Source organism: Streptomyces sp. NPDC048392, assembly GCF_043200575.1.
Taxonomy (GTDB): Bacteria; Actinomycetota; Actinomycetes; order Streptomycetales; family Streptomycetaceae; genus Streptomyces.
This window is the reverse complement of record NZ_JBICYB010000003.1, coordinates 340,253-395,814: the sequence shown is the minus strand read 5'-3', so window position 1 is coordinate 395,814 and position 55,562 is coordinate 340,253. Positions and strand designations below refer to the sequence as shown.

Annotated in this window: 50 protein-coding genes and 6 pseudogenes (2 of these 56 running past the window's edge); 32 read left to right on the top strand and 24 right to left on the bottom strand. The window is 73.7% G+C overall.

Annotated features, from left to right (window positions below; all coding sequences use genetic code 11):
• Positions 1-1,168 carry the 3' portion of a ribosome biogenesis GTPase Der gene (gene der / locus ACGFYH_RS08095; RefSeq protein WP_393802273.1) on the top strand. 311 nt of this gene lie to the left of the window's left edge, so 1,168 of the gene's 1,479 nt are visible here — the last part of the coding sequence; the start codon falls outside the window, past its left edge; its stop codon occupies positions 1,166-1,168.
• Positions 1,169-1,247: 79 nt separating this feature from the next.
• Here the strand turns inward: der and ACGFYH_RS08090 are convergent, their stop codons facing one another.
• Together ACGFYH_RS08090 and ACGFYH_RS08085 are read right to left on the bottom strand one after the other, a co-directional pair.
• Positions 1,248-1,538, bottom strand: a complete 291-nt coding sequence (locus ACGFYH_RS08090; protein ID WP_393802272.1) for a hypothetical protein — start codon at positions 1,536-1,538, stop codon at positions 1,248-1,250.
• A gap of 72 nt (positions 1,539-1,610) precedes the next feature.
• Entirely contained in the window at positions 1,611-2,408 is a 798-nt protein-coding gene (locus ACGFYH_RS08085; protein WP_393802271.1) for a hypothetical protein, read from the bottom strand.
• Between the two features lie 407 nt (positions 2,409-2,815).
• Between ACGFYH_RS08085 and ACGFYH_RS08080 the strand changes: the two genes are divergently transcribed.
• Positions 2,816-3,664, top strand: a complete 849-nt coding sequence (locus tag ACGFYH_RS08080) for a hypothetical protein (protein ID WP_393802270.1) — start codon at positions 2,816-2,818, stop codon at positions 3,662-3,664.
• Between the two features lie 398 nt (positions 3,665-4,062).
• Positions 4,063-4,278, top strand: a complete 216-nt coding sequence (locus tag ACGFYH_RS08075) for an I78 family peptidase inhibitor (RefSeq protein WP_003977071.1) — start codon at positions 4,063-4,065, stop codon at positions 4,276-4,278.
• 7 nt (positions 4,279-4,285) lie between these two features.
• Here the strand turns inward: ACGFYH_RS08075 and ACGFYH_RS08070 are convergent, their stop codons facing one another.
• Both ACGFYH_RS08070 and ACGFYH_RS08065 read right to left on the bottom strand, forming a co-directional pair.
• Positions 4,286-5,290, bottom strand: a complete 1,005-nt coding sequence (locus tag ACGFYH_RS08070) for a phosphatase PAP2 family protein (RefSeq protein WP_393802269.1) — start codon at positions 5,288-5,290, stop codon at positions 4,286-4,288.
• A 240-nt stretch (positions 5,291-5,530) separates the two neighbouring features.
• Complete coding sequence (locus ACGFYH_RS08065) at positions 5,531-6,718, bottom strand: glycosyltransferase family 39 protein (protein ID WP_393802268.1); 1,188 nt, start codon at positions 6,716-6,718, stop codon at positions 5,531-5,533.
• A gap of 257 nt (positions 6,719-6,975) precedes the next feature.
• Here ACGFYH_RS08065 and ACGFYH_RS08060 point away from each other — a divergent pair, with 257 nt between their 5' ends.
• Together ACGFYH_RS08060 and ACGFYH_RS08055 are read left to right on the top strand one after the other, a co-directional pair.
• The gene (locus ACGFYH_RS08060; RefSeq protein ID WP_393802267.1) at positions 6,976-8,577 is read left to right on the top strand and encodes an MFS transporter; all 1,602 of its coding nucleotides are present in this window, start codon (positions 6,976-6,978) and stop codon (positions 8,575-8,577) included.
• A gap of 310 nt (positions 8,578-8,887) precedes the next feature.
• Complete coding sequence (locus ACGFYH_RS08055) at positions 8,888-10,081, top strand: acyl-CoA dehydrogenase family protein (RefSeq protein ID WP_393802266.1); 1,194 nt, start codon at positions 8,888-8,890, stop codon at positions 10,079-10,081.
• 41 nt (positions 10,082-10,122) lie between these two features.
• Here ACGFYH_RS08055 and ACGFYH_RS08050 read toward each other — a convergent pair whose 3' ends face one another.
• Entirely contained in the window at positions 10,123-10,560 is a 438-nt protein-coding gene (locus ACGFYH_RS08050) for a cell division protein SepF (protein ID WP_393802265.1), read from the bottom strand.
• Positions 10,561-10,849: 289 nt separating this feature from the next.
• Here ACGFYH_RS08050 and ACGFYH_RS08045 point away from each other — a divergent pair, with 289 nt between their 5' ends.
• The 5 genes and pseudogenes from ACGFYH_RS08045 to ACGFYH_RS08025 form a co-directional block, all read left to right on the top strand.
• Complete coding sequence (locus tag ACGFYH_RS08045) at positions 10,850-12,025, top strand: DUF5685 family protein (protein ID WP_393802264.1); 1,176 nt, start codon at positions 10,850-10,852, stop codon at positions 12,023-12,025.
• 30 nt (positions 12,026-12,055) lie between these two features.
• Positions 12,056-12,316, top strand: coding sequence for a hypothetical protein (locus ACGFYH_RS08040; protein WP_393802263.1), 261 nt, complete (start codon positions 12,056-12,058; stop codon positions 12,314-12,316).
• 893 nt (positions 12,317-13,209) lie between these two features.
• Entirely contained in the window at positions 13,210-14,118 is a 909-nt protein-coding gene (locus tag ACGFYH_RS08035) for a S1 family peptidase (protein WP_393802262.1), read from the top strand.
• Between the two features lie 312 nt (positions 14,119-14,430).
• A pseudogene (locus ACGFYH_RS08030) lies at positions 14,431-14,616 on the top strand (S1 family peptidase); the annotation flags it as partial.
• Between the two features lie 48 nt (positions 14,617-14,664).
• Positions 14,665-14,778: pseudogene (locus tag ACGFYH_RS08025) on the top strand (S1 family peptidase); the annotation flags it as partial.
• A 128-nt stretch (positions 14,779-14,906) separates the two neighbouring features.
• On the opposite strand, the gene ACGFYH_RS08020 reads toward ACGFYH_RS08025, so the two are convergent.
• Positions 14,907-15,968: a DUF3533 domain-containing protein gene (locus ACGFYH_RS08020; RefSeq protein ID WP_393802261.1), complete on the bottom strand. Its 1,062-nt coding sequence runs from the start codon at positions 15,966-15,968 to the stop codon at positions 14,907-14,909.
• Positions 15,969-16,122: 154 nt separating this feature from the next.
• Between ACGFYH_RS08020 and ACGFYH_RS08015 the strand changes: the two genes are divergently transcribed.
• On the top strand, positions 16,123-19,677 hold the full coding sequence (locus tag ACGFYH_RS08015; protein ID WP_393802260.1) for a DNA polymerase III subunit alpha: 3,555 nt from the start codon (positions 16,123-16,125) through the stop codon (positions 19,675-19,677).
• Positions 19,674-20,642, top strand: coding sequence for a hypothetical protein (locus ACGFYH_RS08010; protein WP_393802259.1), 969 nt, complete (start codon positions 19,674-19,676; stop codon positions 20,640-20,642). Before ACGFYH_RS08015 ends, ACGFYH_RS08010 begins: the two co-directional genes overlap by 4 nt.
• Positions 20,643-20,733: 91 nt before the next feature.
• Here the strand turns inward: ACGFYH_RS08010 and ACGFYH_RS08005 are convergent.
• Positions 20,734-20,901, bottom strand: a pseudogene (locus ACGFYH_RS08005) (cupin domain-containing protein); the annotation flags it as partial.
• Positions 20,902-20,930: 29 nt separating this feature from the next.
• Between ACGFYH_RS08005 and ACGFYH_RS08000 the strand changes: the two are divergent.
• Positions 20,931-21,308, top strand: coding sequence for a MarR family winged helix-turn-helix transcriptional regulator (locus ACGFYH_RS08000; protein ID WP_393802316.1), 378 nt, complete (start codon positions 20,931-20,933; stop codon positions 21,306-21,308).
• 179 nt (positions 21,309-21,487) lie between these two features.
• A complete protein-coding gene (locus ACGFYH_RS07995) occupies positions 21,488-22,354 on the top strand; it encodes an esterase/lipase family protein (RefSeq protein ID WP_393802258.1) in 867 nt (288 codons plus the stop codon).
• An 84-nt stretch (positions 22,355-22,438) separates the two neighbouring features.
• Here the strand turns inward: ACGFYH_RS07995 and ACGFYH_RS07990 are convergent, their stop codons facing one another.
• Positions 22,439-23,530 carry a lytic polysaccharide monooxygenase gene (locus ACGFYH_RS07990; RefSeq protein ID WP_393802257.1) on the bottom strand — a complete coding sequence of 364 codons (1,092 nt, stop codon included), beginning with the start codon at positions 23,528-23,530 and terminating at the stop codon, positions 22,439-22,441.
• A gap of 177 nt (positions 23,531-23,707) precedes the next feature.
• Between ACGFYH_RS07990 and ACGFYH_RS07985 the strand changes: the two are divergent.
• Positions 23,708-23,869 (top strand): annotated as a pseudogene (locus ACGFYH_RS07985) (GNAT family N-acetyltransferase); the annotation flags it as partial.
• 25 nt (positions 23,870-23,894) lie between these two features.
• On the opposite strand, the gene ACGFYH_RS07980 reads toward ACGFYH_RS07985, so the two are convergent.
• A complete protein-coding gene (locus tag ACGFYH_RS07980; RefSeq protein WP_393802256.1) occupies positions 23,895-24,029 on the bottom strand; it encodes a hypothetical protein in 135 nt (44 codons plus the stop codon).
• A 151-nt stretch (positions 24,030-24,180) separates the two neighbouring features.
• Here ACGFYH_RS07980 and ACGFYH_RS07975 point away from each other — a divergent pair, with 151 nt between their 5' ends.
• On the top strand, positions 24,181-24,798 hold the full coding sequence (locus ACGFYH_RS07975) for a class I SAM-dependent methyltransferase (protein WP_393802255.1): 618 nt from the start codon (positions 24,181-24,183) through the stop codon (positions 24,796-24,798).
• A 19-nt stretch (positions 24,799-24,817) separates the two neighbouring features.
• Here ACGFYH_RS07975 and ACGFYH_RS07970 read toward each other — a convergent pair.
• Both ACGFYH_RS07970 and ACGFYH_RS07965 read right to left on the bottom strand, forming a co-directional pair.
• A pseudogene (locus ACGFYH_RS07970) lies at positions 24,818-25,312 on the bottom strand (DUF402 domain-containing protein); the annotation flags it as partial.
• Positions 25,293-26,219, bottom strand: coding sequence for a GNAT family N-acetyltransferase (locus ACGFYH_RS07965; RefSeq protein ID WP_393802254.1), 927 nt, complete (start codon positions 26,217-26,219; stop codon positions 25,293-25,295). The gene ACGFYH_RS07965 and the pseudogene ACGFYH_RS07970, both read right to left, overlap by 20 nt.
• Before the next feature lie 73 nt (positions 26,220-26,292).
• Here ACGFYH_RS07965 and ACGFYH_RS07960 point away from each other — a divergent pair, with 73 nt between their 5' ends.
• Positions 26,293-26,661 (top strand): GntR family transcriptional regulator, encoded by a 369-nt coding sequence (locus tag ACGFYH_RS07960; protein ID WP_393802253.1) that lies wholly within the window; start codon positions 26,293-26,295, stop codon positions 26,659-26,661.
• A gap of 48 nt (positions 26,662-26,709) precedes the next feature.
• On the opposite strand, the gene ACGFYH_RS07955 is transcribed toward ACGFYH_RS07960, so the two are convergent.
• From ACGFYH_RS07955 to ACGFYH_RS07935, 5 genes are all read right to left on the bottom strand, one after another.
• Complete coding sequence (locus tag ACGFYH_RS07955; RefSeq protein ID WP_393802252.1) at positions 26,710-27,549, bottom strand: DUF72 domain-containing protein; 840 nt, start codon at positions 27,547-27,549, stop codon at positions 26,710-26,712.
• Positions 27,550-27,569: 20 nt separating this feature from the next.
• Complete coding sequence (locus tag ACGFYH_RS07950; protein ID WP_393802251.1) at positions 27,570-28,679, bottom strand: DUF5925 domain-containing protein; 1,110 nt, start codon at positions 28,677-28,679, stop codon at positions 27,570-27,572.
• Positions 28,680-28,785: 106 nt separating this feature from the next.
• Complete coding sequence (locus ACGFYH_RS07945; protein ID WP_393802250.1) at positions 28,786-29,622, bottom strand: polysaccharide deacetylase family protein; 837 nt, start codon at positions 29,620-29,622, stop codon at positions 28,786-28,788.
• Positions 29,615-30,625, bottom strand: a complete 1,011-nt coding sequence (locus tag ACGFYH_RS07940; protein WP_393802249.1) for a glycosyltransferase family 2 protein — start codon at positions 30,623-30,625, stop codon at positions 29,615-29,617. The genes ACGFYH_RS07945 and ACGFYH_RS07940 overlap by 8 nt, the downstream gene beginning before the upstream one ends.
• On the bottom strand, positions 30,622-31,512 hold the full coding sequence (locus ACGFYH_RS07935; RefSeq protein WP_393802248.1) for a glycosyltransferase family 2 protein: 891 nt from the start codon (positions 31,510-31,512) through the stop codon (positions 30,622-30,624). Before ACGFYH_RS07935 ends, ACGFYH_RS07940 begins: the two co-directional genes overlap by 4 nt.
• Before the next feature lie 538 nt (positions 31,513-32,050).
• On the opposite strand from ACGFYH_RS07935, the gene ACGFYH_RS07930 reads away from it, so the two are divergent.
• Positions 32,051-32,857, top strand: coding sequence for an SGNH family lipase (locus ACGFYH_RS07930; RefSeq protein ID WP_393802247.1), 807 nt, complete (start codon positions 32,051-32,053; stop codon positions 32,855-32,857).
• A gap of 82 nt (positions 32,858-32,939) precedes the next feature.
• On the top strand, positions 32,940-33,140 hold the full coding sequence (locus ACGFYH_RS07925; RefSeq protein WP_393802246.1) for a hypothetical protein: 201 nt from the start codon (positions 32,940-32,942) through the stop codon (positions 33,138-33,140).
• Here the strand turns inward: ACGFYH_RS07925 and ACGFYH_RS07920 are convergent.
• The 3 genes from ACGFYH_RS07920 to ACGFYH_RS07910 are packed head-to-tail and all read right to left on the bottom strand — an operon-like array spanning position 33,112 to position 37,665.
• Positions 33,112-34,602 carry a nickel transporter gene (locus ACGFYH_RS07920; protein WP_393802245.1) on the bottom strand — a complete coding sequence of 497 codons (1,491 nt, stop codon included), beginning with the start codon at positions 34,600-34,602 and terminating at the stop codon, positions 33,112-33,114. The two genes, ACGFYH_RS07925 and ACGFYH_RS07920, sit on opposite strands and share 29 nt — an antisense overlap.
• Positions 34,599-36,122: a tetratricopeptide repeat protein gene (locus ACGFYH_RS07915; protein WP_393802315.1), complete on the bottom strand. Its 1,524-nt coding sequence runs from the start codon at positions 36,120-36,122 to the stop codon at positions 34,599-34,601. Before ACGFYH_RS07915 ends, ACGFYH_RS07920 begins: the two co-directional genes overlap by 4 nt.
• Positions 36,123-36,135: 13 nt before the next feature.
• Positions 36,136-37,665 (bottom strand): DUF4331 domain-containing protein, encoded by a 1,530-nt coding sequence (locus ACGFYH_RS07910; RefSeq protein ID WP_393802244.1) that lies wholly within the window; start codon positions 37,663-37,665, stop codon positions 36,136-36,138.
• A gap of 169 nt (positions 37,666-37,834) precedes the next feature.
• On the opposite strand from ACGFYH_RS07910, the gene ACGFYH_RS07905 reads away from it, so the two are divergent.
• The 3 genes from ACGFYH_RS07905 (at position 37,835) to ACGFYH_RS07895 (ending at position 39,616) form a co-directional block, all read left to right on the top strand.
• The gene (locus ACGFYH_RS07905; protein ID WP_393802243.1) at positions 37,835-38,422 is read left to right on the top strand and encodes a sigma-70 family RNA polymerase sigma factor; all 588 of its coding nucleotides are present in this window, start codon (positions 37,835-37,837) and stop codon (positions 38,420-38,422) included.
• A complete protein-coding gene (locus ACGFYH_RS07900; protein ID WP_393802242.1) occupies positions 38,419-39,231 on the top strand; it encodes an anti-sigma factor domain-containing protein in 813 nt (270 codons plus the stop codon). Before ACGFYH_RS07905 ends, ACGFYH_RS07900 begins: the two co-directional genes overlap by 4 nt.
• A 115-nt stretch (positions 39,232-39,346) precedes the next feature.
• Complete coding sequence (locus ACGFYH_RS07895; RefSeq protein ID WP_055416136.1) at positions 39,347-39,616, top strand: hypothetical protein; 270 nt, start codon at positions 39,347-39,349, stop codon at positions 39,614-39,616.
• A gap of 356 nt (positions 39,617-39,972) precedes the next feature.
• On the opposite strand, the gene ACGFYH_RS07890 is transcribed toward ACGFYH_RS07895, so the two are convergent.
• From ACGFYH_RS07890 to hmgA, 3 genes are read right to left on the bottom strand one after another with little or no spacing between them, the layout of a single operon-like run.
• Entirely contained in the window at positions 39,973-41,133 is a 1,161-nt protein-coding gene (locus ACGFYH_RS07890; RefSeq protein ID WP_393802241.1) for a type ISP restriction/modification enzyme, read from the bottom strand.
• A gap of 22 nt (positions 41,134-41,155) precedes the next feature.
• Entirely contained in the window at positions 41,156-41,905 is a 750-nt protein-coding gene (locus ACGFYH_RS07885; RefSeq protein ID WP_393802240.1) for a GntR family transcriptional regulator, read from the bottom strand.
• Between the two features lie 26 nt (positions 41,906-41,931).
• Entirely contained in the window at positions 41,932-43,257 is a 1,326-nt protein-coding gene (gene hmgA, locus ACGFYH_RS07880) for a homogentisate 1,2-dioxygenase (RefSeq protein WP_393802239.1), read from the bottom strand.
• A 213-nt stretch (positions 43,258-43,470) separates the two neighbouring features.
• On the opposite strand from hmgA, the gene ACGFYH_RS07875 reads away from it, so the two are divergent.
• The 8 genes and pseudogenes from ACGFYH_RS07875 (at position 43,471) to ACGFYH_RS07840 (ending at position 51,974) form a co-directional block, all read left to right on the top strand.
• On the top strand, positions 43,471-44,040 hold the full coding sequence (locus tag ACGFYH_RS07875; RefSeq protein ID WP_393802238.1) for a hypothetical protein: 570 nt from the start codon (positions 43,471-43,473) through the stop codon (positions 44,038-44,040).
• A gap of 97 nt (positions 44,041-44,137) precedes the next feature.
• Positions 44,138-44,755: a TetR family transcriptional regulator gene (locus ACGFYH_RS07870; protein WP_393802237.1), complete on the top strand. Its 618-nt coding sequence runs from the start codon at positions 44,138-44,140 to the stop codon at positions 44,753-44,755.
• A gap of 154 nt (positions 44,756-44,909) precedes the next feature.
• Positions 44,910-47,177 (top strand): molybdopterin oxidoreductase family protein, encoded by a 2,268-nt coding sequence (locus ACGFYH_RS07865; protein WP_393802236.1) that lies wholly within the window; start codon positions 44,910-44,912, stop codon positions 47,175-47,177.
• Positions 47,147-47,413, top strand: a pseudogene (locus ACGFYH_RS07860) (MFS transporter); the annotation flags it as partial. The gene ACGFYH_RS07865 and the pseudogene ACGFYH_RS07860, both read left to right, overlap by 31 nt.
• Complete coding sequence (locus ACGFYH_RS07855; protein WP_393802235.1) at positions 47,410-47,601, top strand: hypothetical protein; 192 nt, start codon at positions 47,410-47,412, stop codon at positions 47,599-47,601. The pseudogene ACGFYH_RS07860 and the gene ACGFYH_RS07855, both read left to right, overlap by 4 nt.
• A gap of 178 nt (positions 47,602-47,779) precedes the next feature.
• Positions 47,780-49,117 (top strand): ABC transporter ATP-binding protein, encoded by a 1,338-nt coding sequence (locus tag ACGFYH_RS07850; protein WP_393802234.1) that lies wholly within the window; start codon positions 47,780-47,782, stop codon positions 49,115-49,117.
• A gap of 350 nt (positions 49,118-49,467) precedes the next feature.
• Positions 49,468-50,856, top strand: coding sequence for an aldehyde dehydrogenase family protein (locus tag ACGFYH_RS07845; protein ID WP_393802233.1), 1,389 nt, complete (start codon positions 49,468-49,470; stop codon positions 50,854-50,856).
• Positions 50,857-50,876: 20 nt separating this feature from the next.
• Positions 50,877-51,974 (top strand): Zn-dependent alcohol dehydrogenase, encoded by a 1,098-nt coding sequence (locus tag ACGFYH_RS07840; protein ID WP_393802232.1) that lies wholly within the window; start codon positions 50,877-50,879, stop codon positions 51,972-51,974.
• A gap of 520 nt (positions 51,975-52,494) precedes the next feature.
• Here the strand turns inward: ACGFYH_RS07840 and ACGFYH_RS07835 are convergent.
• A complete protein-coding gene (locus tag ACGFYH_RS07835; RefSeq protein ID WP_393802231.1) occupies positions 52,495-53,208 on the bottom strand; it encodes an ArsR/SmtB family transcription factor in 714 nt (237 codons plus the stop codon).
• Between the two features lie 72 nt (positions 53,209-53,280).
• Positions 53,281-53,922, bottom strand: coding sequence for a TetR/AcrR family transcriptional regulator (locus ACGFYH_RS07830; RefSeq protein ID WP_393802230.1), 642 nt, complete (start codon positions 53,920-53,922; stop codon positions 53,281-53,283).
• Between the two features lie 160 nt (positions 53,923-54,082).
• Here ACGFYH_RS07830 and ACGFYH_RS07825 point away from each other — a divergent pair, with 160 nt between their 5' ends.
• Positions 54,083-55,234, top strand: a complete 1,152-nt coding sequence (locus ACGFYH_RS07825; RefSeq protein WP_393802229.1) for an acyl-CoA dehydrogenase family protein — start codon at positions 54,083-54,085, stop codon at positions 55,232-55,234.
• Positions 55,235-55,308: 74 nt separating this feature from the next.
• A protein-coding gene (locus ACGFYH_RS07820) for a YiaA/YiaB family inner membrane protein (RefSeq protein ID WP_393802228.1) crosses the window boundary here: on the top strand, positions 55,309-55,562 show its 5' portion. It continues 61 nt past the right edge of the window; only the first 254 of its 315 coding nucleotides appear in the window; the start codon lies at positions 55,309-55,311; the stop codon falls past the right edge of the window.

Genomic DNA, 55,562 nt, shown 5'->3' with positions numbered 1-55,562 from the left:
GGTCGTCGACACCGGCGGCTGGGAGCAGGACGTCCTCGGCATCGACGCCTCCGTGGCCGCCCAGGCCGAGTACGCCATCGAGGCCGCAGACGCCGTCGTCTTCGTCGTGGACGCCAAGGTCGGCGCCACCGACACCGACGAGGCGGTCGTACGGCTGCTGCGCAAGGCCGGCAAGCCCGTCGTGCTGTGCGCCAACAAGGTGGACGGCCCGAGCGGCGAGGCCGACGCCTCCTACCTGTGGTCGCTGGGCCTGGGGGAGCCGTACCCGGTCTCGGCGCTGCACGGCCGCGGCACCGGCGACATGCTGGACCAGGTGCTGGAGGCCCTGCCCGAGGCCCCGGCACAGACCTTCGGCACCGCCGTCGGCGGCCCGCGCCGCATCGCCCTGATCGGCCGGCCCAACGTCGGCAAGTCCTCGCTGCTGAACAAGGTGGCGGGCGAGGACCGCGTCGTCGTCGACGAACTGGCCGGCACCACCCGCGACCCGGTCGACGAGCTGATCGAACTGGGCGGCGTGATCTGGAAGTTCGTCGACACGGCGGGCATCCGCAAGCGCGTCCACCTTCAGCAGGGCGCCGACTACTACGCCTCGCTGCGTACCGCCGCCGCCGTCGAGAAGGCGGAGGTCGCCGTCGTCCTCATCGACGCCTCCGAGTCGATCTCCGTCCAGGACCAGCGGATCGTCACCATGGCCGTCGAGGCGGGACGGGCGATCGTCGTCGCCTACAACAAGTGGGACACCCTCGACGAGGAGCGCCGCTACTACCTGGAGCGGGAGATCGAGACGGAACTCGGCCAGGTGGCGTGGGCACCGCGGGTCAACGTCTCGGCGCAGACCGGCCGGCACATGGAGAAGCTGGTCCCGGCGATCGAGACCGCCCTGGCCGGCTGGGAGACCCGGGTCCCGACGGGCCGGCTGAACGCGTTCCTCGGCGAGCTGGTCGCCGCCCACCCGCACCCGGTGCGGGGCGGCAAGCAGCCGCGCATCCTCTTCGGCACGCAGGCGGGCACCAAGCCCCCGCGGTTCGTGCTCTTCGCCTCCGGTTTCATCGAGGCGGGCTACCGGCGCTTCATCGAGCGCCGGCTGCGCGAGGAGTTCGGCTTCGAGGGGACGCCGATCCACATCTCCGTGCGGGTGCGCGAGAAGCGCGGCGCGAAGAAGAAGTGACCCGAGCCCGCGGAAGCGGCCGCACACGAGAGAGGGCGACCCCGGCCGGGGCCGCCCTCTCTCGTCGCTCGGGTGGCGGTCAGGCTCCGGTCCGCGGGGCCGGTGGCAGCGCGGCCGGTACGTGGTGCGTGCCGACGCGCTGCCACACCGCCTGCTGGCCGACGCGGGCGCTCTGGGCCCCCGCGCTGTAGGCGCTGTAGGCGCCTCTGCTGCGCGGGATGCTCCGGAAGGCCGTGAACCCCAGCTCCTCCTCACCGCTGCGATCGCCCGGCAGCGAGCGGAAGGACCTGACGTACTCGGCGTAGAGCGCGTCGTAGATGGGGGTGGCCGAGGGGCCGCCGCGGCGGTGGAAGGCGTCGTATGCGTACACATATGTCCAAACGACCCCGCGCGGGAAGGGATGCGGCCCAGGCGGTGGCCGTCCGGCACCGCGTGAACGGGCTCAGGTCCCCGCCAGCGGCAGCGCGGCCGCGACCAGTTGCCCGTTCGCCGCGGCCTTGTCCAGCGCGTCCCGCAGCAGGTCCTCGCGCGGCTGCCGCCCGATCGACCCGACGGGCGCGGCGAACATCAGCACCTGCTGGTGCTTGTTGGCCGCCGTGCGCCAGCCCTCGGTGACCTGGAGCGGCTGGTGCGCCTGCCACCAGGCCACCGGCCGGCCGCCGCCCGTCCCGGGCTGGAGCACCGCGTGCAGCTGGCCCATCGCGAGCAGCACCGACCAGCCGTGCAGCACGGCGGGCGTGGACGCCAGCTCGGTGACCGGCATGAAGCCCTGCTCGATCAGCAGCGGCAGGAAGTCGTCGCCCGCACCGGCCGTGCCGGGCCGCGCGATGGGAGCGGTCGGCTCCACCACGAGGGCCGGGTGCAGCTCCCCGGCGATCAGGATCAGTCCGCTGGTCACCCCGAGCACGGCCTGCTCCGGGGCGGTCTTCTCGGGAGCGGCGGGACCGGGCTCGGAGTGGGCGTGGTCGGCGTTGATGGACCGCACGGCCCCCTGGAGCTGCTCCTCGGTGACCTTGACCACCTGGGAGGGCAGACAGCCGGCGTGGGCGAAGGCGAGCACGGCGGTCTCGTCCCCGATGAAGAGGACGGTGCTGGTGCGCTCCTGCTCACAGTCGCCCGGGGTGCGGCAGGACGTGCAGTCGTAGCTGCCCGGGGCGGACTCCCCGGCCAGCAGGCGGTCGGCTTCTTCGTCGCCGATCTCGGCGCGTACGTCGTCGCCGACGTCGAGCATGCGCGGCACGGGTGGCTCCCTCGGGATGCGGTGCGTGGCCGGACCGGGTGGCTCCCGGGCCGTGGTCCGGGCGGGTCCCCGGTTCATGCAAGGACAACGGGTGATCAGTGGCGGGAGTCACGCCCCATGGCCAACGGAATCGAACCATGCGGCGCGTATGGTCGTCCGTCGGCCGCGCGCGTCGCCGCACGCCCAAGTGGCCTGGCCCGACCAGGAGTTGAGTCGGTGCAGCAGTCCGTCGCCGTCTCGCGCGAGTCGACAAATCAGGAAATCAGTGAATGAACCGGGTGACTGGAAATGGTCGTCGCCGGGCGGTCGCTCCCGCCGTGACCACATCGCAATCGGACACGGACAACCAGAAGGCGGGGTTCCGGGTCTAACCGGACGACGAGACACCCAGGGAGGAACCGCACCGCATGACGCCGCCGGCCCCACCGGCCGCCCCGCTGCGCGCCGACTGCATCGGCGACTCCGCGGGCGGCCTGACCTTCGACGTCGCCGCGCGTGGAAACACCGGGGCGGCCCTGCTCATCCTGCGGCGCCGCGAGGCCGGGACCGGCTGTGCGTCCGGTGGTGCCGAGGACACGGTGAGCCTGCCGCTGGCCCCGGCGGCGGAGGGCCGGCTGCGTGCCGCGCTGCCCAGCAGCGTGTCCCTGCCCGAGGGCCGCTGGGACGCCTATGCCCGCGTGTCCGACGGCGAGCCGCGACGCCTGGTGCCCGGTGTCACCGACCTGCGCTCCCTGGCCGAGCGCACCCCCAGCGGACTGCTCGGCCACGTCGCCGTCCGCATCCCGTACGCCACCCGGCAGGGCAACCTCACCGTCCGGAGCTGGCTGCGCGCCCCGCACGCGGAGACGGTGGACCTGCACCTGGCGAGCGACGGTCTGACGGTACGGGGGCGGGTGTACGGCACTCGGCTCGTGCCCGGAGCCGCCGCCGAGCTGCGGGCCAGGCCCGGGACCGGCGAGGGCGGTGTGCGCCGGCTGGACCTCGCCGCCGAGCGGACGGAGTTCGCCTTCACCGTGCCCTACGGCAGCCTGGCGCCGGGCCTCTGGGACCTGTGGCTGCGGCCCGCCGGTGACTCCGGCCCTGCGGTGCGCCTCGCGCGGCTGCTGGACGACGTCGCCGACAAGAACCCGGTCCTCACGTTCCCCCGCACGTTCCCCCGCGCGCGCGTGCGCACGCCGCACGGTCCCGTCGAGGCCGGGCCGTACTACACCCGGGACAACGACCTGTCCCTCGCCGTCACCCCGCTGGAGTCCTGACCGCGGCCGACGGCATGCCGGGTTGGGGAGAATTCGTGAGCACGCGATGTGTTTCCCGTGTCCGGTGTTCGATCCGCGCAAGCGGTCCACAAGCCCGTTCGCAAGGTCGTCCGGACGTCCGTCCGGACGTCCGTTCGGGAGTGTTCGGGTGTGGAATGCGGTGCGTCGCCGGGATGTCCTGAGCGCCTTTTCCGTTCGCTTATTCGACGGGGTCCGCGACACGCGGAAATTCACCTCACCCGGCTGCGGAACACGTACCAAACCGTCCGTCCGTGTGAGTGAGTTCCCTCGAAACGCGCATCATGATCCTGTGACAGAAGTGTGACCGTACGTGCATCCGCGACCCGTGTCACCGGCGTGGGCTTCCGCCCTCCCGGGGCAGGGCATAGCGTGGCGGCATGGCACCGATTCCGACGCCCCCGGCCGAACCCCAGGACAGTCCGGACACCTACGTCGGCCTCGATTCCGACGCGGCCGAACGGCTGGCGCGGGAGCGGGGCTGGTCGACCGTGCGGTCCCTGGCGCCCGGCACGGTCATCACCATGGAGTACCGCGTGGGCCGCCTCAACTTCGAGGTGAAGGACGGCCGCGTGTCCCGGGCCTGGAAGGGCTGAGGCCCGGTCAGCCGCCCGACAGGGGACGTGCGGCCGGGGCCGTGCCGCGCGGGTGGCGGTCGGAGTGCGGCGGCCGGCGGCTGCCGGCCGGGGTCACCGGCGTACGGTCCGAGCGGGTCGTGTGCGGGCCCGGGGCCAGGTACACCGGGGCCCGGGGAGGGCGGGGCGCCGCGGCGGGTTCGCGGGCCGGTGCCTTCTCCCGCCCGGACGGGGTGACGGCCACGGGCGGGCCGACCGGCCGCTCCGCGGGGCCGCGGCGGGCGAACCAGCGGTCGCGCAGACCGAGGATCCACGCCTCGGCACGGGCGATCAGCGGTTCGCACCAGGGCAGCGCCAGCAGGATCAGCAGCCCCGCGACCCAGCCGAGGAGCACGTCGCTGAGCCAGTGCGTACCGAGGTAGACGGTGGACATGCCCACCCCGAGCGAGGTGACCGCGGACACCGCGGACAGCCAGCGCCGGGCCCTGGGCGTCGAGGCCAGGTAGGCGAGAATGCCCCAGGTCACGACGGCGTTCGCGGTGTGACCGCTCGGAAATATATCGCCGCCGAGCCACATCTCGTTGGCGCCGATCGTGGTCGCGTAGTGCGGCCCCAGCCGGCCCATGCCGTACTTGGCGGCACCGACGGTGACGTTCAGCAGGAGCAGTGAGACGCCGAGGGCGAGCAGCGGACGCAGGGTGTGCTGCCGCCAGGAGCGCCAGCCGAGCCAGGCCGCGACCATCACGGCGGTGGGGCCGCGCTGGCCGAGCACCACGTAGTAGTCGACGAACGCGTGGATCTCCGGCCACTGCTGGTAGGGCCGGAAGAACATGACCTGCCAGTCGAGCCGGACCAGCCACGAGGTGATCAGTACGGCCCACACGATCGCGAGGTAGAACGCGAGGGTCCCGGCGAACAGCGCGAACCTGTGCCGGCTCATCTCCGGTACGTCCAGGAGCGCCGGTCGTTCCGGCTCCCGGTCCAGTCTCGCGAACACCCGGTCCAGACGGGTGGGCTTCCGTTCGGTACGCACCCAATCGACGTTACAGCGAGTGAGGAGTGATCCCGGCCGAATCAACGGCTTTGTGATGACGATGTGATGTGGGATTCCTCTCAGGCGACACCCTATTTCCGGGTAATCCGCGAACCCGGCCGATCGCGGACTTCCATTCCTCTGATCTGCCCGGCCGACGGTTTTATCGTGCTTATGAATGCGTTCACCGAATGCTGGTACGGAATTGTCCCGGCGGTGTCGTCGGGCGCCCCCGCCCGGTCAGGGCGGGCCGGAACCGTTCAGCCAGAACGCTCCGTACACCGCCGACGCCACCGCGACGGCGCACACGACCGGCACCGCCCTGGAGGCGCGCAGCCTGGCCAGGCCCCGGGCCAGGGGCAGCAGCAGCGGGAAGGCGGGCAGCAGCAGCCGGGGCTTCGAGCCGAAGTAGCTCGACGCACACAGGGCGAGCACGGTGACGAGCCCCGCGTACACCAGCAGGGGGAGCGGCTGGCGCTGCCGTACGCACACCACGTACAGCCAAACCAGCAGCGCGACGCCGACGATCAGCCCGGCGCCCGCGAGGGCCGCCGGGAACGACGTGAACTTCTCCGCGACGAACCGGGCGAAGGCCACGCCCCCGTCGAAGCCGTTGCGCCAGCCGGCCTGCACGTCGAGATAGCCGAGCGGGCCCCGCCCGGTGCGGTGGCCGACCCACAGGACGTAACCGGCGGCGCCCAGGGGCGCGAGCAGCACGCCGAGCACGCGCCGTGCGCCGTCACCGGGGGCTCTCCGCGCGCCGCGGCCGCCCTCCGCGCCGCCGTCACCCCGGCTCCGCGCGCAGGCCACGATCGCGGCCACCCACACCGCCGCCGTCACAGCGAGCCCCACCGGCCGGGTCAGCCCGGCCAGCGCGGCCAGCGCTCCCGCGCTCACCCAGCGCCCGGTCAGCACCGCGTACAGCGACCAGGCGGCCAGCGCCGTGAACAGGGACTCGCTGTACGCCATCGACTGCACGACGCCGACCGGCAGCACCGCCCACAGCAGCACCGCGCACACGCCGACGCGGGAGCCGTGGACATGCTCCGCCACCGCGAAGATCCCCCAGGCCGCGGCGAGCGAGGCGAGGAGCGAGACCACGAACCCGGCGTCGGCGTACGACAGCGGCGTCACCGCCGCGCCGAGCCGCTCCAGCCAGGGCAGCAGCGGGAAGAAGGCCAGGTTGGAGTGCACGTCGCCGTTCGGCAGCCGCACCTCGTAGCCGTACCCCAGCTCGGCGACCCCGGTGTACCAGAGGGAGTCCCAGCGGGCCGTCAGCAGCGTGTAGGCGCTCCTGTCGCGTGCGGTGCTCCACAGGGCCAGGGCGAGCAGGCCCAGGGCGCGTGCGGCCGCGTAGCCGAGCAGTGCCGGGGCGGCCCGGCGCAGGACGCCGGTGCGGCCCGCCGCGCGCGCTTCAAGATCGGTCACGGGCTCGATTATCTGCCGGGCCCGTGACTCGCGGACCGGCCGGGGCGGCCGGGGCCGCGGACGCGGTGGCGCACGCCACACGGGGGACGCGGGATGTGTGAGGCCCGCCACGTGCGCGATGCCCGGTCTCGCGTACTCTGGCGAGTCACTCGCGTTCCGACGCACGGCCCGGAGCCCCCGCTCCTCTCCGGCCGAGCCGCAGGGGAGTCCCCGCCCCGCGCAGCCCGCCGGACGCGAGGGAACATGGAGGTACGTACATGTCCGGGACGACCACGGCCGCCGCGCTGCGCCGTCGGGCGGCCGGGGCCGGTGCCAACCGCTGGGTGGTCCTGGTCGTCCTCTGCGTCAGCCTGCTGCTCGTCGCCGTCGACGCGACCGTGCTGCACGTGGCGGTCCCCGCCGTCACCGAGGATCTCAGGCCCGGCGCGATGGAACTCCTCTGGATCGTCGACGTCTATCCGCTCGTCTGCGCCTCGCTGCTGATCCTCTTCGGCACACTGGGCGACCGGGTGGGCCGCAGACGGATCCTCCTGCTCGGCTACGCCCTCTTCGGCATCGCCTCCGCGCTCGCGGCCCTCGCCGACAACGCCCAGGTACTGATCGGGGCCCGCGCGCTGCTCGGCGTCGGCGGCGCCATGATCATGCCGGCGACCCTGTCGATCCTGCGCCTGGTCTTCCCCGACCGGCGGGAGCGTGCGCTGGCCATCGGCATCTGGAGCGCCGTGGCCGCGGTCGGCGCGGCGGTCGGCCCGCTGCTCGGCGGCTTCCTGCTGGAGCACTTCTGGTGGGGCTCGGTCTTCCTCGTCAACATCCCGCTGATGCTGGTCAGCCTCCCGGTCGGGCGACTGCTGCTGCCCGAGTCCAAGGGCGACGGCCGCGGACCCTGGGACGTGGTCGGCGCGCTGATGGCGGCGGCCGGGCTGTTCGGTGTCGTCCTGGGAGTGAAGCGGCTGGGCGGCGGAGAGCAGGTGGCGAGCCTGCTCACCCTGCTGCCGCTGGTGGTGGGCGCGGCCCTGCTGGCCGGCTTCGTGCGACGGCAGCGACGGCGTACGCATCCGCTGGTGGACCTCGGGATGTTCCGACGTCCGGCGTTCAGCACGTCGGTGGGGTGCATCGTGCTGGCGATGCTGGCACTGGTGGGTCTGGAGCTGATCGCGGCGCAGTACCTGCAACTGGTGCTCGGACTGTCCCCGCTGCAGACCGGGCTGCGGCTGCTGCCACTGACCTTCGCGGCGATGGCGGCGGGGCTGGCGGGCGCGCGGATGCTGCGGCGCTTCGGACCGCGGCGGATGGTGTGCGCCGGGTTCTGTCTGACCGCCTTCGCGGTGGTGCTGCTGACGGCGATGGGCCGGACCGACAACTGCGCGCTCATGCTGTCCGGGTTCGTGCTGCTCGGCTTCGGTCTCGAGGCGACGCTGTTCGGGGCGTACGAGTCGATGCTGAGCGAGGCGCCGCAGGAGCAGTCGGGCGGGGCGGCGGCGATCGGGGAGACGTCGTACCAGCTGGGCGCCGGGATCGGGATCGCGCTGCTGGGCAGTGTGATGAACGCGGCCTACGCGCCCGGGCTGGCGGGCGGCGTGCCCGGGGTGCCGGCGCCGGCGTCGGCTTCGGCGGGGCATTCGCTGGGGGAGGCCTACGAGGTGGCCCGGCAACTGGGCGGGCCTGCGGGGGGCGCCCTGCGGCGGGCGGCCGCCGACGCGTTCGTGCACGGGCTGCATGTGACGCTGGTGGTGAGCGCGGGGTTGCTGCTGCTGGGGGCGGTGATGGCGTTGCGGCTGCCGCGGGTGATGCAGTGCGAGGGGGAGGCGGTGGCGGTGCCCGCGCCGCGGGAGGTGGTGGAGTCCCGCGTCCCGGTGTGAGCGACGGGTCTCCCCACGCGCCCATCCGCTCGCCGCCGACCGAGAGGCGGACGTCGCCCGTGGCGGCCGGGCGCCGTCGGCGGCTGACGAGAGGCCCCCGGGCACAGGCGAAAACACCGCCTCCCCACCCACCGCGGGCCGACGGCGGCGACGCACCCCGACGGACGACGTCCACCCCGCGCCCGGCGGTGAACGGGTGATGCGGCGGGTGGGAGACGGGCATGGTGGACGTGCGGCACGGCGCATCGTAACGTCGGCATGAGAGCCCGTAACTAGCGGCGCTAGTTTTATTCGTCCCGGAGGGTGTCCCATGGCCGCGTCCCCCAAGTTGCCCGCGTTCGACCCCGCCGATCCCCTCGGCATCGACGACCTCCTGGACCCGGAGGACCTGGCCGTCCGGGACACCGTGCGGGGCTGGGCCGCGGACCGTGTGCTGCCGTACATCGCGGACTGGTACGAGAGGGGTGAGCTGCCCGGGGTCAGGGAGCTCGCCCGCGAACTCGGCTCCATCGGCGCGCTCGGCATGTCGCTCGAGGGCTACGGCTGCGCCGGCGCGAGCGCGGTCCAGTACGGGCTGGCCTGCCTGGAGCTGGAGGCGGCCGACTCCGGCATCCGCTCCCTGGTCTCCGTACAGGGCTCCCTCGCCATGTACGCCGTCCACCGCTTCGGCAGCGAGGAGCACAAGCGGGAGTGGCTGCCGCGCATGGCGGCCGGCGAGGTCATCGGCTGCTTCGGCCTGACCGAGCCCGACCACGGCTCCGACCCGGCCGGCATGCGCACCCACGCCAAGCGGGACGGCGGCGGGGACTGGGTGCTCAACGGGCGCAAGATGTGGATCACCAACGGGTCGGTGGCCGGTGTCGCCGTCGTCTGGGCGCAGACCGAGGAGGGCATCCGCGGGTTCGTGGTGCCGACCGACAGCGCCGGTTTCTCCGCGCCCGAGATCAAGCACAAGTGGTCCCTGCGGGCCAGCGTCACCAGCGAGCTGGTGCTGGACGACGTACGGCTGCCCGCCGACGCCGTACTGCCGGAGGTGACCGGGCTGCGCGGGCCGCTCAGCTGTCTCTCGCACGCCCGTTACGGCATCGTCTGGGGCTCGATGGGCGCGGCCCGCAGTTCCTTCGAGGCCGCCCTGGAGTACGCGAAGACGCGCGAGCAGTTCGGGCGGGCCATCGGCGGCTTCCAGCTGACGCAGGCCAAGCTCGCCGACATGGCGGTCGAACTGCACAAGGGGATGCTGCTCGCCCATCACCTCGGGCGGCGCATGGACGCCGGCCGCCTGCGTCCCGAGCAGGTCAGCTTCGGCAAGCTCAACAACGTACGCGAGGCCATCGACATCTGCCGCACGGCCCGCACGATCCTCGGTGCCAACGGGATCTCCCTCGAGTACCCCGTGATGCGGCACGCGACGAACCTGGAATCGGTGCTCACCTACGAGGGCACCGTCGAGATGCACCAGCTGGTGCTGGGCAAGGCGCTCACCGGACTCGACGCCTTCCGGTAGGAGCCCGGCGGGGGGGCGGGGCCGTGGTGCGCGGCCCCGCCTCAGCTCTGGTTGAAGAAACCGTCGGAACGGTGCGCGGCGGACTCGCCGCTGATGACCTGGGTGTCGGCCGGGCTCAGCAGGAACACCCGGGTGGACACCCGCTCGATCGAACCGCGCAGGCCGAAGATCAGCCCGGCCGCGAAGTCGACGACGCGCTTGGCGTCGGTGCCCTCCATGGCCGTCAGGTTCACGATGACCGGGACCCCGTCCCGGAACAGCTCACCGATGGACCGTGCGTCCCGGAAACTGTCCGGGGTGACCGTCGCGATGCGGCGGCCCTTCTCCTCGGCCACGTCCGAGGCCACCTTCACCCTCGGGTCGGTGACCCAGGCGTCCCCGGTCTCGGTGCCCTCGGAGTAGTCGTCGTCGTAGTAGCGCTCGTCATCGTTGTCGTCGACGAGGCCGAGCCACGCACTCGCCTTGCGTACCGATCCCATGGACGCCTCCTCTCACAGCGGGCTTTCGTGCTTCCGCATCCCTATGGTCATCCATGATGCGGACGTCGCGCCAAGTGGATAGACGCCGCGCGGGGGGTTTGTGACGGTACTGGTGCACAGCCGATCCGTCGATAGTCCTTGTGTCCCAAGGGTCGTTTCCCAAACGGCTGCTGACTGTGAGTGAAATATGATTCTTCCCGGCGGACGGGTGAGGGCGGGTGCGTACGGGTGAACGCGGCCATCGGTACGCTGCCGCAGCTCAGCGTCGTACCAACCACGGGGGAGCGTCGTGTTCGGAATAGTCAGACCGTGCAGGCACCGGCTCGGCGAGAGCCTCACAAGCCAGTGGATGGCGCATTTGTGCGGGTTGTGCCTCGCCCTGCGTAAGGACCACGGACAATTCGCGCGGATCGTGACCAATTACGACGGGCTACTCATTTCGGTTTTGACGGAGGCTCAGGCCGGGCGGGGTGGTGCGGGCGCCGGGCGGCGCGCCGCCGGTCCCTGCCCCCTGCGCGGGATGCGGACCGCTTCCGTCGCGCACGGTGAGGGCGCCCGGCTCGCGGCGGCCGTCTCCCTGGTGCTGGCCTCGGCCAAGGTGCGCGACCATGTCGCCGACGGGGACGGGCCGCTGGCCCGTCGGCCGGTGGCGCTGGCCGCCCGCCGTATCGCCACCGGCTGGGACACGGCCGGAGCGCGCGGCGGCAGTGCCGTCGGTTTCGACACCGCCGTACTGGTCGACGCCGTGGGCCGGCAGGGCGGCGTCGAGGCGCTCGCGGGGCCCGGCACACCGCTGCTCACCGTCACCGAGCCGACCGAGACGGCGACCGCCGCCGCCTTCGCGTACACCGCGCACCTCGCCGGGCGGCCGCACAACGCCGAGCCGCTCGCCGAGGCCGGCCGGCTCTTCGGCCGGCTCGCCCATCTCCTGGACGCCGTGGAGGACAGGGAGGCTGACGCCGCGTCGGGTGCCTGGAACCCGCTCACCGCCACCGGGACGCCGCTCACCGAGGCCAGGCGGCTCGCGGACGACGCCGTGCGCGGGGTGCGGCTCGCCCTGCGGGAGGCCGGGTTCGGTGACGGGCGGCTGGTGCACCGGCTGCTCGTGCACGAACTGGCCAACTCCGTCGACCGCGCGTTCCGCACCGTCCCGTGCGCCCACGGCAGCCATCCGTACGCCCCTCCCGGAACCCCGGGCGCCCCCGGCGGCCCGACGCCCCCGGAGCCGCCGCGCGGCAACCGGCGCGGGCTGCTCGCGGGGTGCGCGGTGTGGGCGGGACTGGCCTGTACGTGCCAGCTGTGCTGCGGTACCCACCACGACCCGTGGAGCGGCGAGCGCAAGGAAGGGCAGTGCGCCAACTGCGACTGCGGCGGGTGCGACGGGTGCTGCGACTGCTGCGACTGCTGCGGCAACTGCTGCGACGGCTGCGGGTGCGACGGCTGCGACTGCGGCTGTGGTTGTTGACGCGGCTGCAGTTGTTGAGGCGTCCGGCGTGTGAGGGCCGGTCCCGTCACGACGGACGGTTCCGACGACGTGTCCGGCGTGTGGCAGCGGTGGCGCGAGCGGCGTGTCGCCACGGTCTCGGCGCCCTACGGGCTGCTCGCGCTCACCGGCACGCACTGGCCGGGAGACCATCCGGAGGGGCAACTTCCGGACATCCTCGGACGGTGGACGGTGGACGGTGGACGGTGGACGGTGGACGGTGGGCGGTGGGCGGCGGGCGGCGGGCGGCGAGCGGCGACGCGGTGCGCCTGACGGCCGCCGGGGCGGACGGGCTGCGCGTGGACGGGCGGCCCCCCGACGGTGAGGTGCGGCTCGCGGCCGGTCCTGGGCCGGTGGGCACCCCGGGCGCCCGCGGCGGGCGGCGGCCGGCCGGGCCGGCCCGCGAAGGCCTGTGGGGTGTACGTGACTTCGGCCCGGGTGCCTGGATGCGCGGACGCCCGGGTGCCTGGACGTGCGGACGCCCGGATGCCCGGATGCCCGGACGCCCGCCCGGGCGCGGCGGGCGTTCCACGGTACGCGGCCATGCCGTACGATCCGCGCCGGTCGGTGCCGGGATGCTTCATCCGTACGGCACCCGGACGGCGCGGCGTGCGGGTGCCGAACGCGGACGGCCGGGAGCGCGGGCCGACACTCGGCGGGGAGTTGGTCTTCGAGCGGGAGGGGCAGGAGCGCACGCTCCGGGTGAGCGTCGAGGGCGGCGACTCGCCCGGCCGTCTTCGCCGACTCCACCAGCGGAAGCGCCGGGTGCCGTTTCCGGTTCCCGGGCCGGGCCGCGCCGGACGCCGAGGGGCGTACGACGGCCGGCCTCAATCGCGCGCTGCTGCCGCCGCGCGCGTTCGCCGACCGCTTCGTCCGCCCCTCTTCTCTTCTGCCCCTTCCCGCCGCCGGGGAACACCCCGGATGCCCGCGTCGAGGCGGGGAAACGCGCACTTCACGGCTGCCCGGCGGGGGTTGGTAAAGGTCGTTCAAAGCTTGACGGCCGAAAGGCACCCTTGCGCCGACCGGTCGTTCGGCCGAATACTCCAACCTCAGCGCTTGTCAGGGGCACGACGCATTCGGAACCCGGAGGTCCGTCCCTGACTGCGCCTCACGGGCCCCCAACCCCACGAGAGGGGCCCCCGACTTCCCCTGTGGAGGAACGAAAAGTGAGGATCAAGCGCACCACCCCCCGGAGCGGCATCACGAGACGGACTCGGCTGATCGCCGTATCCACCGGCCTCGTGGCCGCCGCCGCCATCGCGATCCCCAGCGCGAACGCGGCACCCGCGCCGGCCACCTTCAGTGCCGCCGAACTGAACAGTGCCAGCGGCGCGGTGCTCCAGGCCGACGTCCCGGGCACCGCCTGGGCCGTCGACAGCAAGACCGGCCGAGTGGTCGTCACCGCCGACAGCACGGTCTCCCAGGCCGAGATCGCCAAGATCAAGGAGCAGGCCGGCGACAAGTCCGGCGCGCTCACGATCAAGCGCACCCCCGGCACGTTCAACAAGCTCATCCAGGGCGGTGACGCCATCTACGCGAGCAGCTGGCGCTGCTCCCTCGGCTTCAACGTCCGCACCAGCAGCGGAGCCGAGTACTTCCTGACCGCGGGTCACTGCACCGACGGCGCCGGCACCTGGTGGTCCAACTCCGGGCACTCCACCGTTCTCGGCTCGACGGCCGGGTCCAGCTTCCCGGGCAACGACTACGGCATCGTCCGGTACACCAACACCTCGGTCAGCAAGCCCGGCACCGCGGGCGGCGTGGACATCACCCGCGCGGCCACCCCGAGCGTGGGCACCACCGTCATCCGTGACGGCTCCACCACCGGCACCCACAGCGGCCGGGTCACCGCCCTGAACGCCACCGTCAATTACGGCGGCGGCGACATCGTCCGCGGCCTGATCCAGACCACGGTCTGCGCCGAGCCCGGCGACTCCGGCGGCCCGCTCTACGGCAGCAACGGCACCGCGTACGGTCTGACCTCCGGCGGCAGCGGCAACTGCTCATCCGGCGGTACGACGTTCTTCCAGCCGGTGACGGAGGCCCTGAGCGCCTACGGCGTCAGCGTCTACTAGTCGCCAGCCCGTCGGTCCGTCACCGTTCTCCTCGCTCGCCGGAGCGCAGTCGGCAGCGCGACGAGCCCCCGTACACCGGACGGTGTGCGGGGGCTCGCCGGTGTCCGCCGGTGCGTTCACCGCGCGAGTCCCTGCGGGACGGGACATGGAGGGTGAAGGCCGTGTGACCACGCTGGAGTTGTCGTGCGCACGTCCCGGAGCCGACCTTGTGCGCTGCCTGCGGAATCGGGAGAGTTGGCGCTCGTCAACCAGCCTTCCGGTCCGCGAGGTCCCCACAACCTCCGGGCCGCCCCCCCCACAGGAGGGCGTGAGTTGGAGCACCGACGCATACCCGGGCGGCGGGCCGCCGTGGCAGGTGCGGGCATCACCGCACCGGTCGCGGCCGGGGTCACCTTCCAGACCGCGAGCGCGAGCGAGGCCCCGAAGACCGCCGCGCCCGAGACCCTGTCGGTCACGGCGGCCGGAAAGCTCGCCGCCACGCTGCTCGGCGACCTCGGCGACCTCGGCGACCTCGGCGACCTCGGCGACCTCGGCGACCTCGGCGCCGACGCGGCCGTCGGCCTCACCTCCGGCGGCAGCGGCGACTGCACCTCGGGCGGCGAGACCTTCTTCCAGCCGGTGGCGGAGGCCCTGTCGGCCACCGGTACGCAGATCGGCTGAGCGGCACCCGCGTACCTGTGAAGTCCCGTCCCGCGCGAGGGGCGGGACTTCCGCGCGTGTACGGCGGTCAGCGGCCGGCCCCTGGCCTACGCTCACGACCGCCGGGGACTTCCGCGCGCGTACGGCGGTCAGCCGGCCGACGCGGGCAGTTCCGTCTCCTGACGCCCGCGGCGCGGCAGGGCGGCCGCCAGCATCGTGAGCACCGTCCCCGCGACCGCCCATGCCCACAGCACCAGCAGGGAGGCGGTCACGTCGTTCCCCTTGAAGTAGGCGATCGAGCGGGCCGCCCAGGTGCCCGCGCCCGGCGGCAGCGCCGGGCCGATCGCCTTCCAGAACGGCGGCAGCAGCGGCAGCGGGAAGGCGCCGCCCGCGCTCGGGTTGCCCGCGATCACCACCAGCAGGATCGCCAGCCCGATGCCGACGATCCCGAAGACGCCCTGGAGGGCGAGCGTGGCGGCACCCACCGCGAAGGTGATCAGCGCGCCGAGCCCCCACAGGTCAAGCACGCCGCCGGGCAGCGCGCCCAGGATCGGCCCGATGATCACCGCACCGCCGAGCCCGCCGACGATCGCGACCAGTGCCATCACGATCAGCCGGATCGCCGCGCGGCGCGGGTTGGCCGGCCGGGCGCCGGTGCTGATCGCCAGGATCGAGGCGCACAGATAGCCGCCGACGCACCAGCCCACGACCAGGTAGAAGGACGACAGCCCGTCGAAGTCCCGGGGTGAGGCCGGGGCCACGTCGACGGTCCGCACCGTGCGCCGCTCGGCCTGCTCCGCCTTGCCGACGATGCCCTCCAGGGTGGTGGCCAGGACGGTGCCGCCGCCGGAGGCGACCAGCAGGGTGTCGGTGCGGCCGGAGGGATCGACGACCAGGGCGCCGTCGATCTCCCGGTTCATGATCTGCCGCCGGGCGCTCGCCCCGTCGGCCACCGTGCGCGGATCCAGCGGCGAGCCGGGCAGCCGCTCCAGCCGGTCCACCACCTGCCCGGCGGCCGCTCCGGGCGCGGCCACCCCGAAGGGCACGTCCTTCGGTCTCGGGTCGTGCAGCGCCCCCACGTAGGAGGCGATGAACAGCAGCTGGAGCGCGATCACGCCGAGCACGAGCAGGGTGGCCCGTGGGGTGACGGCGTCCTTCACCTCACCGAGGAAGGAGCCGCTTCGCGTGCCGGGGCCCGGTGTGTGTGACATGTCCCCACAGTCCGGGTCGGAGGGTGTTCGCGCAGGTGGGACGGGGCCGAACGGATGTCGCACATACATTCGAGGATGGAGGTATGGTGGGGGTGAGGCAGTTGGGAACAGACGTTCGATAAGGCGTCGGGTTCATGAGTCGGGAGGTGTGCGTGTGCCGGGTTTCACGCATCTGCACACCGTCTCCGGGTTCTCCGCCCGCTACGGCGCCTCCCACCCGGAGCGGCTGGCCGAGCGGGCCTTCGAGCGGGGCATGGACGCCCTCGCCCTCACCGACCGCGACACCCTCGCGGGCACGGTGCGCTTCGCCAAGGCCTGCGCGAAGGCGGGCGTCCGTCCGCTGTTCGGCGCGGAGCTGGCGGTGGCCGCCCCCGAGCCCGAGGCGGAACGCACGGACACCTCCGTACGCCGGGACCGGCGCCGCGCCCCCGTGCGCGGAGGCGCCTTCGTCGACGAGTCGGCCCCGCGGGTGACCTTCCTCGCCCGTGACGGCGCCCGCGGCTGGGCCGGCCTGTGCCGCCTCGTCTCCGCCGCCCACACGGCCGCGGGCACCCCGCTGCTGACCTGGTCCGACAACCACGCCGACGGTCTGACCGTCCTGCTCGGTCCCGACTCCGACGTCGGCCGCGCCCTCGCCGCCGGCCGCCCCGACCGCGCGGCCAGGCTCCTCGCCCCCTGGCGGGAGGTCTACGGCGCCGCCCTGCGCCTGGAGGCCGTCTGGCACGGCCGCAAGGGCACCGGCCCCGGTTCCCTGCGCCTGGCCGCCCGCACCGTCGGCTTCGCCGCCGAGCAGGGCATCCGGCCGGTGCTCACCAACGCCGTCCGCTACGCGGACCCCGGCCAGGGCGAGGTCGCCGACGTGCTGGACGCCGCCCGCCGCCTCGTCCCCATCGACGCCACCAAGGAACTGGACTCCGGCGAGGCCTGGCTCAAGGACGCCGGTGCGATGCGGCACGCCGCCGAGCGGATCGTCGAGTCCGCGGGCTTCCGGCGCGACACGGCCCACCGGCTGCTGGAGCAGACGCGGGCCACGGCCGCCGAGTGCCTGGTCGACCCCGAGGACGACCTCGGCATGGGCGCCGTCCACTTCCCCGAACCGCACCTCGTCGGCGCCGGCCGCCGCACCGCCCAGCGGGCGCTCGCCTCCCGGGCGGCGGCGGGCATGGTGCGGCGCGGGTACGACCGGCGGCCGGGCCACCGGGAGTACTGGGAGCGGATGCACCAGGAGCTGGACATCATCGCCCACCACGGCTTCGCCTCGTACTTCCTCACCGTCGCCCAGGTCGTGGACGACGTGCGGCACATGGGCATCCGGGTCGCCGCGCGCGGCTCCGGCGCGGGCTCCCTCGTCAACCACCTCCTCGGCATCGCGCACGCCGACCCGGTGGAACACGGGCTGCTCATGGAGCGGTTCCTGTCCAAGGAGCGGGTCGTGCTGCCCGACATCGACATCGACGTGGAGTCCGCGCGCCGGCTGGAGGTCTACCGCGCGATCATCGGCCGGTTCGGCACCGAGCGGGTCGCCACGGTCGCCATGCCGGAGACGTACCGGGTGCGCCACGCCATCCGCGACGTGGGCGCCGCCCTGTCCATGGACCCGGCCGAGATCGACCGCATCGCCAAGTCCTTCCCGCACATCCGGGCCCGCGACGCCCGCGCGGCGCTGGAGGAGCTGCCCGAGCTGAAGGAGCTGGCGGGGGAGTCCCGGCGGGAAGGAGGGGAGCGCTACGGGAAGCTCTGGGAGCTGGTCGAGGGCCTCGACGCCCTCCCGCGCGGTGTCGCCATGCACCCCTGCGGAGTGCTGCTGTCCGACGCCTCCCTGCTCTCCCGTACGCCGGTCGTGCCGACCAGCGGGGAGGGCTTCCCCATGGCGCAGTTCGACAAGGACGACGTGGAGGACCTGGGGCTGCTCAAGCTGGACGTGCTCGGCGTGCGGATGCAGTCGGCGATGGCGCACGCGGTCGCCGAGGTGAAGCGGGCCACGGGCACCGAGGTCGACCTGGACGCCGTGCCCGAGGACGACCCGGCGACGTACCGGATGATCCGCTCCGCCGAGACGCTGGGCTGTTTCCAGATCGAGTCACCGGGCCAGCGGGACCTGGTCGGCAGGCTCCAGCCGGCCACCTTCCACGACCTCGTGGTCGACATCTCGCTCTTCCGGCCGGGCCCGGTCGCCGCCGACATGGTGCGGCCGTTCATCGAGGCCCGGCACGGGCGGGCACCGGTGCGCCACCCGCACGAGGACCTGGCGGAGCCGCTGGAGGGGACGTACGGGGTCGTCGTCTTCCACGAGCAGATCATCGACATCGTCGACATCATGACCGGCTGCGGACGCGGTGAGGCGGACCGGGTGCGGCGCGGACTGTCCGACCCGGAGTCGCAGGGGCGGCTCAAGGTGTGGTTCGCCCAGCACGCGACGGCGAACGGCTACGACGCGGAAACGATTCAGCGGACCTGGGGGATCGTCGAGGCCTTCGGCAGTTACGGATTCTGCAAGGCGCACGCGGTCGCCTTCGCGGTGCCCACGTACCAGTCGGCGTGGCTGAAGGCCCACCACCCGGCCGCCTTCTACGCGGGCCTGCTCACCCACGACCCCGGCATGTACCCCAAGCGGCTGCTGCTGGCGGACGCGCGGCGGCGCGGGGTGCCGATCCTGCCCCTGGACGTGAACACGTCGGGGGTCGCACACAGGATCGAACTGGTGTCTGAATCAGGTAGGACGCGCCGGGCGAAGACCTGGGGACTGCGCCTCGCCCTCTTGGACGTGCACGGCATCAGCGAGGCCGAGGCGGAACGGATCGCCGAGGGGCAGCCCTACGCCTCCCTGCTCGATTTCTGGGAACGGGCCCGCCCCAGCAGGCCGCTGGCCGGCCGGCTCGCCCAGGTCGGCGCGCTGGACGCGTTCGGGGCCAACCGCCGCGACCTGCAACTGCACCTGACCGAGCTGCACCGCGGCGCCCGGGGCGGACGCGGCGGCCAACTCCCGCTGTCCGGCGGACGGAAGACCGCGTCGGCCGGGCTGCCCGACCTCACCTCGGCGGAGAAGCTCAGCGCCGAACTGGGCGTGCTGTCCATGGACGCCTCGCGCAACCTGATGGACGACCACCGCACCTTCCTGCGCGAGCTGGGCGTGGTCTCGGCCAAGCGGCTGCGCGAGGCACGGCACGGGGAGGCGGTGCTGGTAGCGGGCGCCAAGGCGGCCACCCAGACGCCGCCGGTCCGCTCCGGCCGCCGCGTCATCTTCTCCACCCTCGACGACGGCTCCGGCCTGGTCGACCTCGCCTTCTTCGACGACTCCCACGACGCCTGCGCCCACACCGTCTTCCACTCCTGGCTGCTGCTGGTGCGCGGAGTGGTGCAGCGGCGCGGCCCGCGCAGCCTCAGCGTGGTCGGCTCGGCCGCCTGGAACCTCGCCGACCTGCTGGAAGTGCGCAGGGAAGAGGGCCTGGAGGGCGTCGCCGCCCGGCTGGCCGGAACGGGTGGAGGCCAGGACGACGGCCCCGAGGGCGGTCCGGCGCGCCGTCGCCTCGCCGGTTCGGACGGGCGGCCCGCGCCGGCCGGCTCCGCGGCCCAGGACCCGATGGAGCAGCGGAGGATCCGCATGTCCACGGGGTACGAGATGCACCCCTGGGCCGATCTGCGCCCCGCGGGCGAAGGGCCCGCGGTGGGAAGGAAGTTGTGGCACCAGAGCCCGGGGAGTGCGGGATGACGATTCTCTGCGTACGTTTCCAGCTGCCGCCGATGTACGAGGCGGCCCTGCCCGAACTGCTCGGGCTGCTGGAGGAGTTCACGCCTGTCGTCGAGGCGCTGCCGCCCGACGGCGCACTGGCCGACCTGCGCGGTGCCGAGCGGTACTTCGGGCGCGACGCCGTGGAACTGGCCTCGGTGATCCGGGTCCGCGCCCTCGCGCTGTACGGGACCGACTGCGTGATCGGCGCCGGTCCGGGCCCGATGCTGGCCCGCATGGCGCTGCGCGACGCCCGGCCGGGACTGACCCGCGCGGTGCCCGGCGGCGAGGAGCGGGAGTTCCTCGCAGGCAGGCCCGTCGCCGCGCTGCCCGGCGTCGGCACCGCGACCGCCCGCACCCTGTGCGAGTACGGCCTCGACACCCTCGGCCGGGTCGCCGCCGCACCCCTGTCCACGCTCCAGCGCCTGGTCGGCGCGAGGGCCGGACGCGAGCTGCACGAGAAGGCGAACGGCGTCGACCGCGGCCGGGTCGTCCCCAACGGCGTCTCCCGGTCCCTGGCCGCCGAACGCCCCTTCACCCGCGACGAACTGGACCCCGACCGGCACCGCCGCGCCCTGCTCTCGGCCGCCGGGGAACTGGGCGCCCGGCTGCGTGCCGTGGACAAGGTGTGCCGCACCCTGACCCTCACCGTGCGCTACGCCGACCGCTCCGCGACCACCCGCAGCCGCACCCCGAAGGAGCCGACCGCGCACTCGGCGGCCCTGACCCGGACCGCGTACGACATGTACGAAGCGCTCGGCCTCCAACGCGCCCGGGTCCGTTCGATCGCCCTGCGCGCCGAGGGGCTCGCCCCCGCCGAACAGGCCTCCCACCAGCTCACCTTCGACCCCGTGGACGAGAAGGTCCGCCGGATCGAGGAGGTGGCGGACCGCGCGCGAGCGAAGTTCGGGCCCCGGGCGGTGATGCCGGGGTCACTGGCGGCGTGATCCCCCCGTACGGGCGCTAGGTCCTGTCGTCGAACTCCCGTCTGCCCGGCGGGCCGCCCTTCGGGCGACGACGCGAGCTTGACGACAGGACCTAGTTGGCCCACGGGGGAGTGAGGCGGGTGCCGTCGGCCAGCTCCGCCTGCAGGCCGACGGAGGTGGTGACCCAGGAGGTCGCGGCCCGGTCGGTGGGGTTCTCGACGGCGAGGGTCGCTCCGCGGCCGATGATCACGGTGTCGCCCGCGGTGACGCGCTCGGTGCGGCGCCGCGGCCGGCGGACTCACGCAGCGCATCCAGGAGGGTGTCGTCGCCCGCGGTTTCGAGGGGCTGCGGCCCGCGCACGGTTTCGCCTTCGCCCGGATCGCCCCGGACGGCGCGACGGTCACCGACCTGGCCGTGCATCTCGGGATGACCAAACAGGCCGCCAGCCAGCTCGTCGAGGAACTGGTGCGCAAGGGCTACGCCGAACGCCGGCCGCATCCCGCCGACGCGCGTGCCCGGCTGGTCGTGCTGACCGGGGCGGGACGGGCCTGTACGCGGGCCGCGGAGGAGGCGGCGGCAGAGGCCGTGGCCGCGTGGGCCGACGTACTCGGCGAGGACGGGGTGCGTGCGTTGCGCGACGGTCTGCTGCGGGTCGCGCCGGGCGGGCCGATGCGACCCACCTGGTGAACCCGGCCCTTTATCACCTGCGGTGTCGGCAACATCGGCTATCACTGGAAGTTTTTACCGACGCGTAACTTCACACTTGCACTACTCGCCCGTAACTTGACGGGTGAACAGCATCCCGTGGTCCGGATCACAGGGCGTCCTGCCGTCGCAACTCCCCTGAGCCGCAAGGAGATCACCCGATGCTGCCCTGGAGACGAGTGCTCAGACCGCTGACCGCGCTGCTGCTGGCCGCCGCGGTCGCCCTGCTCCCCGCCGCCACCGTCGCCCACGCCGCCGACGCGCGTCCCAGTACCGGCTGGAACGACTACACCTGCAAGCCCTCCGCCGCCCACCCCCGCCCCGTCGTGCTGGTCCACGGCACCTTCGGGAACTCCGTCGACAACTGGCTGGGTCTCGCGCCCTACCTGAAGAACCGCGGCTACTGCGTCTTCTCCCTCGACTACGGCCAACTGCCCGGCGTCCGGCTCTTCCACGGACTCGGCCCGGTCGAGAAGTCGGCGGAGCAACTGGCCGCCCACGTGGACAGGGTGCTCACCGCGACCGGCGCCGCCGAGACAGACCTCGTCGGCCACTCACAGGGCGGCATGATGCCCCGCTACTACCTCAAGTTCCTCGGCGGAGCCGCCAAGGTGAACGCCCTGGTCGGCATCGCGCCCAGCAACCACGGCACCACGCTGTCCGGTCTCGCCAACCTGCTGCCGTACTTCCCCGGCGTCGGGGACCTGCTGAACGAGCACACCCCCGCCCTCGCCGACCAGGTCGTCGGCTCCGACGTCCTCACCAAGCTCAACGCGGGCGGCGACACCGTGCCCGGCGTCCGCTACACCGTCCTCGCCACCAAGTACGACGAGGTGGTCACGCCGTACCGCGGCCAGTTCCTCGACGGCCCCGGGGTGCGCAACGTCCTGCTGCAGGACCTGTGCCCGTTCGACCTCTCCGAGCACCTGGCGATCGGACTGTTCGACCGGATCGCCTTCCACGAGGTCGCCAATGCCCTGGATCCGGCGCACGCCACGCCCACCACCTGCGCCTCGGTCTTCGGCTGACGAGGCGCCCGGCACCCACGCGGGGTCCGTCCGGCCTGAGCCGCCGCACGGACCCCGCACCCCCGTGTTCCCCCGCGTCCCGCGTCAGCGGCCGTGCCGGCCACCGGTCGTCGCGCGCCGGCGGACCGACGCGAACAGTGCGGCCGCGCCGAGCGCCAGGGCGGCGGCGCCACCGACGGCGACGTAGGGCGTGCTGCCGTCCCCACCGGTCTCGGCGAGGTTCTCCGTGCCCCCGCCGGCGGCCTTGACCTGGTTGGGCTCGGCGGCCGGTCCGGGCGCCTCCTCCGGGGCGGCGGCCGGCTCCGCCGGGTCCGCGGTGGTCCGCGCGTCCTGGTCGCCGTGGCCGTGGTGCTCGATCGTCGACCTGTCGGCCGCGGCCGCGAGCTGCTCCTCGGACGGAGCGGAGGCCTCGGGCACCGGGACGGCGGCACCGCCGGCCGCGTCGCCCTCCGCCGTGGCGCCGCCCGCCGGGTCATCGGACGCCGTGTCGCCGGACGCCGCGTCGCCGCCGGCGGCGGCACCGCCGTCGCCCCCGCCGAAGGAGACGTCCGAGCAGGAGTAGAACGCCTCCGGACTGTCCGAGCGCTGCCACACCGCGTACAGCAGGTGCTTGCCGGAGCGCTCGGGCAGCGTGCCGGAGAAGGTGTAGAAGCCCCCCGAGGCGACCGGGTCGGTGGAGGTCGCCACGGGGGCGGACAGGTCCAGGTCGCCCCAGCCCAGCGGCCGCGACGGATCGTAGCCGGGCTTGGTGAGGTACACCTTGAAGGTGCCCTTGTGCGGGGCCGTCACGCGGTACTTGAACGTGTACGAGCCACTGCTCACGCTGGTCGCGGGCCAGTCGGCGCGCGCCAGGTCCATGCCCTGGAAAGCCGGGTCGCCGGCGCTGCACAGCTCGCCGTCCGGGATCAGTTCCCGGTGCCTTCCGGCGGCGTCGCCGATGCGGATGCCGTTCCAGTCGTAGAGCGCCTGGGTGCCGCCCGCCGCGACCGCCGCCCTGCACGCGGCCGACCGCGGGTTCTCGGGCCCCTCGGCGTGGCACTGCGACACCCGGCTGACCGGGTCGCCCATCGAGCCGTGCGCCGACGCGGGGGCGGCGGCCAGCGTGGTCAGGGCGAGCGGGGCCAGGCCGGCGACGGCGACGGCGGCGGCCCTGCGGGGCGCGGACGATGCGGGCATGCGGAACTCCTCGGAACGGTCACGGGGGACTGGAACCCGGGCCGAAACCCGTGGGGTCGATCAGCAAGCTAGCCCCGAGGAACCGTGAAATCGCCTGCTGGAGGCGGGCGGGGGAGATCCTTATGGCCGCGTTAAGGGAATGCTCAGACTGCGCTGAGGTAGCTACCGTCCAGACATGACACACGCGCCCGCGCGCTCGGCCTGCCCGAGGTCAGGCTCCGCACGAACGCGATGATGTGGGAGAACCAGGAGATCTACCCGAGGTACGGGTACGAAGTCGTGGAACGCCGAGTGGACGGGCCCCGCGACCGCGTCCACTACCGCAAGCGGCCGCTCTGAGACGTCTCATGCCGTGACCTGCCGGTCAGCTCTCCGGCCACCACGTGCGCGCGATGTCCTCGCGGACCTCCGGACGCCCCGAGGGGCGCTCGTCGGTCTCCTCGCGGACTCGGCGGGCGTCGGTCTTCTTCAGGGGCTTCTGCACGGTCAGACGGCGCATGGCTGCCTCCTTACGGATCCACCGGGTTCCGCGTTCTCACGGAGGTAGACCCCTTCCCCGAGACTCACTCGTCGAAGCATCCCTGTCAGTGGCGGTTGTCACGTTCCCGTGCACCGGTTCCGTTGTCAGTGGCGGCTGTCACCCTGGGCGCATGAGTGAGAACAGCGACGAAGCGACCGCACCGGGTGTCGACTGGGACGCGCTGGCCGCCTCCTTCGACGACGAGCCGGACCACGGTCTGCGTGACGCGGACGTACGCCGTGCCTGGGCCGTCCGGTTGGCCTCCTGGCTGCCCGAGCGGCCCGGCGACGTCCTCGACCCGGGCTGCGGCACCGGCAGCCTGTCACTCCTCGCGGCCGAGCAGGGGCACCGCGTCACGGGCGTCGACCTCTCCCCGGCCATGGTGGAGCTGGCCAGGACCAAACTCGCCGGTCGTGACGCGGCGTTCCTGACCGGTGACGCGGCGGCACCGCCCGTGGGCGGGCAGCGCTTCGACGCCGTGCTGGCCCGGCACGTGCTGTGGACGTTGCCCGACCCCGGCCGGGTCCTGCGGCACTGGCGGCAGTTGCTGCGCCCCCAAGGGCGACTGGTCCTGGTCGAGGGCGTGTGGGGGAGCGTCGCCCCGGTCGGCATACCCGCCGGCCGGCTCACCGCGCTCCTCGGTCCGCTCGCCGGGCGGGCGCGCCTGGAGCGGCTCTCGGACGACCCGTCGCTGTGGGGCAGGGAGGTGACGGACGAGCGGTACGCGATCGTGGCGACGTACGGGTGAGCGGGGCGGCGCGCTGTTCCAGCAGGCCGGTGAAACCGTCCCCGCGGGCCAGCCGCTCCAGTTCGTCCAGTGCGGCCACGGCGGCGGCAGCGGCCTGCGGGTCCCGCCGGGCCAGACCGCTCTCGGCGAACTCGTCCTCGTCCAGGCGTCGTACGTCGGTGCCGTCCGCCGAGCGCCACAGGTCCAGGTCGAGGTCCTCGACGACCAGTTCCGTGCCGGTCAGCACGGCGGGGCGGGTGATGTCGCAGTACCAGCCCTTCAGCACACCGGCCGCCGTGCGGACCTCCTTGACCGCGTACCACCGGTCGCGCCAGTAGTACTCCGTGAGGACGTCCCCGGCCTCGAAGCGCACGAAGCCGAAGTCGCGGACGCCACGACCGGACCAGGGCGCGCGGACGGAGAGGCGGGTGCCGTCGTCGTGCAGCAGCGTGCTCGCGTACCGGATCTTCGTGCGGCCCGCCTTGACCAGGGCGACGCTCACCTCGGCGGTCGGCTCAGCCGAGTTCGCGGACATGACGCACCTCCGTCGCGCGGACCTCGTACCCGAGCCACTTGTTGACGGCGAGCATCGGGCCGTTGTCGGTGTCGTTGCCGGTGAGCGCCTCCGTGTACCCGGCGGCGCGGGCCCGGCGCAGGGAGTCGGTCTTGGCGAGTTTGGCCAGGCCCCGACCGCGGTGGGCGCGGACCGTGCCCGTCATCGCGGTCGAGTAACGGGTGCCGTCGGTGTAGGCGAGGGTGAAGGCGGCCGGGCGGCCGTCGACGAGCGCGACCGTGGTCAGCTCACGGTGGAGCAGCGGATGCCGCCAGGACTCCGCGAGCCAGGCCTCGTAGTCCGAGAACTCCACGTCGACGTCGCTCGGTTCGTCCGCCACCGTCTCCGCGTCCAGCTCGAACAGGGGCCGGGGGTCGTCCGCGAAGTCGGCGGCGGTGCGCAGCTCGGCGCCCGCGGGAGGGGCCGGCCGGGGCGGGAGGGCGGCGTTCGCCAGGTCCAGCCGCAGGAAGTGGGCGGCGCGCCGCCGCTCGTAGCCGTGCCGCTCGGCGAAGGCCAGGTTGGCGGGCCCGTCCAGCACCCAGGAATAGAGCTTCGTCGCGCCCTCGCCGGTCAGGTACTCCTCGGCCGTACGCACCAGCAGCCCCCCGGCGCCGCGCCGGAACCTGCCCGGATGGACGTAGACGTTCAGGAAGGCCTGGCCGGGCTCCGGGCTGTCGTGCACCAGCCCGATCTGGGCCGTGCCGATCACCTCCCCGTCCTCTTCCGCGACCAGGGACCGGCTCCGGGCCTGAGGGGGCGTGTGGGCGAGCCGGTGCACGACGGCCTCCGGTGTCCACAGGATGAACGGCACGGTCAGATGGCGGACTCGGGTGAAAGCCGCGACATCGGCCGGGTCGTCGGAACGCAGGTCGCGTACAAGAACGGTCATGAGGGCGCACGCTACGGCGGCCGGACGGCCGGGTGCCTCTCATTTTCGCGCGGGGATACGGGACAATCGCCGGGTGACCTTGAGTATCCGTATCGACGACGGCGCGCCGCCCTACGAGCAGGTGCGCGCGCAGATCTCCGAACAGGCGCGCTCGGGGGCGCTGCCGGTCGGGTACCGGCTGCCGACCGTGCGCGGACTGGCCCAGTCCCTGGGCCTCGCCGCCAACACGGTCGCCAAGGCCTACCGGGCGCTGGAGGGGGACGGGGTGATCGAGACGCGCGGCCGCAACGGGACGTTCGTCGCCGCCGCGGGTTCCGCGGCGGAGCGGGAGTTGGCGTCCGGCGCGCAGGATTACGCCTCGCGGGCGCGGAGGCTGGGGGTGACGGAGGCGGAAGCGCTGGGTGCCGTGCGGGACGCCCTGCGGGCGGCTTACGGGGACTGAGCGCCGGCTTACGGGACTGAGCGCCGGCTTACGGGACTGAGCGCCGGCTTACGGGGACTGAGCGCCGTCCGGGTCCGGGCCGCTGTCCGGCTGCGGGGGCGTGGTGGCCGGTCGCGCGGTTCCCCGCGCCCCTTCAGGGCACGTCCGGGTGACCGTCAGGTTTGACGTGCGGCCCAGTGCGGCGAAGGTCTGTGCGTCTCCCACCGCCGCCGCGTTCGGGTCGTTGTTGAAGTACGCGTAGACGTCGTGGCCGTCCGGCCAGGTCGTCGCGATGCGGTCGATCCACGTTGCCAGTGAGCGGCGGCCGTAGTGCGGCCAGGCCGTGGCCCGGCCCTCGTGGAAGCGGACGTAGCCCCAGTCGGTGGTGCGCCACAGCGGCGTGACCGGGCGGGCGCGGACGTCCGCCCAGCACAGGGCCGCGCCCCGGGACACGAGGACCTCCCGTACCCCGGGCGTCCACCACGACTCGTGCCGGGGTTCCACCGCGACCCGGGTGCCCGGCGGGAAGCAGGCGAGGCAGGCGTCCAGGAGGGCCGTGTCGGCGCGCAGGGTCGGCGGCAGTTGCAGCAGGACCGGGCCGAGGCGGTCGCCGAGGCCGGCCGCACGGGTCATCAGGCGGTCGACCGGTTCCGCCGGGTCGCGCAGGCGTTTGATGTGCGTCAGGTAGCGGCTCGCCTTGACCGCGACCACGAAGTCCGGCGGCACCCGCTCCCGCCACGCCGCGAAGGTCTCCCGGGTGGGCAGGCGGTAGAAGGCGTTGTTGACCTCGACCGTGGCGAAGCCGGCCGCGTACCGCTCCAGCCAGAGCCGGACGGGCAGACCGGGCGGGTAGAGGGCCTCCCGCCAGTCCCGGTACTGCCAGCCCGACGTGCCGACGAACAGGGGCATACCCCCATCAAAGCACCGGGCTACAGATACAGCCCGGCCTCCGTGCCCGTCCGCGGCTCCGGCAGCGCGGTCGGTGAGGTGCCCCGGCGCAGTGCGTACAGCTCCGCCAGTGTGGCGCCCTCGCGGCCGACCGCTTCCTCCCGGCCCGCGACCTCGCTGCCGAGCCAGTCCACCGCCTCCCGGCGGGTGAGCGGACCGACCTCGACCCGGGCCAGGCAGCGGCCGGGACGGACGACGGCGGGGTGGAGGCGCTCCAGGTCCTCGTTGGTCGTGACGCCCACCAGGACGTTGCGCCCCTGGCCGAGGAGCCCGTCGGTGAGGTTCAGCAGGCGGGAGAGCGCCTGCCCGGCCGTGTGCTTGGCCTCGCCGCGGATCAGCTCGTCGCAGTCCTCCAGCAGCAGCAGCCGCCAGCGGCCCCTGCCCGCCGCGTCCTCCTCGCCGATGGCGATGTCCATCAGATAGCCGACGTCGGAGAAGAGCCGCTCCGGGTCGAGGACGCAGTCCACCTGGCACCAGTCCCGCCAGGACCGGGCGAGCGTGCGCAGCGCGGAGGTCTTGCCGGTGCCCGGCGGTCCGTGCAGGAGCAGCAGCCGGCCCGCGATGTCCTCCGGCGTCGTCCTCATCAGGCCGTCCAGCGCGTCCGCGACCGGCGCCGTGTAGTTGGCCCGGACCTCGTCCCAGGTGCCCGCGGCGATCTGGCGGGTGGTGCGGTGCGGGCCGCGCCGCGGGGAGACGTACCAGAAGCCCATCGTCACGTTCTCCGGCTGCGGCTCGGGCTCGTCCGCCGCCCCGTCCGTCGCCTCGCCGAGCACCTTCTCGGCCAGGTCGGCGCTGGTCGCCGTCACCGTGACGTCGGCGCCCCGGTTCCAGCGCGAAACCAGCAGCGTCCAGCCGTCACCCTCCGCCAGCGTGGCGCTGCGGTCGTCGTCGCGGGCGGTCCGCAGCACGTGCGCGCCGGGCGGCAGCAGCGTGGCGCCGGACCGTACGCGGTCGATGTTCGCCGCGTGCGAGTACGGCTGCTCGCCCGTGGCGAAGCGGCCGAGGAACAGCGCGTCGACGACATCGGACGGGGAGTCGCTGTCGTCGACGTTGAGCCGGATCGGCAGGGCTTCGTGCGGGTTCACGGACATGCCGCCATGATCCGGCACCCGGCCGCCGCGTGCACCCGCTTTCCCGGGCGCCCGGGGCACGTACGGCACGGACCACACGGACGGCACAAGCGCCCGCGTCGGCGGTTCAGGCACCGGCCCCCGGCGGCCGCCCCCGCCCCGGCACCCGCCCTCGCGCCTGCCGGGCCCTGCGGAGTACGGCGTACCCCTTGGTCAGGGCCCGGTCCCGGGCGAAGGTGCGGCCGATCGCGCGGCCCTCCAGCAGCCGGGCGAACTCGTCGGGCCCCGTACTCCGGCGCACGGTGACCCGGCGCAGGGCGTACGGCCCCTGCGCGCGGCGCGCCAGCCCGTTGCCGACGGCGAGCGCCTGCGCGTACCCCGTCTCGCGCACCGCCCGCCGCACCCGGCGGTCGGAGTACCCGTAGGGGTAGGCGAACGAGGCGGGCGCGGCGCCCAGTTGGCCGGCGACGATCTCCCTGCAGTGGACCAGCTCGTGCCGCAGCCGCTCCTCCCCGAGCCGGTCGAGCTGCGGATGGGTGTGGCTGTGCCCGCCGATCTCCACGCCCGCGGCGGCCAGTTCGCGCACCTGGTCCCAGTCGAGCATGGCGCCCGGGGCGCCCCCGGTGTCGTACGGGCCGCGCAGCCAGCCGGTCGAGACGAACAGGGTGGCCGGGAAGCCGTGCTCGGCCAGGGAGGGCAGGGCGTACCGGTGCACGCCCTCGTAGCCGTCGTCGAAGGTGATGAGGAGGGGCCGCCTCGGCAGTGGGCCGCCCGAGCGCCAGGCGGCCGCCAGCTCCGCCGTACCGATCGGGGTGCGGCCCCGGTCGGCGATCGCCGCCATCTGCCCGGCGAACGCCTCCGGAGTCACCGACAGGGCACGGGTCGCGTCGTTCGGTGCGGCCGCGACCGCGTGGTACATGAGGACCGGCACGCGCGCGTCGGCCCCGTGGCCCCCCTCAGCCATGCGCGCCCTCCCCGACGGGCGCCGGGCAGAACGTGGCGCCGTCCCGCCGCGCCCGTACGCTCCCCACCAGGTAGCCGCCCGCCGCCGTGAGCACCCCGGCGACGATCGCACCCGCCCGGCCCGCGCCGCCCGGCCGGGCCAGCACGGCGTCGCGCAGCCCGCGCACCACACCGTACGGCAGCACGCGGGTGGCGTACCGGCGTTCGGACTCCAGCCCCCTCCCCGCGCCGACGCTGCGCGCAACCAGGGCCTTGGACAGGCCCTCGGCGTAGGCGCGGGTGCGGAAGTAGCCGAAGTGCTCACGCGCCTCGGGCACCCGGTGGTGGATCACCGCGCGGTCGTCCATCAGCAGCACGGCGTCCGGCCTGGCGCGGGAGAGCCGGATGCACAGCTCGGTCTCCTCGCAGCCCAGCGGGCGCCTGTCGCCGTCGCGTCCGATGCCGGTGGCGAAGCCGCCCGCCGCGTCGAACGCCTCGCGCCGGAAGGAGGCGTTGCCGCCGAGCACGTTGCGCACCCGGGCCCGGCCGGGCGGCAGGCCGCGGTACGAGCAGCCCACCACCCAGTCGAACTCCTCCGGGAACCAGTCGGGCCGCCGCCCCGACGCCCAGACGGGCACCGTGCGCCCGCCGACGGCGACGACCGCCGGATCGGTGTACCCCTCGGCGAGGTGCCGCAGCCAGTCGCGCTCGGCCACGGCGTCGTCGTCGAGGAAGGCGATCACCTCGCCGCGCGAGGCGGCGATGCCGGTGTTGCGGCCGGCGGACAGGCCGCGGGGGCCCGCGTTGGCGAGCACCCGCCCGCCCCGCCCGCCCCGGCCCTCCCCGTACTCCTTGAGCAGGCGTTCCCGCAGGATCTCGTTGTGGTCGACGACCAGCAGCGTCTCCCGGGCCGGGTGGGACTGCGCCCGCACCGAGGAGACCGCCGCGAGGATGTCCTTCCAGCGGTCCTCGGTGTAGACGCAGATCACGACGGAGATGGTGAGGGAGGCGTCGGTCCCGCTCAAGACGCCTTCCTCCGGGCCGGGACGCCGGGGGAGACGGAGCCCGCCGGGCCGGCCGAGGCGAGCGTCGGCGCGTGCGTACGGCCGCGCCGCGCACGCCGGTTGGAGCGCTCGCCGAGGATGACTCCGAGCACCCGCAGCCCGTCCCGCACGGCGCGCAGGTTGCTGACGCCGTGGATGCGCAGGTATTCGTGGCTGGGGATCTCCTGGACCTTCAGCCCGGCCTTCACGACCCGGATGTTCATCAGGGTCTCCACCTCGAAGCCGGTGCAGTCGAGGTCGATCTCGTCCAGGCAGCGCCGCCAGAACGCGTTGTAGCCGTAGCACAGGTCGGTGTAGCGGGCGCCGAACTTCCGGTTGACCACCGCGCACAGGGCGCGGTTGCCGAACTTGCGGACGAAGGTCATGTCGTCGGTGCCGCCGCCGTTGGCGAAGCGGGAACCCTTGGCGAAGTCGGCGCCGGAGACGAGGGCGGAGACGTACGAGACGATCTCCTGGCCGTCGGCCGAGCCGTCGGCGTCGACCATCACGATGATGTCCCCGGTGCACGCCTCGAAGCCGGTGATCAGCGCGTCCCCCTTGCCCTTGCCGCGCTGCTCGATCACCTTGACGCACGGCCACAGCCCCCGGGCGACCTCGACGGTGTCGTCGGTGGAGTTGCCGTCCACGAGGACGACCTCGTGGACCCAGTCGGGCAGTGTCTTGAAGACGTAGGGAAGGTTCTCCGCCTCGTTCATGGCGGGTACCACGACGCTCACCGGCGGTGCTATCGCCAAGTGGGAGGAGACGGGCCGGTACTTGCCGGCGGGTGACAGGTCGGGTGACAGGCCGTGCGGCGCGTCGGGTGACGGATCGCCGCCCGTCGACGCCGGCCGCAGAACTGAGCTCATGAGTCTGGTCCCTCTCGTCCGGCGGACCGCCCGCCCCAGGGGCGGTCCGGCTCTGAATCCGGTTCGAAAGGGGGGTTCTCACCCCACGGCGCGACGGCATGGACCCCCGTGCGTGCCAGGTGAGCTGGCAAAGCCCGTCGACGCCGACGAAAGAGACGGCGGCCGACCGCGCGGCACGGCCCGGCCACCGAAGCGGTCGCCGGGCACGGCACCCCCCTACCGCGCCTCCCGCCCCGGTGCGCCGCGGCCTCGAGCCCTCCCCTGGGCCGCTTGCCGACGTACCGACGCGGGAGATGTATGACGGTATTGACGATTGAACCCGTATGGCAAGACCTGCCAGCAGGTCTCACGTTTTTGACGGTTTGACCGGGCATCAATGTGGCGCAGCGCGCGACGGAGCGTCAAGGGCGCACTGACGTGCCCGCTGACTACCGTCCGACTTTGAACGACTGTCAGCCAATTGTTGGCATGGACACTTCCAGTCAACGCGCGTAGCTGCTACCACGGTTGTGGCAGAGATCCTGCTAAAGGAGGTTCCATGAGACGCTTCCGACTTGTCGGCTTCCTGAGTTCAGTCCTCCTCGCCGCCGGCGCCGCCCTCACCGGGGCCGCGACCGCCCAGGCGGCCCAACCCGCCGCAGCCGACGGCTATGTGGCCCTCGGCGACTCCTACTCCTCCGGGGTCGGAGCGGGCAGCTACATCAGCTCCAGCGGCGACTGCAAGCGCAGCACGAAGGCCCACCCGTACCTGTGGGCGGCCGCCCACTCACCCTCGACGTTCGACTTCACCGCCTGCTCCGGCGCCCGTACGGGTGATGTTCTCGCCGGACAGCTGGGCCCGCTCAACTCCGCCACCGGCCTCGTCTCGATCAGCATCGGGGGCAACGACGCGGGCTTCGCCGACGTCATGACGACGTGTGTGCTCCAGTCCGACAGCTCCTGCCTGTCGCGGATCGCCACCGCCGAGGCGTACGTCGACTCGACGCTGCCCGGCAAGCTCGACGGCGTCTACTCGGCGATCCGCAGCAAGGCACCCAACGCCCACGTGGTCGTCATCGGCTACCCGCGCTTCTACAAGCTCGGCACCACCTGCCTCGGCCTGTCCGAGACCAAGCGGAAGGCGATCAACAACGCCTCCGACCACCTCGACACCGTCATCGCCCAGCGCGTCGCCGCCCACGGCTTCACCTTCGGCGACGTCCGCACCACCTTCACCGGTCACGAGCTGTGCTCCGGCAGCGCCTGGCTGCACAGCGTCAACTGGCTGAACATCGGCGAGTCGTACCACCCCACCGCGGCCGGACAGTCCGGCGGCTACCTCCCGGTCCTCAACGGCGCGGCCTGACCCGAAGCGGTCCTCAACGGCGCGGCCTGACCCGAAGCGGAAAGGAGAAGTAGCAGAAGCGGCAGAAGCAGAAGGAGAGGAGGTGGAGGCCCCGTCCGTCGGGGTCTCCGCCTCCGTCCCGGTCCCGCGGGCCGCCGAGAACGTCACCGCGTCCGACGTGGCCCGCACCGGAGTCCGCACCTCCACGCGGACGGCGCTCTCGAACGCGCCGCGGTCGTCGTGGGCCGTCACCACCACGGTGTCCCCGAAGCGGCTCAGCCGAGTACGGACGCGGCCCCCCTGAACACCAACCCGGCCCCGACGAGCACGACCACGAACGCCGACCCGAGCGGAGTGGTCCGGCGCACCAGACCGGCCAGCCGGCCGGAGGTCCACCGCGGGCGCCGTCGCAGCAGACGGTTCACACCGCGGCCGAGCCGGACGACGGCGACACCGGCGGCGGTGAGGGTGAGGGCGAGCCCGACGCCGTAGGCGACCACGAGGAGCAGTCCGAACCAGGCCTGGCCGAGGGCCGCGGCACCGACGAGCACCACCACGGCGGACGGGCTGGGCACGAGCCCGCCGGCGAAGCCGAGGAGGATCGTGCCGCGGAGGGTGGGGGCGGTGGGGTGGACGTGGGTGTGCGGGCCGTGGTCATGAGGGCGGTTGTGGTCATGATCGTGGCCGTGGCCGTGGTGGCGACCGTGGGCATGGCCTGGCGCAAGGGCCTGGCCCCGGCCGCGGAGCGCGCGGCGTACGAGGCTCGCGCCCGCCAGCGTCACGAGGACACCGCCGGCGACGCCGAGCCAGGCCACGACCGAGGGCGCGGCCGCCGAACCCGCGGTGACCAGGAGACCGAGGGCGACCACGCCCAGGGTGTGCGTGACCGTCACCGAGGCCGCCATCGGCAGGACGTCCTTCAGTCCCGCCCCGCCGCCCCGGGCGGCCGCCGTCGCCGCCATCAGCGTCTTGCCGTGGCCCGGTGCGAGCGCGTGCGCCGCACCGAGGGCGACCGCGACGAGGAGGGCCAGACCGGCGAAGCCGAGGGTGAGATCGTGCCGGGCGACCAGGGAGTCCAGGGCACGGGTCCACCGGTCCGCGCCGCGGGGCAGCACCGAGGCGGCGGGTGCGTCCTGCCGCTCCCGGTCCAGCGCGGGGCCGCCGGGCCGCAACCGCAGCGACGCGCCGGACGTGTCGGCCGGGGAGGAAAGCAACTCCTCGGGATACCGCGTCAGTTCGCGCGAGGCCGAGTCCGTCGGGACGTCCGACGCGGTGAGCGTCGTACGGTCGCCGCGCGCCGTGATCTCCCGCCAGCCGGGCCCCGACGAGGCACCGGCGGCCCGGAAACCGACCTCCGCGGGGCCCGGCTCGGGCAGCGGAGCGGTGAGCCGGCACTCCAGGCGCACGGTGTCGAGCCCGGCCTGCCCGGGCCGCACGCGTGCGCCACTGCGCCGGGCGGTGAGGGTGACCCTACGGCCGTCCACGGTGAGCCGGCTGCCCCGGGCCGCACCCTCGCAGCGCCGCCGGGCCCACTCGGCCGGCCCGAGCCGGTCGAGGTCCGGGCCCGCCTGGGTCGCCGGGATCTCGGCGAGGTCCTCGACGTGGACGACGCGCAGTTCGCCGGGGGCGACGACCAGACCGTCGTAGCGGTTGACGGTGAAGTTGCCGAGCGGATGCGCGTCCGCGCCGGCCGAGGCGAGCAGGACCAGGGCGCAGGCGCCGGTGAAGAGGGCGGCGCCCCGCGCGAGGAGACGGCGCGGGTTCAACGGGCCGCCCCCATGTCCCCGAGTGCCGTACGGGCCTCGCGGGCGCCGAGGGGGGAGAAGCCGGGGTTGAGGTCCAGGGCCGCCGCGAGGTGGCGGCGTGCGTCCGGCTCCCGCCCCACGGCCCGCTCGATCATGCCCAGGTGGTGGAGGAACGAGGCGTCGCGGTAGCCCGTGGCGGTGGCCCGGCGGGCGTACGGCAGCGCCTCCTCGTCGCGGCCGTTCACGTGCAGCGCCCAGGCCAGGGCGGCCGCGGTGTGCACGGTGCGGCGGCGGTCCCACTCGGCGCGGGCCGCACGCAGCGCCGCCTCCCGGTCACCGTGGTCGGCGGCGGCCAGGGCGGTGTCCAGGTCTACCTCGACGCCGCCGGACCGGGCGAGCGCCGTCCACGCGTCGACGAGGGCGTACTGCTCCCGGGCCTTCGCTTCCTCGCCCCCCGCCTCGTACAGCTCGCCGAGCGCGACGAGCGGACCGGGCAGCGGGGCACGGGCGACGACCTCCTCGAGGTCCCCGACCGCGCCGTCCCGGTCACCGCTGGCGGCCCTGGCCCGGCCACGGCCCTCCAGCGCGGGCAGATACGCGTCGTCGGCGGCCAGGGCCCGGCCGAAGTGGCGCAGGGCCGCCGGGTAGTCCCCCTGGTTCCAGGAGAGCCGGCCCAACTGGGTGGCGACGTACGCCACGTCACCCGGCGTGGAGGCGGCGGCGAGCGCGTGCTGGAGCACCCGGCGTGCGCTGTCCACCTCGCCGCGCAGCTCCCGGACGTACGCGTACCGCGTGAAGACCGGGACGCCCGGACGCTTGGTGTCCGCGGTGTCGGCGGCCCGTGCCGCCTCGTCGTAACGGCCGAGTTCGACCAGGGCATCGACGCGGGAGCACAGGGCGCGCTCGTTGTACGGATTCGCCTCCAGGGCCCGGTCCGCGTACGTCAGGGCGTCCGCGAAGCCGTGGCGGGCGGCGGCGAGCGCGGCCCGGCCGGCGAGTGCCTGGTCGTTGCCGGGCTTCAGGCCGAGGGAGCGTTGCAGGGCCCGCTCGGCCCCGGGATAACGCGAGGGGTCGCCGCCGGTACGGGCCTGCTCGACCAGGGCCAGCCCCAGGGCCGCCCAGCCGCCGAAGTCCCGCGGCTGCGCCCGGAGCCTGGCCTGCAACGCCGGTACCCCCAGGTCAGGGACGGCGCCGTTCGCCCTTCCCGGCCCGCCCCGCGGCACACCGGCCGTCGGGACACCCCCGCCCGCCCGCGACCCGTCGACCGCGACGGCCCCCGCGCCGACGGCGACGGCCAGCAGCACGGCGCATCCGACCACCCGGGGCCACGGGCGACGCCGCGCCGGCGTCGGGGACCGGCGCTCGGCGGGCGGTGGAGTGCCGGCCGGGCCGGGCGGTTCGAGCTGTGGCCTGGTGTCGTCGCTGCGCGCGGACATGCCTCTCCTCAACGGGTGTCGAGCGGTGTACGGGTGGTGGAAGCGAAGACGGGCGCGGACGGCGCGGTCCGCCGCGGGGGAGGGACAGGGAGCGGGCCGCGCCAGTCGGTGCGGGCCGTCAGTAGGCGCGGCCCCGCATGCGCCGCCACCAGGCGACGGCCCCGCCGATCAGCAGGATGCCGACGGCCCCGGCGCCCACGGAGGCGGCGATGAGGGTCGTGTCGTCCGAGCCGGCCGGGCGCAGCGCGTCGCCCAGTTGGTTGCGTACGTCGTTGCCCTCGCCCGTGCCGTCGGCGAGCGGGCCCCGCGAGCCCTCCGTGGGGTTCGCCACGTACGGGAAGGCGTGCCCGAACTCCTTGTCGTTGGCGTCGACCGCGTCGCCCAGGTCGTTCGCGGCACCGACCAGCTCACCGTCGACGACCTGGAGGGCGGCGTCGACCACGTCGTCGGTCAGCCGGCGCCCGTTGGGGAAGCCCGCGTTGTCGCCGTCGAGGACGCCGAGGCGCTTCGGCTCGGCCGCCGGTTCGACCGACGTGTTCAGGCGCAGCTGCTCCGAGGGGGTCACGTGGGGCGGCTGGTTGAGGTCCTCGACGCCCTTGAGGAACACGTCGACGAGGTCGTCGCGCGGCTCGGCGGGCGCCTTGATGTCGTAGATCGCCTCAATGAGCCTCGGCAGCTCCGGGTTGGTGACGTTCGCCAGGAACTGCGCGTCGTCCGCCGGCACGGAGGCGTTGAACGTGTCCTTGGCCGCGATCGGGTTGACGACCTCGTTCACCAGCGGGTTGCCGAGCCGCGACACCTGAGCGAACTCCCCCTGCGCGTTCTCGCGCCGCGTCGTCGACCAGATGCCCACCACCGGCTGTTCGGCCGATTCCACGATCATGTCGGTCGGGACCTGGAGGGCGATCGAGTTGACGTTGTAGCCCTTGAGGGTGTCGTTGCCGACCTCGGACAGGTTCCCGCCGTACAGCAGGTCGAAGACGCGCAGGTCGAGGAAGAACGGGTCGTCGGCCTGCCCGGCGAACGTCTGTGCCCCGCCCGCGATGCGGTGGACCGCCTGGTCGCGCAGCGCCCCGTAGTCCGGCATCGACGCCCTGCCCACGTTCGACGGCGCCACCGGCACGTCGTGGGCGATCGTCTTCCGGGACGCCTCCTCGCCGCCGTGCAGCTTGATCAGCTCCACGTCGTAGGTCTGCGTGATGTTGAGGTCCGGGTCGTCGAGGCTGGTGACGGGGCCGGTGTTGTACAGGAACGTCCTGTCGTTCTTCGTGTGCGTGGTGAACGTGTACCGGAACAGCAGGTCGCCCTGCGCGTCGCCGTCGTTGTCGATGTTCAGGTCGTACTGGGCGTCCTCGGCGAACGTGAAGAAGTTCGGCCCGCCGGCCGGTTCCTCGAACGGGATCCAGTTGGCGACGAGTGTCGTGGTGTCCGGCCGGTCCGGGCTCACGAAGGCGTACAGATCCGTGTTGTCGTACTGCGGGGTACCCGATATCAGAGGTGCTTCCCGGTGGCTGGAGGCGGACGCCGCCCCCGGTTCCAGCGCGAGCCCGCCGACGGCCGCGAGCCCGCCGGCGGCCAGCGCGCCGCAGATCAGTGTGGCGACGCGCCGGCGCCCCGCGCCCCCGCTTTTGGAGATGGGTGGTGTCATGCCGTCCGTCCTCTGTGCCGATGTGCCGACTTTCCTGACGCACCGGTGTTCGGAGCGCCCCCACGACCGGATTGGTCGGACCCGGTAATCCGATTCGGTGCCCGGCCGACTGGCGTTTTCGGCCCGCCCGTCCGTACCCCCTGCGGAGGGTGCCGTCGCGCGCCCGGGGGTGACGTCGACGGGCCGGGCACGGTCCGCGGGAGAGGGGGACCGGGTGGAGGCGGACAAGTTGCTGATGCTCGTGGCGGACGGCGACCAGAGGGCCTTCGAGGAGCTGTACGGGCTGGTGTCGGGCCCGGTGTTCGGGCTCGTGCGGCGTGTGTTGCGCGACCCGGCCCAGTCGGAGGAGGTGGCGCAGGAGGTGCTCCTCGAACTCTGGCGCTCCGCGGCGCGGTTCGACCCGCGGCGGGGAACCGCGCTGTCGTGGATCCTCACCGTCGCCCACCGCCGCGCCGTCGACCGGGTGCGCAGCGCCCGCGCGGCCGGCGAACGCGAACGGCGCGAGGCCCGCCGCGCCCACCACCCCGCCTTCGACCAGGTCGCCGAGGAGGTCGAGGCGGGACTCGAACGCGAGTGGGTGCGGCGCTGTCTGGACCGTCTGACCGCGCTGCAGCGCCAGTCGGTCACCCTCGCCTACTACGACGGCTACACCTACCGGGAGGTGGCCGAGCGCCTCTCCCTCCCGCTGGGCACGGTGAAGACCAGGATGAGAGACGGCCTCAACCGCCTGCGCGACTGCCTGGGCGGTGTCGCGTGAGCCTCCTCGGCCGGCTGCCGCGCCGCGGCGCGCTCCACTCCCTCGCCGCCCCCTACGCCCTGGACGCCCTCGACGGCGCCGAACGGGTCCGCTTCGAGCGGCACCTGAAGGGGTGCGCCCGCTGTGCCGCCGAGGTGCGGGCGCTGTCCGAGGACGCCGTCCGGCTGGCCTGGTCCACGGCCGCCCCGGCCCCGCCCGCCCTGCGCGACCGGGTCCTGGCCGCCGTGCGGACCACCGCGCAGGAGCCCGGACCCGGAAGCGGACCCGCCCTTCGGCTGCCCGCCCACGTGTGGGGCGGCCGGCCACCGGCCGAGCGCTCCCGCGCCTCCCGGCCGCGCCCCCTGCTGGTGCCGTTCGCCACGGTGACGGCCGCCGCGGCGCTCGTGGTCGCCTCGCTCTTCGCCGTGCAGGCGAACCGCACCCAGGCGGAACTGGACACCGCACGGGACCGGGCACGTGAGATCGCCCACGTTCTCGCGGCTCCGGACGCCCGTGCGACCAGTGGTGCGGACGACCGGGGCCGCGGTATCGGCGTGGTCGCGTCCGCGTCCGAGGGCCGGGCGGTGGTCACCCTGAGCGGGTACGGCGAACCGTCGGGCGGCCGCGTGCGCCAGCTGTGGTCGATGCGCCCCGGCGCCGGACCGCGCTCCCTGGGGCTCTTCGACGGCGACACTCCCCTGATCGTGTCCGGCCTGGGCCGCTCCGTCACGTCACTGGCGGTGACGGTCGAACCCGACGGCGGGTCGCCTCGCCCGACGAGCAGGCCGGTTGTCCAACTCACCCTGGAATCTGTCGGATTCGGAGAGTAATCGTCAACCCCCTTACGGGGAAGGTGAATCCTGTGACCGCGATACACGCATGCCGTACCGGGGCGATAGGGTTACCCTGCCCGGGCCGGGTGGACTCGTACGGGTGGGGAGTGACATGGAACAGATAACGGTGCGCAGCAGGGCAAGGGTCCCTGCGATCACGTGCGGTAGCAGCGCGACCAGCTCGCGCCTCGACCGTCATCTCGCGGTGCTCGGAGGGCCCGCCCTCCCGCAGCGGGAGACCGTGGAGGCGACGTCGCTGATGCGTGAGCTGACCGCGCGTGAGCCCGCGCACAAGCGCAGCAGCAGGGGCGCCAGGGTGCGCCGGGTCTCGCTGTTCGCGCCACTGCGTCGACTGCGCCGCTCACTGTTCGGCGGCAACTGAGGCCCCCACCCCGGCGGTCACACCTCCCGGCGCGGCGCCGCGGCACTCGTCCGTCATCCCCACGGCACGCAGCGGCGCCCTGGTGTGCTCCCGGGCGCGGGCGGTTTGCCGGTACGACAACCGACCCGGTCCCCGGTACGACCGACTCCGTACACCCGTCCCGTACGCGTTTCCCGCGTTCCCGTCCCGCCGTCTCCCCACCGGTGATGACGTCCTCCGGCTCGTTCAGCGATCGCCGTGCGCGCACCGGCGCACGGCTGAGCGGGACGAACGCCGCCGGCAGCACCGGGCACCGGGTCGGCGACCGGGTGGCCGTACGCGGGGGGGGCCGGGCCCGCGGCCGGTGGGCCTACGGGTCACAGCAGCGCCAGCTGACCCTCCGGCCCCTCCTCCCGGCCGTCCAGGACGGAGGCCGGCCGGCGGGCCGAAGCCGGCACCGGCAGGACCCCCGCCTCGCGCAGCTCGCCCGCGGTGATCTCGTTCCCCACCGTCAAATCCCGACACAGGTCCCGCACTTCGGCGAGCAGCGCGAGGACCGTGATCAGCTCCAGCAGTTCGGACGTCCAGGCCTGCGGCCAGCCGGCCGGCCGGATCGCCGTCAGCGTGCCCGGCTCGCCCTCGGCCGTGCGGGCCGCGAACCACTGCTCGAGCACCCGGACCCCGCCCGTCTCGAAGTCCCAGGCCCCGGGCGGCACCGGGGAGACGCGCCCCTCGTCCAGGAACAGGGCCTCCTCGTCCCGGTCGTAGCGCAGGGTCAGCGGACGCGGGGGCAGCGGGGCGCGGACGTACGGGCGGCGGCCGCCGGGCAGCCTGGGGCGCTCACCGTCGCGGCGCATCAGCCACAGGGCGCGCCGGCCCCACTCGACCCCGCGCTCCCACAGCGCCGGGTCGGCGGTGAGCGGTACCAGCGAGCCGGGCCGCACCGCCGCCACCGACCAGGCGAGGACGTCCACCGGTTCGGGGCGCCTGCCGAGGCGGACGGCCAGATGGTCCAGGAGGCCCGGAGCGAGGTTGGGCTCCGTGCCGCCGGGGCGGCGGTACAGGGGACGGACCCGGGCGGGGCCGAACAGCGGCAGCAGCGCGGTCGCGATCAGCAGCGGCGGGCCGGCGGCGCCGGCCGCCTCCACGACGAACACCTGCCGCTCGTCCGCCACCCGCCACAGCTCCGGACGGGCCGCGTCGATCAGCCGGTGGTCGGGAATCAGCCACTGCTCGTCGAACGGCGCCCGCAGCACGCGGACCGGCTCGGGACAGGGCCCCGAGGCGCGCGCCAGCCGCCCGGTGCCCCCGGCACCGCCCGGCAGCCGCCCGACCGCCGAATAAGGCGTGCGCGAGCGGGTCGGCCCGAACAGCGCCGCGCGGTCGGGTCCCTCGGCCTTCACCAGGGCGTCCCAGCGGGCCTTCAGGGATGCCGCGTCGGGGGCCGCCGGCCACCCCCGGCCGAGCCGCGGCGGTGCGACGGACCACGGCATGAGGTCCGCCAGCGGCGGAGCGTCGTCGTGCGTCACGCCGGGCATCGTACGACGGGGCGCCGCGGCCTCACGTGGCATCCAGGGTGACCGTGAAGGAGAAGCGGTCGCCGCGGTAGTGGATGACGGCCACGTCCAGCACCCGGCCGGCGGTGTCGTAGGTGACGCCCGTGTAGTGGAGGATCGGGCTGAGCAGCGGGACTCGGAGCAGCCGAGCCGTCTCCGGGTCCGCGAGCCGGGCCTCGACGGTGTCCGTGATCCGGCTGATGGCCATGCCCACCACGTCCCGCAGCACCTTCGTCATGGGCCACCGGGCGAGGTCGTCCACGTCGATGCGCTCGGCCAGCTCGGGACGGACGTAGTTGCGGGCGTGGTTGGTCGGCTCGCCCGTCTTCTCGTCGCAGCGCAGCCGGTGGTACGTGCCGACCTCCGTCAGGTGCGGGAAGCAGTCGGCGAGTTCGGACGGCACGGGACCGGGGCCGTGGCCCAGCAGCTCCGCCTTCATGCCGGACTGCTGTGCCACGATCGCGTCCACCGAGCCGAGCAGCCGCACCGGGGACCCCCGTCGCGCGTGCGGCTCGATGAACGTGCCCCGCCGGCGGTGACGGGTGATCAGCCCTTCGTCCTCCAGCTCCTTCAGCGCCTGCCGCATGGTCAGCACACTCACCCCGTAGTGACCGGCCAACTGCTCCTCGGTGGGCAGGCGCAGCGGATCCCGGGGCGAGCGGCCGAGTATCGAGGCGCGCAGCGACTGCGACACCTGGTACCAGAGCGGCAGCTTGCGGTTCAGGACGATGGAGTCCGGGGCGAAGGAGGTCACGGGCCATCCGTACCGGTAGGAAATCCTCAGTGCAAGGGGCGGAAGTGACGCTCCAGGCCCCGCCAGACGTCGTCGTACCGCGCCTGCAGGTGTTCGGCGCGGGCCGCCTGGGGGGTGAGGGTCACCGGCCACCGCGTCTCGAACATGAACGCCAGTCCGTCGTCGACCCGCTGCGGCTTCAGCTCGGCGGCGCTCGCCCGGTCGAAGGTCTCCCGGTCCGGGCCGTGCGCCGACATCATGTTGTGCAGGGAGCCGCCGCCCGGCACGAAGCCGTCCGCCTTCGCGTCGTAGGCGCCCTCGATCAGGCCCATGTACTCGCTCATGACGTTCCGGTGGAAGTACGGGGGGCGGAAGGTGTCCTCGCCCACCAGCCAGCGCGGCGCGAAGACCACGAAGTCGACGCCCGCGAGGCCGGGGGTGTCCGACGGGGAGGTGAGCACGGTGAAGATCGACGGGTCCGGGTGGTCGTACGAGATGGTGCCGATGACGTTGAAACGGCGCAGGTCGTAGACGTACGGCACATGGTTGCCGTGCCAGGCGACGACGTCGAGCGGAGAGTGGCCGTACTCGGCGGTCCAGAGGTTGCCGCAGAACTTGTTGACCACCTCGACCGGGCCCGTCGTGGCCTCGTCGTCCTCGTAGGCGGCGACCGGCGCGCGGAAGTCCCGTGCGTTGGCCAGGCCGTTGGCACCGATCGGGCCGAGGTCGGGAAGCTGGAAGGGGGCGCCGTAGTTCTCGCAGACGTAACCGCGGGCGTCCTCGCCCAGCAGCTCCACGCGGAAGCGGACCCCGCGCGGGATCAACGCCACATGACCCGGCTTGGCGTGCAACAGCCCGAACTCGGTGCGCAGCAGCAGGCCGCCGCGCTCCGGGACGATCAGCAGCTCGCCGTCGGCGTCGCTGAAGACGCGCTCCATGGAGGCCGTCGCGTGGTAAAGGTGCACGGCCATGCCGGTGCGCTGGGCCGCGTCGCCGTTGCCGCCGAGTGTCCACAGCCCCGCGACGAAGTCCGTGCCGGCCCCGGGCTCGGGCAGCGGGTCCCACCGCAGCCGGTTCGGGTCCGGCACGGCCTGGTTGAAGGGCGCCGTGCGGATCGCGCCGTTGCCCGCGCGGGTGAACGCCGGGTGGGCGGCCGAGGGGCGGATCCGGTACAGCCACGAGCGGCGGTTGCGCGCCCGCGGTTCCGTGAACGCCGTGCCGCTCAGCTGCTCCGCGTACAGGCCCAGGGGTGCCCGCTGCGGCGAGTTCCGGCCCTCGGGCAGGGCGCCCGCGACGGCCTCCGAGCTGTGCTCGTTGCCGAAACCGGACAGATAGGCCAGCCCCTCCGCGGTCTTCCGCGCGTCCCCGCTCATTGATCGCTCCCTCACAGCACGATTCCCACCCGATTCCTATGGGACACCGTAGGATTGCGGTTTCCCGGGCGCAAGAGGCCGTAAGAGGACTTCCCCGCTCCGCACGGCTTCGCCCCGCTCGTTCCGCTTCGTCCCGGCCGTCCGCCGCGAGGATGACCTGAACCGGACCCCCGGGGGATCCGGACCGTCGGACCGGTGTTCTAGTCTCACGTCATGTCGTGGACGCGGGGAGTGCTCGCCGTGCTCGCGGTCTGTGTCCTGCTGCTGACGGGATCCGCGGGCTGCGGCTCCGGTGACGGGAGGGAACCGGAGGCCGGTGGTTCGGCCACTCCGGTGGGCGAGCTGCTCGACGCCACCGACGAGGAGGGCCGGCGCTATCGCGAGGTGGACGCCGAGCAGGCGCCCGAGGCCGGGATCGAGGTGCAGCCCGAGGCCGACGACAGCTGGGACGTGCGCCTGACCGTCCGCGGCTTCAGGTTCTCGCCGGCCGGTACGGAGGCGAAGGCGGTGGCCGGTCGCGGCGTCGCACGCCTCTTCCTCGACGGCGACCTCCTCACCCCCCTGCGCGGTCCGCGATACCGCCTCGCCGCCGGCCTGGTCCCGCGCGGCACGCACCAGCTCACGGTCCGCCTGTACGCCGACGACGACACCGTCTGGGCCGTCGACGGCAAGCCCGTCGAGTCCACGGCGGACATCACGGCATCGGACGCGGAGCCGACCGGGTCGACGCGGCCCGAGGAGACCGGGGGCCGGACGGTCACCGAACCGGCGGCGGACCGGTGAGCACGGCCGCCTTCCTCCCGCGCCGCCCCGGGGGCCCGGGAGGCGCCCTGCGCCGTACCGGAGGTCGCGGTTCACCCGGCCGGGCCGGGAGGGCATCATGAGGACCGTGTCCCACGCGACCCCGCTCCGCCGCGCCCCCGTGCAGCGGCGCAGCGCCGAACGGCTGACCCGGATCCTCGACGCCTGCGCCGACCTGCTCGACGAGGTCGGCTACGACGCCCTGAGCACCCGGGCCGTGGCGCTGCGCGCGGACGTCCCCATCGGATCGGTGTACCGCTTCTTCGGCAACAAGCGGCAGATGGCCGACGCCCTGGCCCAGCGCAACCTGGAGCGCTACGCGGAGCGCGTGACCGAACGGCTGACGGCGGCGGGCGACGGCGGCTGGCGCGGTGCGCTGGACGCCGTGCTCGACGAGTACCTGGCGATGAAGCGGACCGCGCCGGGCTTCTCCCTGATCGACTTCGGCAACCAGATCCCGGTGGGCGACCGGCACGCCGTTCCCAACCACCGCGTCGCCGAGCGGCTCACCGAGCTGCTCTCCGGATACCTGGGCCGTCGTCCCGACGACGATCTGCGCCGCACCTTCCTCGTCGCCGTGGAGACCGCCGACACCCTCGTGCAGCTCGCCTTCCGGGTCGCGCCGAACGGGGACGAGAAGATCATCGAGGAGGCCCGGGAGCTGCTGCGGGCCTATCTGGGGCGCGTGCTGGACTGACCGTCCGGTGCCGTCCGGTGCCGTACGGCCGTCGGCGCGGAGCGACGGCCGTACCGGCGAATCAGGCGCCCGTTCCCGCGAACCCTCCCCAACATGCCTACCGGTCGGTATGCTCCCGGGCAGAGAGCGCCACCGCCGCCTTCCGGGAGGACCCGTGTCCCGCACCGCCCTGCGTATCTGCCCCCTGTGCGAGGCCACCTGCGGCCTGGCGCTCACCGTCGACGGCACCACGGTCACCGCCGCGCGCGGCGACCGCGACGACGTCTTCAGCCGCGGCTTCATCTGCCCCAAGGGTGCCTCCTTCGGAGCCGTCGACTCCGACCCCGACCGGCTGCGCACCCCCCTGGTGCGCAGGGACGGCGTACTGCGCGAGGCCACCTGGGAGGAGGCGTTCGACGCGGTCGCCGCCGGCGTCCGGCCCCTCGTCGAGCGGTACGGGCCGCACTCCGTCGGCGTCGTCCTCGGCAACCCGAACGTCCACACCGTGGCCGGCGCCCTCTACCCCAACGTCCTGCTCGGCGCCCTGGGTACCCGCAGCCTCTTCACCGCCTCCACACTCGACCAGATGCCCAAACACGTCTCCAGCGGACTGCTCTTCGGTGACGCCAACGCCATCCCGGTGCCCGACCTCGACCGCACCGATCACCTCCTGCTCATCGGCGCCAACCCGCTGGAGTCCAACGGCAGTCTGTGCACCGCCCCCGACTTCCCCGGCCGGCTCAAGGCGCTCAGGGCCCGCGGCGGCACCCTCACCGTCATCGACCCGCGCCGCACCCGCACCGCCAAGCTCGCCGACCGGCACGTGGCGATCCGCCCCGGCACCGACGCGCTGCTGCTGGCCGCGATCGCCCACGTGCTCTACGAAGAGGACCTGGCCGACCTCGGCGCCCTCGCCCCGCACGTCGAGGGGGCCGGTGAAGTCAGGGACGCCGTACGCGACTTCACCCCCGAGTCCGTCGCCGACGCCTGCGACGTGGACGCCGACGTCACACGCGCCCTCGCCCGCGAACTCGCCGCCGCCCCCACCGCCGCCGTCTACGGCCGCATCGGCAGCTGCACCGTCCCGCACGGCACCCTCGCCAGCTGGCTCGTGGACGTCCTCAACATCCTCACCGGCAACCTCGACCGGCCAGGCGGCGCGCTCTTCCCGCAGGCCGCCACCGACCGGACCCCGCGCCCCGCCGGACCCGGCCGCGGGTTCGCACTCGGCCGCTGGCACTCGCGGGTGAGCGGACACCCCGAGGCGAAGGGCGAACTGCCCCTTGCCGCCCTCGCCGAGGAGATCGACACCGCCACCGGCGAGGGCCAGCCCGTCCGCGCGCTGCTCACGGTCGCCGCCAACCCCGTGCTGTCCGCACCCGACGGCGACCGGCTCGACAAGGCGCTGGACTCCCTCGACTTCATGGTGAGCGTCGACCCCTACCTCAACGAGACCTCGCGCCACGCCCACGTCGTCCTGCCGCCGCCCCCGCCCGCGCAGAGCCCGCACCACGACTTCGCCTTCAACACGCTCGCCGTGCGCAACCAGGTCCGCTACACCCGCCCCGCCGTCCCGCTGGAGCCCGGCCGGATGGCCGAGACGGAGATCCTCGCCCGGCTGACCCTGGCCGTCACCGGCACCCACGGCGCCGACCCGGCCGCCGTCGACGCCATGGTGATCGAGCAGACGCTCGCCAAGGCCGTGAGGGAACCGCACTCACCCGTGCACGGCCGCGACCCCGGCGAACTGACCGCGCGGCTCACCGGCGAGGACGGCCCCGAGCGGCGGCTCGACCTGATGCTGCGCCTCGGCCCCTACGGCGACGGCTTCGGGGCCCGACCGGACGGGCTGACCCTGGAGCGTCTCCTCGCCCACCCGCACGGCATCGACCTCGGCCCGCTGGGCCCACGCCTGCCCCAGCCGCTGAAGACCCGCAGCGGCAAGGTGGAACTGCTGCCGGGGCCGATCGCCGGCGACCTGCCGCGCCTGAGGCAGGTCCTGGCCGGACGCCCGGCCGGACTCGTCCTCGTCGGCCGCCGCCACCTGCGGTCCAACAACAGCTGGATGCACAACGTCCCGGCCCTCACCGGCGGCTCCAACCGCTGCACCCTGCACCTGCATCCCGAGGATGCCGAACGGCTGGGCGTGCGCAGCGGAGCGGCCGTGCGGGTGAAGGGCGCCGGGGGAGAGGTGACCGCGCCCGCCGAGGTCACCGACACCGTCCGGCCCGGGGTGGTCAGCCTCCCGCACGGCTGGGGCCACGACCGGCCCGGCACCCGCATGAGCCACGCCGCCACCGAGCCCGGCGTCAACGTCAACCAGCTCCTCGACGGCAGCATGCTCGACCCGCTGTCGGGCAACGCCGTCCTCAACGGCGTACCCGTCGAACTGACCCCACTGACCGGCGCAAAGCGCGCTCCACGGCCCTCGCCCTGCGCCTGACCGGCAACCGCCTCGGCCAGGTCGCCGCACCCGCCGCCGCAGGCCTGATCGCGGGCGTCGCGGGCGTGGCCGCGCCCTTCGTGACGCTCGGGGTGCTGCTCCTGCTCTCCTCGGGCGTCGCCCTGCGCTCCCCGTCGGCCGGTGCGGCCGACGGGCGGCGTGCGTCGGCCGGGCAGGATGGCACGGACCGGGCCGGGGAGAGCCGGCCGTGCTTGAAAGAGAGGGGACGAGCATGATCCTGGTCCTTCCGTCCGCGGTCCTGCTCCTCGTGGTCGGCGGCTGTGCCTGCGTCGTGTGGGCGGCCCGCGGCGGCCCGCGCTGGGTGCGGGGGGTGTCACGGGCGACGCTCCTGGCGAGTGAACTGGTGCGCGCGTCCGGCCGTTCCGGCGGGAGCCGCAACGGGAGCGGTGCCGGGGACGACTGAGGGAATCCCGCCGTCCGCTGTCTCACCAGTCGGACGGTCGGAGGGCGATCCGGTCCGGCGTCTTCCCCCGGCCGGGCACTGTCCGTTAACTTCCGTGACTCACACGCCCCGTACGACCCGTACGAGGGCGTCCGACCGCGGAACAGCAGCGCTTCAGTGAGCCCCCGGGGGCACCTCCATGACACGCGCCATCTCCCTGCACGACGTGAGCAAGACCTACGCGCGAGGCGTCCGCGTGGTGGACCGGCTGTCGCTGGACGTCACGCCCGGCGAGTTCCTGGTCCTGCTCGGGCCCTCCGGCTGCGGCAAGTCGACCGTACTGCGCATGATCGCCGGGCTGGAGGAGATCACCGAGGGCGCGCTGATGCTGGACGGCGCGTACGCCAACGACCTGCTCCCCGCCGAGCGGCGCATGGCGATGGTCTTCCAGAACTTCGCCCTGTACCCCAACATGACGACCCGTGGGAACATCGGCTTCCCGCTGCGCGTCGAGGACCCGCAGACCGACCCCGCCCCCCGCGTGGACGCCACCGCGCGGATGCTGGGCATCGCGGACCTCCTGGACCGCTTCCCCGCCCAGCTCTCCGGCGGCGAACGCCAGCGTGTCGCCATGGGGCGGGCCATTTCCCGCCGCCCCACCGCCTTCCTCATGGACGAGCCGCTGTCCAACCTCGACGCCAAGCTCCGCAACCACCTGCGCGCCGAGATCACCAGGCTGACCCGGGAGCTGGGCGTCACCACGATCTACGTCACCCACGACCAGTCGGAGGCCATGTCCCTGGGCGACCGGGTCGCCGTCCTGCGCGGCGGGGTCCTCCAGCAGGTGGACACCCCGCGCGCCGTGTACGCGCTGCCGCGCAACGTCTTCGTCGCTGCCTTCATCGGCACCCCGCGCATCAACCTGCTGCGCGGCCTCGTGCGCGCCCCGCTCGACGGGGCGATGACCATCAGCCTGGGCAAGCAGTTCCTGCGCCTGCCCGAACCGCTCTCCCTGGACCACCAGTTGCTCCGCGTCCAGCAGGGCCGCGAGGTGATCGTGGGCCTGCGTTCGGAGGCCGTCCGGATCGCGAAACCCTCGTCCGCCCGCCCCGGCGAGGTGCTGCTCACCGGGCTCGTGGAGCACGTCGAGTTCCAGGGCCACGAGGTCCTCGTGCACTTCAACACCGGTTCGCGGCCGGCCGTCGTAACCGACCTGGAGGCGCCGCGCGCCACCACCCGCCCGGAACGGCGGCGCCGCCGCGACGGCACGGTCCTGGACCGGCTGAAGGAGCGGGCCGGTGCCCTGCGTGCCGGACCGGTGGTCGTCATGGACGAACCGGAGGAGCCCCGCCCCGCGGTCGCCGCCCCCGACGGCCGCCTCCCCGGTGACCTGATCGTCCGGACCACCCCCGACATCGACCTCCGGCACGGCATGCAGGTGCCCCTTCTCGTCGACCTCGCCCACCTGTTCGTCTTCGACCAGCACGGCGACCGCATCTGCCCCGCCCCGGCGCGGCTGCCCGACCTGGAGGAGTGACCCCGCTCGCAGGCAGTCCGGTCTCGGCGGGCCGCGGGACCGGCACACACTCCCCCCACTGCCTGAAGAGCGTGGCAGGGGCGTCGGCTGCCAGGGCTCCGCACGGGCGCCCTTCCCCCGCCTGCGGCCGCGCGGTCCCCGCGCTCGGCCCCGCTCGCCCCGGAGGGGGGCCCGTCGCCTCCGCTCGAGCGGGCCGGGAGACACCGTCGCCCGCAGCCGGCCCGACTCGAACGGCACCGCCCGGCGCTCCGGGAGGGTGAGCCGCGCCACCATCGGGGGAGCCCCTGGTGCCGTAAAACTATCGGCGCTAGTTTGGAGTCGGACGACGAGGCCCGCCCGGAAGGAACGCGATGAAGGCACACGACGGCATGTACATCGACGGAGCCTGGCGCCCCGCCGACGGCCGGGACACGATCGACGTCGTGAACCCGGCCGACGAGCAGGTGATCGGCCACGTCCCCGCCGGCACCGCCCTGGACGTCGACACCGCCGTACGGGCCGCCCGCGCCGCCCTGCCGGGCTGGGCCGCCACGCCGCCCGCCGAGCGGGCCGCGCGCCTGGCCGCCCTGCGGGACGTGCTGGTGGCCCGCAAGGACGAGATCGCCGAGACGGTCACCGCCGAGCTGGGCTCCCCGCTGAAGTTCTCGCAGGCGGTGCACGCCGGCGCCCCCATCGCGGTCGCCGGATCCTACGCCGAGCTGACGGCGACGTACGCCTTCGAGGAAAAGGTCGGCAACTCCGTCGTCCACCACGAGCCGGTCGGCGTGGTCGGCGCCATCACCCCCTGGAACTACCCCCTCCACCAGATCGTCGCCAAGGTCGCCCCGGCGCTCGCGGCAGGCTGCACGATCGTGCTCAAGCCCGCAGAGGACACTCCGCTCACCGCGCAGCTCTTCGCCGAGGCGGTGCACGAGGCCGGCATCCCGGCGGGCGTCTTCAACCTGGTCACCGGCCTCGGCCCGGTCGCCGGCCAGGCCCTCGCCGAACACCCCGGCGTCGACCTGGTCTCCTTCACGGGCTCCACCGCCGTGGGCCGCCGCATCGGCGCCACCGCGGGCGCCGCCGTCAAGAAAGCCGCCCTCGAACTCGGCGGCAAGTCCGCCAACGTCATCCTCCCGAGCGCCGACCTCGCCAAGGCCGTGAACGTCGGCGTCGCCAACGTCATGTCCAACTCCGGCCAGACCTGCAGCGCCTGGACCCGCATGCTGGTCCACCGCGACCAGTACGACGAGGCGGTGCAGCTGGCCGCGGAGGCCGCCGCGAAGTACGGCGAGCGGATCGGCCCGGTCGTCAGCGCCAAGCAGCAGGAACGGGTGCGCGGTTACATCGAGAAGGGCGTCGCCGAGGGCGCGCGCCTGGTCGCGGGCGGCCCCGAAGCGCCGCGCGAGCAGGGCTACTTCGTCAGCCCGACGGTCTTCGCCGAGGTGACGGAGGAGATGACCGTCGCCCAGGAGGAGATCTTCGGGCCGGTCCTGTCCATCCTCCGCTACGAGGACGAGGCGGACGCCCTGCGGATCGCCAACGGCACCGTCTACGGCCTCGCCGGCGCCGTCTGGGCCGGCGACGAGGCCGAGGCCGTCGCCTTCGCCCGCCGGATGGACACCGGGCAGGTCGACATCAACGGCGGCCGGTTCAACCCACTGGCGCCCTTCGGCGGCTACAAGCAGTCGGGCGTGGGCCGCGAACTGGGCGCGCACGGCCTCTCCGAGTACCTCCAGACCAAGTCCCTCCAGTTCTGACCAGGGGAGCTGCCCACGCCATGGCCGTCCGTACCGCTGTCCGTGCCGCCCTCGTACCCGCCGTCGGTGCCCCGCTGGAGGTCACCGGGATCGAGCTGCCCGAACCCGGCCCCGGCCGGGTCCGGGTGCGGCTCGCCGCCGCCGGGGTCTGCCACTCCGACCTGTCCCTGTCCAACGGCACCATGCGCGTGCCGCTCCCCGCCGTCCTCGGCCACGAGGGCGCCGGCACCGTCCTCGCCGTCGGCGAGGACGTCACGCACGTCGCGCCCGGCGACGCGGTCGTCCTCAACTGGGCCCCGTCCTGCGGCACCTGCCACGCCTGCTCGCTCGGCGAGGTCTGGCTGTGCGCCAACGCCCTGGCCGGCGCCGCCAACGTGCACGCCCGCCGCGCCGACGACGGTACCGACCTGCACCCCGGCCTGAACGTCGCCGCGTTCGCCGAGGAGACGGTGGTGGACGCAGGGTGCGTGCTGCCCTGCCCCGACGGCATCCCGCTCACCGACGCCGCCCTGCTCGGCTGCGCCGTCCTCACCGGCTACGGCGCCGTCCACCACTCGGCGAAGGTGCGCGAGGGCGAGACGGTCGCGGTCTTCGGCGTCGGCGGAGTGGGCCTCGCCACCCTCCAGGCGGCCCGGATCGCCGGGGCCTCGAAGATCGTCGCCATCGACGTGTCCCCCGAGAAGGAGGAACTGGCCCGCGCGGCGGGCGCCACCGACTACCTCGTCGCCTCCGACACCACCGCCAGGGAGATCCGCGCCCTCACCGGCAAGCAGGGCGTCGACGTCGCCGTGGAGTGCGTCGGCCGCGCGGTCACCATCCGCACCGCCTGGGAGTCCACCCGGCGCGGCGGCCGCACCACGGTCGTCGGCATCGGCGGCAAGGACCAGCAGATCACCTTCAACGCCCTGGAGATCTTCCACTGGGGCCGCACCCTGTCCGGCTGCGTCTACGGCAACGCCGACCCGGCCCGGGACCTCCCGGTGCTCGCCGGACACGTGCGCGCCGGCCGCCTGGACCTCGGCGCCCTGGTGACCGGGCGCATCGCCCTGGACGACATCCCCGCGGCCTTCGAGAACATGCTGGCGGGCAAGGGCGGGCGGGCGCTGGTCGTGTTCTAGACCAGTTCTTGACCGGCCTTCACGTCCGCGAGGCGTTTCCCGGCGCGGTTGCGGTGCGGGCCCCACCGGAACCACGCCGGCCGCCGCGCGCCTTCGCGACTCCGACACCGCCACGGCCGCCGGGGTGAGCAGCCCCGGCACCTCAAGGCCGTGGGGCGGATCGAAACGAAGACGGAGGCCCACAGGACGACGGTGACCGTTGCCGCGCCGGCCGCCCGCGGTCCGGTACGACGGCGCGAGGGGGCGGGAGAGGACGTGCGGGCGGTGCTCACCATGCTCCGGATGCCGGATGCCGGATGCCGGATGCCGGATGCCGGATGCCGGATGCCGGATGCCGGAGGACAGAGGCCTGGGGCCAGAGGGTGGAGGCCAGAGGCAGAGGCCAGGGGCCTGGGGCCAGAGGGCGGAGGGCAGGCAGAAGGCGGAGGTCGGGTCAGAGGGGGGAGGGCAGGCAGAGGCCAGAGGGCGTAAGGACACCCCCGTCAGCGGATTCCGGACCGGGCCGTGGTGGAGCCGCTGCTCAGCGCAGCGCCGCCGAGTCGATGCCCAGCAGCTCGGACAACGCCCGTTCGCCCGCCGGTGTCACCTTCACCGCCCGCTCCGAGCCGATGCGCGCGCACCAGCCGGTGTCCAGGGCGTGCCGGCACAGGGCCGCGCCCGCGACGCCCGCGAGGTGGGGGCGGCGTTCGGTCCAGTCGAGGCAGGATCGGGCCAGCGGCCGGCGACCGGTCGGCCGCAGCGGGATTCCGGCGGCGTCGAACCAGCCGAGCCCCGCGTCCGTGAGCGCGAAGCCGGTGTCCTGGCGCAGCAGCCCGCGCCCGGTCAGGGCGTCGGTGACCGCGATGCCGAGCCGTCCGGCGAGATGGTCGTAGCAGGTGCGCCCCCGGGCCATCGCCGACCCGGCACTCGACGCCCGCAGGGTGCGCGGACGTCGTGCCGCCGCCTCGGGCGCGACCCGTGCGGCCAGGTCCTCCAGCAGCTGTGCGACCCGGTCGTCGGCCAGCCGCACGTACCGGTGCCGTCCCTGCCGCTCCTCGGCCAGCAGCCCGCCGGCGACCAGCTTGCCCAGGTGCTCGCTCAGCGTCGACGCGGCGACCCCGGCGTGCCGGGCCAGTTCACCGGCGGTCCAGGCCCGCCCGTCCAGCAGAGCCAGCAGGCAGGCGGCGCGCGTCTCGTCGGCGATCAGCCCGGCCAGCCGTGCGAGTCCCGGCGCTTCGGCGTCCCTTTCGGTCATGCGTCCCAGGATGCGCCCCACATCGTTCGGCGCGTGCCGAAGTGTCCTCGGGGCTCGGGGCCTCTTCGGTCCTCACGCTCCCTGTGCCGCCTGCGCGTACTGCTGTGCCAGCCCGTCAAGCAGTGCCGTGAGACCGGTCTCGAAGGCGCGCTCGTCGATCTTCTCCTGCTGCTCGGCCAGGAGGTGGGCCTGCTGGAGGTGCGGGTAGTCGGCGGGGTCGTAGGCACCGGCGTCGTCCACGAAGCCCCCGGCGAAGGAACCGAGCGCCGAGCCCATGATGAAGTACCGCATCAGCGCGCCGATGGACGTGGCCTGGGCCGGGGGCCAGCCCGCCGCGACCATCGCGCCGTAGACGGCGTCCGCGAGGTGCAGGGCGGCCGGGCGGCGGCCGGGGCCGTGAGCCAGCACCGGGACGATGTTGGGATGGTCGCGCAGGGCGGCCCGATAGGAGACGGCCCAGTCGTGCAGCGCGGTCCGCCACTCCCGGCCGTCCTCGAACATCGACAGGTCGACCTGCGCGCTGACCGAGTCGGCGACCGCCTCCAGGATCTCGTCCTTGGTGCGGAAGTGGTTGTAGAGCGAGGGCCCGCTGACCCCCAGCTCCGCGGCGAGCCGGCGCGTGGAGACGGCGGCGAGGCCCTCCGCGTCCACCAGCGCGCGGGCCGTCTCGACGATCCGGTCGGTGCTGAGCAGGGGCTTGCGCGGTCGGGCCATGGCGCACATAGTAGGGCTGCGGCTTTAAACTAGCAGTGCTAATTTAAAGGTCCGGCTTTCAAGGTCCGACTTGCGAGGCCCTGATTTCCGGGTTCCGGATATCAGGTTCCGGACCTCAAGGTCCATCGGTCAAGGTCCGTCTTCTGTGGGGTGACTCGGCATGAATCTGGAGCTCAGCGAGGAGCAGGGCGCCGTACGGCAGCTCGCGCGGGACTTCGTGGCGCGCGAGATCGCCCCCCACGCGGTCGCCTGGGACCGCGCCGAGGAGGTGGACCGGTCCCTCGTGAAGAAGCTCGGCGAGGTGGGCTTCCTCGGGCTCACGATCGACGAGGAGTACGGCGGCTCCGGCGGCGACCACCTCGCGTACTGCCTGGTCACCGAGGAACTGGGGCGCGGCGACAGCTCCGTGCGCGGGATCGTGTCCGTCTCCCTCGGCCTGGTCGCCAAGACCGTCGCCGCCTGGGGGAGCGAGGAGCAGAAGCGGCGCTGGCTGCCCGGACTCGCCTCCGGCGAGTACGTCGGCTGCTTCGGCCTCACCGAGCCCGGCACGGGATCGGACGCCGGGAACCTCACCACCCGCGCGGTCCGCGACGGCGACGACTACGTCGTCAACGGCACCAAGATGTTCATCACCAACGGCACCTGGGCCGACGTCGTCCTGCTCTTCGCCCGCTCCACGGACGCCCCCGGCCACAAGGGCGTCTCCGCCTTCCTGGTGCCCACCGACACACCCGGCCTGACCCGCCGCACCATCCACGGCAAGCTCGGACTGCGCGGCCAGGCCACCGCCGAACTGGTCCTGGAGGACGTCCGCGTCCCCGCCTCCGCGATGCTGGCCCCCGAGGGCAAGGGCTTCTCGGTCGCCATGTCGGCCCTCGCCAAGGGGCGGATGTCGGTCGCGGCCGGCTGCGTCGGGATAGCCCAGGCCGCGCTGGACGCGGCCCTGAAGTACGCGGGCGAGCGCGAGCAGTTCGGGAAGACCATCGCCCACCACCAGCTGGTGCAGGAGCTGATCAGCGACATCGCCCTCGACGTCGACGCGGCCCGGCTGCTGACCTGGCGGGTCGCCGACCTGATCGACCGCGGGCAGCCCTTCACCGTCGAGTCGTCCAAGGCCAAGCTCTTCGCCTCCGAGGCGGCCGTCCGCGCCGCCAACAACGCGCTGCAGGTCTTCGGCGGCTACGGCTACATAGACGAGTACCCGGCCGGCAAGCTGCTGCGCGACGCCCGCGTGATGACCCTCTACGAGGGCACCAGCCAGATCCAGAAGCTGCTCATCGGGCGGGAGCTGACCGGGGTCTCGGCCTTCTGAACGCCGGGCTCTGAGTACCCGCACTGAGTACGACGGCGGATGTGGCCCGCGCCGCGTCCGCCGATCCTGTTCCCATGAGTGACACACCGGTCAAGCAGCAGACCACGGCGGCCTTCTACGGGCAGGCCGTGGCGTCCTTCGCGGTGGCCATGGCCGCCACCGCCATCGGGATCTACCAGCTCCATGCCGACGCCTGGGTGCGCGCCTTCCTCGCCATCGCCGTGCTGTACCTCGTCACCTCGGCCTTCACGCTGGCGAAGATCGTCCGTGACCGCCAGGAGGTGGTGCAGATCGTGAGCCGGGTGGACCAGGCGCGACTCGACAGGAT

Bases quoted from the DNA above. Each gene is read 5' to 3' on its own strand.
- ACGFYH_RS08080 (WP_393802270.1), top strand. From the start codon at position 2,816: ATGACGCCGCCGGCCCCACCGGCCGCCCCGCTGCGCGCCGACTGCATC.
- ACGFYH_RS08075 (WP_003977071.1), top strand. From the start codon at position 4,063: ATGGCACCGATTCCGACGCCCCCGGCCGAACCCCAGGACAGTCCGGAC.
- ACGFYH_RS08060 (WP_393802267.1), top strand. From the start codon at position 6,976: ATGTCCGGGACGACCACGGCCGCCGCGCTGCGCCGTCGGGCGGCCGGG.
- ACGFYH_RS08055 (WP_393802266.1), top strand. From the start codon at position 8,888: ATGGCCGCGTCCCCCAAGTTGCCCGCGTTCGACCCCGCCGATCCCCTC.
- ACGFYH_RS08050 (WP_393802265.1), bottom strand. From the start codon at position 10,560: ATGGGATCGGTACGCAAGGCGAGTGCGTGGCTCGGCCTCGTCGACGAC.
- ACGFYH_RS08020 (WP_393802261.1), bottom strand. From the start codon at position 15,968: ATGTCACACACACCGGGCCCCGGCACGCGAAGCGGCTCCTTCCTCGGT.
- ACGFYH_RS08010 (WP_393802259.1), top strand. From the start codon at position 19,674: ATGACGATTCTCTGCGTACGTTTCCAGCTGCCGCCGATGTACGAGGCG.
- ACGFYH_RS07995 (WP_393802258.1), top strand. From the start codon at position 21,488: ATGCTGCCCTGGAGACGAGTGCTCAGACCGCTGACCGCGCTGCTGCTG.
- ACGFYH_RS07990 (WP_393802257.1), bottom strand. From the start codon at position 23,530: ATGCCCGCATCGTCCGCGCCCCGCAGGGCCGCCGCCGTCGCCGTCGCC.
- ACGFYH_RS07980 (WP_393802256.1), bottom strand. From the start codon at position 24,029: ATGCGCCGTCTGACCGTGCAGAAGCCCCTGAAGAAGACCGACGCCCGC.
- ACGFYH_RS07975 (WP_393802255.1), top strand. From the start codon at position 24,181: ATGAGTGAGAACAGCGACGAAGCGACCGCACCGGGTGTCGACTGGGAC.
- ACGFYH_RS07965 (WP_393802254.1), bottom strand. From the start codon at position 26,219: ATGACCGTTCTTGTACGCGACCTGCGTTCCGACGACCCGGCCGATGTC.
- ACGFYH_RS07955 (WP_393802252.1), bottom strand. From the start codon at position 27,549: ATGCCCCTGTTCGTCGGCACGTCGGGCTGGCAGTACCGGGACTGGCGG.
- ACGFYH_RS07950 (WP_393802251.1), bottom strand. From the start codon at position 28,679: ATGTCCGTGAACCCGCACGAAGCCCTGCCGATCCGGCTCAACGTCGAC.
- ACGFYH_RS07945 (WP_393802250.1), bottom strand. From the start codon at position 29,622: ATGGCTGAGGGGGGCCACGGGGCCGACGCGCGCGTGCCGGTCCTCATG.
- ACGFYH_RS07935 (WP_393802248.1), bottom strand. From the start codon at position 31,512: ATGAGCTCAGTTCTGCGGCCGGCGTCGACGGGCGGCGATCCGTCACCC.
- ACGFYH_RS07930 (WP_393802247.1), top strand. From the start codon at position 32,051: ATGAGACGCTTCCGACTTGTCGGCTTCCTGAGTTCAGTCCTCCTCGCC.
- ACGFYH_RS07910 (WP_393802244.1), bottom strand. From the start codon at position 37,665: ATGACACCACCCATCTCCAAAAGCGGGGGCGCGGGGCGCCGGCGCGTC.
- ACGFYH_RS07895 (WP_055416136.1), top strand. From the start codon at position 39,347: ATGGAACAGATAACGGTGCGCAGCAGGGCAAGGGTCCCTGCGATCACG.
- ACGFYH_RS07890 (WP_393802241.1), bottom strand. From the start codon at position 41,133: ATGCCCGGCGTGACGCACGACGACGCTCCGCCGCTGGCGGACCTCATG.
- hmgA (WP_393802239.1), bottom strand. From the start codon at position 43,257: ATGAGCGGGGACGCGCGGAAGACCGCGGAGGGGCTGGCCTATCTGTCC.
- ACGFYH_RS07875 (WP_393802238.1), top strand. From the start codon at position 43,471: ATGTCGTGGACGCGGGGAGTGCTCGCCGTGCTCGCGGTCTGTGTCCTG.
- ACGFYH_RS07870 (WP_393802237.1), top strand. From the start codon at position 44,138: ATGAGGACCGTGTCCCACGCGACCCCGCTCCGCCGCGCCCCCGTGCAG.
- ACGFYH_RS07855 (WP_393802235.1), top strand. From the start codon at position 47,410: ATGATCCTGGTCCTTCCGTCCGCGGTCCTGCTCCTCGTGGTCGGCGGC.
- ACGFYH_RS07850 (WP_393802234.1), top strand. From the start codon at position 47,780: ATGACACGCGCCATCTCCCTGCACGACGTGAGCAAGACCTACGCGCGA.
- ACGFYH_RS07845 (WP_393802233.1), top strand. From the start codon at position 49,468: ATGAAGGCACACGACGGCATGTACATCGACGGAGCCTGGCGCCCCGCC.
- ACGFYH_RS07840 (WP_393802232.1), top strand. From the start codon at position 50,877: ATGGCCGTCCGTACCGCTGTCCGTGCCGCCCTCGTACCCGCCGTCGGT.
- ACGFYH_RS07835 (WP_393802231.1), bottom strand. From the start codon at position 53,208: ATGACCGAAAGGGACGCCGAAGCGCCGGGACTCGCACGGCTGGCCGGG.
- ACGFYH_RS07830 (WP_393802230.1), bottom strand. From the start codon at position 53,922: ATGGCCCGACCGCGCAAGCCCCTGCTCAGCACCGACCGGATCGTCGAG.
- ACGFYH_RS07825 (WP_393802229.1), top strand. From the start codon at position 54,083: ATGAATCTGGAGCTCAGCGAGGAGCAGGGCGCCGTACGGCAGCTCGCG.